The organism is Nonomuraea fuscirosea, from assembly GCF_003001935.1.
GTDB lineage: Bacteria > Actinomycetota > Actinomycetes > Streptosporangiales > Streptosporangiaceae > Nonomuraea > Nonomuraea fuscirosea.
Genome location: NZ_PVNG01000020.1, coordinates 1 through 57,671, shown reverse-complemented (window position 1 = coordinate 57,671; position 57,671 = coordinate 1). Strand labels below are relative to the sequence as shown.

Annotated in this window: 46 protein-coding genes and 1 pseudogene; 25 read left to right on the top strand and 22 right to left on the bottom strand. The window is 69.8% G+C overall.

What is annotated here, in order from left to right:
• Nucleotides 1-160 precede the first annotated feature (160 nt).
• A complete protein-coding gene (locus B0I32_RS38405) occupies nucleotides 161-1,756 on the top strand; it encodes an FAD-dependent monooxygenase (RefSeq protein ID WP_106248118.1) in 1,596 nt (531 codons plus the stop codon).
• A 147-nt stretch (nucleotides 1,757-1,903) separates the two neighbouring features.
• On the opposite strand, the gene B0I32_RS38400 is transcribed toward B0I32_RS38405, so the two are convergent.
• A complete protein-coding gene (locus tag B0I32_RS38400) occupies nucleotides 1,904-3,007 on the bottom strand; it encodes a serine hydrolase domain-containing protein (protein WP_245956291.1) in 1,104 nt (367 codons plus the stop codon).
• Nucleotides 3,008-3,289: 282 nt separating this feature from the next.
• On the opposite strand from B0I32_RS38400, the gene B0I32_RS56825 reads away from it, so the two are divergent.
• Both B0I32_RS56825 and B0I32_RS38395 read left to right on the top strand, forming a co-directional pair.
• Nucleotides 3,290-3,637 carry a hypothetical protein gene (locus tag B0I32_RS56825; protein WP_146178474.1) on the top strand — a complete coding sequence of 116 codons (348 nt, stop codon included), beginning with the start codon at nucleotides 3,290-3,292 and terminating at the stop codon, nucleotides 3,635-3,637.
• Between the two features lie 1,926 nt (nucleotides 3,638-5,563).
• The gene (locus tag B0I32_RS38395; protein ID WP_106248116.1) at nucleotides 5,564-6,544 is read left to right on the top strand and encodes a hypothetical protein; all 981 of its coding nucleotides are present in this window, start codon (nucleotides 5,564-5,566) and stop codon (nucleotides 6,542-6,544) included.
• Nucleotides 6,545-7,214: 670 nt separating this feature from the next.
• Here B0I32_RS38395 and treZ read toward each other — a convergent pair.
• The 3 genes from treZ to glgX are packed head-to-tail and all read right to left on the bottom strand — an operon-like array spanning nucleotide 7,215 to nucleotide 13,636.
• Nucleotides 7,215-8,930, bottom strand: coding sequence for a malto-oligosyltrehalose trehalohydrolase (gene treZ / locus B0I32_RS38390; RefSeq protein WP_106248114.1), 1,716 nt, complete (start codon nucleotides 8,928-8,930; stop codon nucleotides 7,215-7,217).
• Nucleotides 8,920-11,550: a malto-oligosyltrehalose synthase gene (gene treY / locus B0I32_RS38380; RefSeq protein ID WP_245956290.1), complete on the bottom strand. Its 2,631-nt coding sequence runs from the start codon at nucleotides 11,548-11,550 to the stop codon at nucleotides 8,920-8,922. Before treY ends, treZ begins: the two co-directional genes overlap by 11 nt.
• A complete protein-coding gene (gene glgX, locus B0I32_RS38375; RefSeq protein WP_106248381.1) occupies nucleotides 11,543-13,636 on the bottom strand; it encodes a glycogen debranching protein GlgX in 2,094 nt (697 codons plus the stop codon). The genes treY and glgX overlap by 8 nt, the downstream gene beginning before the upstream one ends.
• Nucleotides 13,637-13,860: 224 nt before the next feature.
• Between glgX and mscL the strand changes: the two genes are divergently transcribed.
• The 3 genes from mscL (at nucleotide 13,861) to pip (ending at nucleotide 16,015) form a co-directional block, all read left to right on the top strand.
• The gene (gene mscL, locus B0I32_RS38370) at nucleotides 13,861-14,283 is read left to right on the top strand and encodes a large conductance mechanosensitive channel protein MscL (protein WP_106248112.1); all 423 of its coding nucleotides are present in this window, start codon (nucleotides 13,861-13,863) and stop codon (nucleotides 14,281-14,283) included.
• A gap of 142 nt (nucleotides 14,284-14,425) precedes the next feature.
• On the top strand, nucleotides 14,426-15,004 hold the full coding sequence (locus B0I32_RS38365) for a hypothetical protein (RefSeq protein WP_245956289.1): 579 nt from the start codon (nucleotides 14,426-14,428) through the stop codon (nucleotides 15,002-15,004).
• Between the two features lie 45 nt (nucleotides 15,005-15,049).
• Nucleotides 15,050-16,015: a prolyl aminopeptidase gene (gene pip, locus B0I32_RS38360; RefSeq protein WP_106248109.1), complete on the top strand. Its 966-nt coding sequence runs from the start codon at nucleotides 15,050-15,052 to the stop codon at nucleotides 16,013-16,015.
• Nucleotides 16,016-16,254: 239 nt separating this feature from the next.
• On the opposite strand, the gene B0I32_RS60370 is transcribed toward pip, so the two are convergent.
• The gene (locus B0I32_RS60370; RefSeq protein ID WP_245956288.1) at nucleotides 16,255-17,313 is read right to left on the bottom strand and encodes a phosphatase PAP2 family protein; all 1,059 of its coding nucleotides are present in this window, start codon (nucleotides 17,311-17,313) and stop codon (nucleotides 16,255-16,257) included.
• Nucleotides 17,314-17,371: 58 nt separating this feature from the next.
• Complete coding sequence (locus B0I32_RS38350) at nucleotides 17,372-17,674, bottom strand: hypothetical protein (protein WP_106248108.1); 303 nt, start codon at nucleotides 17,672-17,674, stop codon at nucleotides 17,372-17,374.
• Between the two features lie 79 nt (nucleotides 17,675-17,753).
• Here B0I32_RS38350 and B0I32_RS38345 point away from each other — a divergent pair, with 79 nt between their 5' ends.
• A complete protein-coding gene (locus B0I32_RS38345) occupies nucleotides 17,754-18,548 on the top strand; it encodes a universal stress protein (protein ID WP_245956287.1) in 795 nt (264 codons plus the stop codon).
• Between the two features lie 79 nt (nucleotides 18,549-18,627).
• Here B0I32_RS38345 and B0I32_RS38340 read toward each other — a convergent pair whose 3' ends face one another.
• Both B0I32_RS38340 and B0I32_RS38335 read right to left on the bottom strand, forming a co-directional pair.
• Nucleotides 18,628-19,743 carry a glycosyltransferase gene (locus B0I32_RS38340; protein WP_219912221.1) on the bottom strand — a complete coding sequence of 372 codons (1,116 nt, stop codon included), beginning with the start codon at nucleotides 19,741-19,743 and terminating at the stop codon, nucleotides 18,628-18,630.
• Nucleotides 19,740-20,702, bottom strand: coding sequence for a glucosyl-3-phosphoglycerate synthase (locus B0I32_RS38335; protein WP_106248106.1), 963 nt, complete (start codon nucleotides 20,700-20,702; stop codon nucleotides 19,740-19,742). Before B0I32_RS38335 ends, B0I32_RS38340 begins: the two co-directional genes overlap by 4 nt.
• A gap of 119 nt (nucleotides 20,703-20,821) precedes the next feature.
• On the opposite strand from B0I32_RS38335, the gene B0I32_RS38330 reads away from it, so the two are divergent.
• On the top strand, nucleotides 20,822-21,763 hold the full coding sequence (locus B0I32_RS38330) for a Gfo/Idh/MocA family protein (protein WP_106248105.1): 942 nt from the start codon (nucleotides 20,822-20,824) through the stop codon (nucleotides 21,761-21,763).
• Entirely contained in the window at nucleotides 21,756-22,859 is a 1,104-nt protein-coding gene (locus B0I32_RS38325; RefSeq protein ID WP_106248103.1) for a zinc-binding dehydrogenase, read from the top strand. The genes B0I32_RS38330 and B0I32_RS38325 overlap by 8 nt, the downstream gene beginning before the upstream one ends.
• Before the next feature lie 9 nt (nucleotides 22,860-22,868).
• On the opposite strand, the pseudogene B0I32_RS61830 reads toward B0I32_RS38325, so the two are convergent.
• The 3 genes and pseudogenes from B0I32_RS61830 to B0I32_RS38310 form a co-directional block, all read right to left on the bottom strand.
• A pseudogene (locus tag B0I32_RS61830) lies at nucleotides 22,869-24,050 on the bottom strand (MGH1-like glycoside hydrolase domain-containing protein); the annotation flags it as partial.
• Entirely contained in the window at nucleotides 24,047-24,832 is a 786-nt protein-coding gene (locus B0I32_RS38315) for a sugar phosphate isomerase/epimerase family protein (protein ID WP_106248101.1), read from the bottom strand. The pseudogene B0I32_RS61830 and the gene B0I32_RS38315, both read right to left, overlap by 4 nt.
• Nucleotides 24,829-25,863 carry a zinc-binding dehydrogenase gene (locus tag B0I32_RS38310; protein WP_106248100.1) on the bottom strand — a complete coding sequence of 345 codons (1,035 nt, stop codon included), beginning with the start codon at nucleotides 25,861-25,863 and terminating at the stop codon, nucleotides 24,829-24,831. The genes B0I32_RS38315 and B0I32_RS38310 overlap by 4 nt, the downstream gene beginning before the upstream one ends.
• A 113-nt stretch (nucleotides 25,864-25,976) precedes the next feature.
• On the opposite strand from B0I32_RS38310, the gene B0I32_RS38305 reads away from it, so the two are divergent.
• Genes B0I32_RS38305 through B0I32_RS38285 form a run of 5 tightly spaced genes read left to right on the top strand, consistent with a single transcriptional unit; the run spans nucleotide 25,977 to nucleotide 31,186 of the window.
• Nucleotides 25,977-26,864, top strand: coding sequence for a sugar phosphate isomerase/epimerase family protein (locus B0I32_RS38305; protein ID WP_106248098.1), 888 nt, complete (start codon nucleotides 25,977-25,979; stop codon nucleotides 26,862-26,864).
• Between the two features lie 32 nt (nucleotides 26,865-26,896).
• The gene (locus B0I32_RS38300) at nucleotides 26,897-28,270 is read left to right on the top strand and encodes an ABC transporter substrate-binding protein (RefSeq protein WP_106248096.1); all 1,374 of its coding nucleotides are present in this window, start codon (nucleotides 26,897-26,899) and stop codon (nucleotides 28,268-28,270) included.
• The gene (locus B0I32_RS38295; protein ID WP_106248095.1) at nucleotides 28,267-29,193 is read left to right on the top strand and encodes a carbohydrate ABC transporter permease; all 927 of its coding nucleotides are present in this window, start codon (nucleotides 28,267-28,269) and stop codon (nucleotides 29,191-29,193) included. Before B0I32_RS38300 ends, B0I32_RS38295 begins: the two co-directional genes overlap by 4 nt.
• A complete protein-coding gene (locus B0I32_RS38290; protein WP_245956286.1) occupies nucleotides 29,180-30,025 on the top strand; it encodes a carbohydrate ABC transporter permease in 846 nt (281 codons plus the stop codon). Before B0I32_RS38295 ends, B0I32_RS38290 begins: the two co-directional genes overlap by 14 nt.
• 3 nt (nucleotides 30,026-30,028) lie before the next feature.
• Nucleotides 30,029-31,186, top strand: a complete 1,158-nt coding sequence (locus tag B0I32_RS38285) for an ROK family transcriptional regulator (protein ID WP_106248093.1) — start codon at nucleotides 30,029-30,031, stop codon at nucleotides 31,184-31,186.
• Nucleotides 31,187-31,241: 55 nt separating this feature from the next.
• Here B0I32_RS38285 and B0I32_RS38280 read toward each other — a convergent pair whose 3' ends face one another.
• Nucleotides 31,242-31,988: a helical backbone metal receptor gene (locus B0I32_RS38280; protein ID WP_106248091.1), complete on the bottom strand. Its 747-nt coding sequence runs from the start codon at nucleotides 31,986-31,988 to the stop codon at nucleotides 31,242-31,244.
• Nucleotides 31,989-32,056: 68 nt separating this feature from the next.
• Here B0I32_RS38280 and B0I32_RS38275 point away from each other — a divergent pair, with 68 nt between their 5' ends.
• Nucleotides 32,057-32,878 (top strand): SAM-dependent methyltransferase, encoded by an 822-nt coding sequence (locus tag B0I32_RS38275; RefSeq protein WP_245956285.1) that lies wholly within the window; start codon nucleotides 32,057-32,059, stop codon nucleotides 32,876-32,878.
• Nucleotides 32,879-32,936: 58 nt separating this feature from the next.
• On the opposite strand, the gene tpx is transcribed toward B0I32_RS38275, so the two are convergent.
• On the bottom strand, nucleotides 32,937-33,437 hold the full coding sequence (tpx, locus tag B0I32_RS38270) for a thiol peroxidase (protein ID WP_106248088.1): 501 nt from the start codon (nucleotides 33,435-33,437) through the stop codon (nucleotides 32,937-32,939).
• 84 nt (nucleotides 33,438-33,521) lie between these two features.
• Complete coding sequence (gene icmF / locus B0I32_RS38265) at nucleotides 33,522-36,707, bottom strand: fused isobutyryl-CoA mutase/GTPase IcmF (protein WP_106248086.1); 3,186 nt, start codon at nucleotides 36,705-36,707, stop codon at nucleotides 33,522-33,524.
• A gap of 118 nt (nucleotides 36,708-36,825) precedes the next feature.
• Here icmF and B0I32_RS38260 point away from each other — a divergent pair, with 118 nt between their 5' ends.
• Entirely contained in the window at nucleotides 36,826-37,878 is a 1,053-nt protein-coding gene (locus tag B0I32_RS38260) for a glucose 1-dehydrogenase (protein ID WP_106248085.1), read from the top strand.
• 3 nt (nucleotides 37,879-37,881) lie between these two features.
• Here the strand turns inward: B0I32_RS38260 and B0I32_RS38255 are convergent, their stop codons facing one another.
• Together B0I32_RS38255 and B0I32_RS38250 are read right to left on the bottom strand one after the other, a co-directional pair.
• On the bottom strand, nucleotides 37,882-38,832 hold the full coding sequence (locus tag B0I32_RS38255) for a CHAP domain-containing protein (protein WP_106248083.1): 951 nt from the start codon (nucleotides 38,830-38,832) through the stop codon (nucleotides 37,882-37,884).
• Between the two features lie 181 nt (nucleotides 38,833-39,013).
• On the bottom strand, nucleotides 39,014-39,784 hold the full coding sequence (locus B0I32_RS38250) for a PP2C family protein-serine/threonine phosphatase (RefSeq protein ID WP_106248081.1): 771 nt from the start codon (nucleotides 39,782-39,784) through the stop codon (nucleotides 39,014-39,016).
• A gap of 76 nt (nucleotides 39,785-39,860) precedes the next feature.
• On the opposite strand from B0I32_RS38250, the gene B0I32_RS38245 reads away from it, so the two are divergent.
• The 8 genes from B0I32_RS38245 (at nucleotide 39,861) to B0I32_RS38210 (ending at nucleotide 49,325) form a co-directional block, all read left to right on the top strand.
• Nucleotides 39,861-41,729 carry an N-6 DNA methylase gene (locus B0I32_RS38245; protein WP_106248079.1) on the top strand — a complete coding sequence of 623 codons (1,869 nt, stop codon included), beginning with the start codon at nucleotides 39,861-39,863 and terminating at the stop codon, nucleotides 41,727-41,729.
• Between the two features lie 115 nt (nucleotides 41,730-41,844).
• Nucleotides 41,845-42,735 carry a serine/threonine-protein kinase gene (locus tag B0I32_RS38240; RefSeq protein ID WP_106248078.1) on the top strand — a complete coding sequence of 297 codons (891 nt, stop codon included), beginning with the start codon at nucleotides 41,845-41,847 and terminating at the stop codon, nucleotides 42,733-42,735.
• 136 nt (nucleotides 42,736-42,871) lie between these two features.
• Nucleotides 42,872-44,170: an ABC transporter substrate-binding protein gene (locus tag B0I32_RS38235; RefSeq protein WP_106248076.1), complete on the top strand. Its 1,299-nt coding sequence runs from the start codon at nucleotides 42,872-42,874 to the stop codon at nucleotides 44,168-44,170.
• The gene (locus B0I32_RS38230; protein WP_106248075.1) at nucleotides 44,167-45,129 is read left to right on the top strand and encodes a carbohydrate ABC transporter permease; all 963 of its coding nucleotides are present in this window, start codon (nucleotides 44,167-44,169) and stop codon (nucleotides 45,127-45,129) included. Before B0I32_RS38235 ends, B0I32_RS38230 begins: the two co-directional genes overlap by 4 nt.
• Entirely contained in the window at nucleotides 45,126-45,929 is an 804-nt protein-coding gene (locus B0I32_RS38225; protein ID WP_106248073.1) for a carbohydrate ABC transporter permease, read from the top strand. Before B0I32_RS38230 ends, B0I32_RS38225 begins: the two co-directional genes overlap by 4 nt.
• Nucleotides 45,926-47,296 carry a GH1 family beta-glucosidase gene (locus B0I32_RS38220; RefSeq protein WP_106248072.1) on the top strand — a complete coding sequence of 457 codons (1,371 nt, stop codon included), beginning with the start codon at nucleotides 45,926-45,928 and terminating at the stop codon, nucleotides 47,294-47,296. Before B0I32_RS38225 ends, B0I32_RS38220 begins: the two co-directional genes overlap by 4 nt.
• A gap of 32 nt (nucleotides 47,297-47,328) precedes the next feature.
• Nucleotides 47,329-48,324: a LacI family DNA-binding transcriptional regulator gene (locus B0I32_RS38215; RefSeq protein ID WP_106248070.1), complete on the top strand. Its 996-nt coding sequence runs from the start codon at nucleotides 47,329-47,331 to the stop codon at nucleotides 48,322-48,324.
• A 2-nt stretch (nucleotides 48,325-48,326) separates the two neighbouring features.
• A complete protein-coding gene (locus tag B0I32_RS38210) occupies nucleotides 48,327-49,325 on the top strand; it encodes a phosphotransferase enzyme family protein (protein ID WP_106248069.1) in 999 nt (332 codons plus the stop codon).
• A 44-nt stretch (nucleotides 49,326-49,369) separates the two neighbouring features.
• Here B0I32_RS38210 and B0I32_RS38205 read toward each other — a convergent pair whose 3' ends face one another.
• Nucleotides 49,370-49,900, bottom strand: coding sequence for a carboxymuconolactone decarboxylase family protein (locus B0I32_RS38205; RefSeq protein WP_245956284.1), 531 nt, complete (start codon nucleotides 49,898-49,900; stop codon nucleotides 49,370-49,372).
• A gap of 101 nt (nucleotides 49,901-50,001) precedes the next feature.
• Between B0I32_RS38205 and B0I32_RS38200 the strand changes: the two genes are divergently transcribed.
• On the top strand, nucleotides 50,002-51,501 hold the full coding sequence (locus tag B0I32_RS38200; RefSeq protein ID WP_146178473.1) for a nitrilase-related carbon-nitrogen hydrolase: 1,500 nt from the start codon (nucleotides 50,002-50,004) through the stop codon (nucleotides 51,499-51,501).
• Between the two features lie 96 nt (nucleotides 51,502-51,597).
• Here the strand turns inward: B0I32_RS38200 and B0I32_RS38195 are convergent, their stop codons facing one another.
• The 5 genes from B0I32_RS38195 to B0I32_RS38175 form a co-directional block, all read right to left on the bottom strand.
• A complete protein-coding gene (locus B0I32_RS38195; RefSeq protein WP_106248064.1) occupies nucleotides 51,598-53,106 on the bottom strand; it encodes a glycoside hydrolase family 13 protein in 1,509 nt (502 codons plus the stop codon).
• A 4-nt stretch (nucleotides 53,107-53,110) separates the two neighbouring features.
• Nucleotides 53,111-54,043 carry a carbohydrate ABC transporter permease gene (locus tag B0I32_RS38190; protein ID WP_245956283.1) on the bottom strand — a complete coding sequence of 311 codons (933 nt, stop codon included), beginning with the start codon at nucleotides 54,041-54,043 and terminating at the stop codon, nucleotides 53,111-53,113.
• Nucleotides 54,040-54,906, bottom strand: coding sequence for a carbohydrate ABC transporter permease (locus tag B0I32_RS38185; RefSeq protein WP_106248062.1), 867 nt, complete (start codon nucleotides 54,904-54,906; stop codon nucleotides 54,040-54,042). The genes B0I32_RS38190 and B0I32_RS38185 overlap by 4 nt, the downstream gene beginning before the upstream one ends.
• Nucleotides 54,907-54,911: 5 nt before the next feature.
• Nucleotides 54,912-56,267: an ABC transporter substrate-binding protein gene (locus B0I32_RS38180; RefSeq protein ID WP_181308260.1), complete on the bottom strand. Its 1,356-nt coding sequence runs from the start codon at nucleotides 56,265-56,267 to the stop codon at nucleotides 54,912-54,914.
• A 151-nt stretch (nucleotides 56,268-56,418) separates the two neighbouring features.
• On the bottom strand, nucleotides 56,419-57,408 hold the full coding sequence (locus tag B0I32_RS38175) for a LacI family DNA-binding transcriptional regulator (protein ID WP_106248059.1): 990 nt from the start codon (nucleotides 57,406-57,408) through the stop codon (nucleotides 56,419-56,421).
• Between the last annotated feature and the right edge of the window lie 263 nt (nucleotides 57,409-57,671).

Genomic DNA, 57,671 nt, shown 5'->3' with positions numbered 1-57,671 from the left:
CGGCGGGCGGCCTGTGCCGACGGCCCGGGCCGTCCGGGCGGTTTTTCGCGCCGTACGGAACTCTCCTCTTTCGCGATATATCTTGACTGTCTCCGCAGACGCGACATATCGTGTCGAACGGTCGATAACGCGATAGTACGCGTTCCCGGAGGTGTTTTCCATGGAGCAAGAGCGAGTGCCGGTCCTGGTGGTCGGCGCCGGATACGCCGGCCTGAGCGCCGCGACCCTGCTGGCCTGGCGCGACGTACCCGTCATGCTGGTCGAACGGCATCCGGGCACATCCGTCCAGCCCAAGGCGTTCGGCGTGGGGCCGCGCGCGCTTGAGCTGCTGCGTCCCGTACCGGGGATCGAGGAGGAGCTGACCGGCGTCTGGGCCGGCATCGGCGACAACATGCGCATCGCGATCGCCCGCGACCTGGCCGACCCGGAACCGCACATGATCATGGGCGACGAGAAGGAGGAGCTGGCCTTCATGCGCGAGCTCACCCCCGTCGCCATGGTGGGCGCGCCCCAGTCCGAGATCGAGCGCCTGCTCCGCGTCAAGGCCGAGGAACTGGGCGCCGATTTGCGCTTCTCCACCGAGCTCATCTCGCTGGAGCAGGACGACGACGGGGTGACGGCCCTCATCCGCTCGCGCGACGGCGACCGGCTCGTCCGCGCCGACTACGTGATCGCCGCCGACGGCTGGCGCAGCCCGCTGCGCGAGTCCCTCGGCGTGCCCACCACCGGCAAGGGCACGCTGGGGCAGATGTGCTCGATCATGTTCGACGCCGACCTGTCCGGGCTGGTCAACGAGCGGGAGGTGACGCTCTGGTACCTGCAGAACGACGTCTTCACCGGCGTGATCGTGACCGGCACGGGAGTCGGGGCCCACGTGCTCGGCGTCAATCTCGCCGAGGGCGAGAGCGCGGCCGACTTCACCACCGAACGCTGCGTCGACCTCGTCCGCTTGGCCGTCGCCCGGCCGGAGCTGGGCGTACGGGTGCTGGACAAGGCCACGTTCGACATCGGGCACGTGCTCGCGCGGACGTACCGGGCGGGGCGGGTGTTCCTGGCCGGAGACGCCGCCCACACGATGCCGCCCACCGGCGGGCAGGGCGGCAGCACGGCGCTCCAGGACGGGTGTGACCTAGCCTGGCGGCTGTGGCTGGTGCTGACGGAACAGGCCGGGGAGCAGTTCCTGGACACCTATGACGCCGAACGCCGTCCCGCCGGCACGCTGACCGCCGACGCGCAGCTCGCCAACCTCGGCGTACGCATGCCGCCCGCGGCCCGCGTGGGCTATCCGGAGCCGCTGGAGGACCCGGTCGGACTGCTGCTCGGCCTGCGCTACCACTCCACCGCGATCCTCGACGAGCCCGGCGACGACGGCTCCATCCTCGAGGACCCGCGCGTGCCCGACGGGCGTCCCGGCAGCCGGGCGCCGCACGTGGAGCTCGACTGGGACGGGCAGCGCATCTCCACCGTCGACCTGTTCGGCTCCGGCTTCGTCCTCATGGCCGCGACGCCCGCCGGCCAAGGGTGGGTGGAGGCGGGGCGGCTGGTCAAGGAGCGGCTCGGGGTGCGGCTCACGCGGCTGCTGGTGGACGACGAGCTGATGGACGTGCACGGGCGTTTCCAGGAGCGGTACGGGGTGGGCGGGGGCGGCGCCGTACTGGTGCGGCCGGACGGGTATGTGGCGTGGCGGTCCAAGGACGCCGTCGCCGATCCGGTGAACACGCTGGAGCAGGCCCTGCGCCGCATCCTGAGCCGCTGACCTTTCCGGGGCGCGTCTCGACCCGCACCCGTCCGCGTCTCCGAACGAGAGAGTCCCGCGTCCACACACAGGAGGAACCCGCACCCCGGCACCGGAAAGACCCGCGCCCCGCCTCGTGGACAGGGAACCGGCGCCTTCCTTCGGCCCTCAACTCCTCCCGCAGAGGGCCTTGGCCGCGATGCCCATGACCTCCTCGGTGGACGGGTTCCTGGTCGAGGGGTTGATCGACAGGACCATCGACCTGCCGGCGTCGGAGCGGAAGGCGAACGTCATGTACCCGATCAGCTCCCCGCTGTGCCCCCACACGGTCCCGCACGGCAGCGGGTAGGCCTGCAACCCCAGCCCGTAGGCGAACCCGGCCTTCGTCTTGACGGTCGTCTTCATCGCGCGCAGCGACGCGGCACTGGTCAGCTTGCCGCCCAGCAGCGCCGACATGAACCGCTCCAGGTCCGCCGTCGTCGAGATCATCTCTCCGGCCGCCCAGTCGAGGGAGGGATTCATCCGGGTCGCGTCCACCAGCCGGGGCATCGGCTCGTACCCCTTGGCGTGCGGCGACGGCACCCCGGCCCGGTCGCCCGGCACCACCGTGTGCCGCAGTTTCAGCGGACGCAGAATGCGCCGTTCGACCTCTTCGCCGTAGGACCGCCCCGTCAGCTTGCCCACCAGCAGCCCGAGCACCACGTAGTTGGTGTTGGAATAGTGCCATTCCCCGTCGTCGGGCAGCTCCTTCGCGAAGGCCACCTTGAGCAGTTCGCCCGGCTTGTACGAACGGAACCGCGCGTCGCCGCGCCACCGGTTGGTCGAATAGCCCGGCTCGCTCATGTAGTCGTACAGGTGGCTGGAGTGGTTGAGCAGCGCGCGGACCGTGATGCCCGCACCGCCCGGCACGAGGCCCGGCAGGTGCCGTTCGATGGGGTCGTCGAGCCGTACCTTGCCCTCGTCCACGAGCTGCAGCACCACGGTCGCCACGAACGTCTTCGTCACGCTACCGATCCTGAAATATCCGGCAGCCGACGGCCGGCCACCGCTCTTGACGTCCCGCACGCCCACGGCCCCGGACCAGCTCCGCCGTCCGCCCCCGCTCCTGTCTCCTTCGGAGATCCGCGCCAGTACGGCCGTCGCGCCCTTCCCCGCCACGATCTTCTCCATCTCGGGCCGCACCCCGACCACGGCCTTCTCCGCCCCGGCCGCAGCCTGACCGCCCGTGGCGACGGTCACGGCCATCAGCACGCTCATCATCGTCTGCATCATGGGGCCCCACGCTAGGGAGCACGGGGCGGTCCCCAGAATGAGGCACCCCACCCACTCCTCCTGCGGAAAACCACAGCCCCGCCCGGCCCTCACTCTCCGCCGGGGTCTAACAGTCCGCTCTGATTCCGTCAATCCCTTGAGCGGCCGAACGCCGGCGGATAGCGGATAGCCGCCGATCCACCAGCTCACCAGAATCATGCGAGGGGGGCGTCAACACCAACGCAGCGAAGTTCTCGACGGGAGAAAAGAATGCGGTTACGGCGAACTCTCACGGTTCTCGCCATGGCACTGGGATTCCTCATGCCCTGGGCCTCGACGGCATCGGCCGCACCGACGGAATCGACCGTCTCGGTCGCGGCTGACTGCAACGGGTACCAGCCGTACGCCTATCCTCCGGGCCAGAACGGAGACATCATCACCGGAATCGGCGGCTGCGGCTTCCAAGCCGTCACGGTGGAGATCTGGAAAGACGTGCCATTTCTACCCGACACCCTTGCAGGCTGCTGCCCCCATGGCAGCAGCCCCGTCACCGCATACGCCTACTGCAGCAGCAGCGGCGCCGGTAACTACTACACACTGGCCAGGACGCCGGTCGGCCCCATAGAGTCCGCGCGAAGGTGGCTCTGTTAGCCGACACCGCTAATTGAACGGCTGCATTCTGTGCCCCACCTTCGGGCGCAGAATGCAGCCGTTCTTTCATGAACATGGCTAAATACCAACTGACGTCAAAAGACCGCAGCGCACGACGTCATCGCCACTCCGCAGTTCCCATCCGCTTAACGCCGCCGTCCAACACCGACTCCACTGCGCCGCCCAGCACGGCTTAGCTGTGCCGCTCACAAATCGCCGTCCCGCCCTCAACTCTGATTCCGTCGGTCTAGCGACCATGACCGGATGCGATCCCGCTGAGAGGCGAGGTGCCCAAATCGCGCCCTGACGGCCAATCTGATCACCACCAACCCGCTGCCCGTGCTCAACACCCGGCGGCGCTCCACCGATGACGCGATCTAGCCGCTAGCCGTACCGCCCTGGAACAAGCGCGGCGGCTGCTGCGGCCGATGCCACTGCCGGAACCGGTCGGTACCCCTGTGACCCGCGGCACGCAGGCACCGGCAGGTGCGCACACAGCCGAGATCACGCGGCACCGAGCCGATCCGCCCGCTTTCTCCCGAGCACCTACGCCCATCGGCTCAGCGGCGACACACAAGCGGCGCACGCGAATCCCGAGGCGCCTCAATACCCGCGGCCAGGTCGCCACAGCAGCGGGCGCTGGAGGCGGGCCGCGGTGAACGTCCGGCGGTGCGGTGACCCCGGCCGGATCCAGGGACAACCCTGGTCGAGGTCCCAGAGGCGGACATGGCAGTCGAGGCCCCCTCGATCCCGCACACCGATCGCCTGCAGTGACTCGACCTGCAGAACATGCACGACGGGCCCCTCAAAGACCAGCCAAGCCAACACGCGACAACCCATCCCAAAAACCCCGAGTCGGCCAGCTACCTGTGGATAACCCAACACCATCCACAGAACCGCGTTCGGCTCCCCGCACTCCTGCCCTCACCCTCGATCCTGGGTGCCTCCCAACAACCCGCCCTCAACCAACACGAACCCCACCCGTACCCGAACGCGAACTCCACCCAGCCCCGGCCTCCCCCACAGTCCGACACACGAACCCGACCACTCCGCCCAGCCCGAACTCCGCCCCAGCCCGACACACGAATACCGGTCCGAACTCCCCCGGCACGAACCCCACCTCAACCCAGCACGAACCACGGCCCCTCCACCCAGCCACACCCCGTCCCAGCACGACACACGAACCCGGCCGAACTCCCCCGGCACGAACCGCACCTCAGCCCAGCACGAACCACGGCTACTCCACCCAGCCACACCCCGCCTCAGCCCGAAGCACGAACCCCGGTCCGAACTCTTCCCGTCACGAATCCCACCCAGCCCGGCACGGACCCCATCCGAGCCCGAGATCGAACCGCACCTCACTCCGACCCGAACCCAGCCCGCCCCCACCAAACCCGCACGCAAATCCACCTGAACCCGGCCCGAAACCCGGGCTCGAACCCACCCGCATCAACCCGACCCCAGGTCCACCCCACCCAAATCCGCCACGAGCCCCTGCCGAATCCCTCGCAAATCTGGCACGAACGTCGGTCCGAACCCCACCTCAATCTGTCACAAGCCCCGCTCCGAGCCGCACCCACAACCACCCGAACCCCGCTCAAAACCCAAGCGCCGAACGACCCGAACCCGGCCCAGAACCCGGGCGCGAAACCACCCGAATCCATCTAGAACCCGGACGCGAAAGCATCCGAACACACCCGCAACCGTCCGAACCCGACACTCGCCCTCGGCCCTAACTCCACCCGATCGCCGCGCCTCTCCCGACACGCCCCCGAGCTCGGCCTCGAACCCCACCCCAACTCGGCACAAACCCCGGCCAACTCCCACCTCCCCCCCAGCTCTGGTAGGAACGCCGACCCACGCCCCAACACACCAACCACACCCAACAATCACACCCACCATGCACACGCCGGAGGTACCGCTCACATGAAGATCGCCATCCCCCTCCCCAACATCATCACCTCCCTCTTCATCGTCGCCATGGAGCACGTCCCCTTCGACGTGAAGTCATTCGTGCCCTGGCGCATCGGCAGCACCTTCAGACGGTCTGCCATCAGCTCGACGAACAACGGCACACTGACCGTGACCCACCACCCGACCCCGTGGAGACCGATCGGCACCGCCCTCACCGACGACGAGAGACACCGGCTGCGCCGCACCCGACATCACGTCGTGATCTCCTCGACCGCACCCCCGCACAAACTCCCCACCACCGTCCAGGTCGCCCGGGCCGCGGCGCGGGCGCTGGCCCGCGAGTGCGACGGGTTGCTGATCGACCCGCTGACCAGCTCCACCCTTCTCACGTGCGGCAGATGTCCGGGCGAGCCCGCCGGCTTCAGTCTCGACGACGACTGGCTGTCCTGGGACGCCCAGGTCCACGACGCCGCCACATGCCCGCCGTGGGACCCGGACGACCTGGGTGTCTGCGGCTGCCTGCGCGTCACGTCCCTGGGCCTGCGCCGCTTCGCCCTCCCTGAGATCACCATCGACGGCGCCGCCTGCGCCCACAGCCTGTGCGCCACCAACCTCCTGCGCACGGTGGCCGGTCGCCTACTGACCGATCACCTGTCCCATCTGGCCGCGCACCCGGACGCCAGAGACCGCAAGATCGACGACTACCTCCGCATCCAACCCTCCGACCAGCCGGACGGTGGCCTCCCCTTCGGAGTGCGACTGACACCGTACGACGCGGACGCAGGCGAACTCGGCCGCACCGGCAGCATCCGCCGCCTGAAGATCGGCCCCACCCCAGGCTCAGACCGGGTCAGTTGCCTCAAGGTCGGCCCACCTTCGGGCTTCACCGGCTCCCTGAACGATTGGCTCTGCGCCCGGCAGGCCACCCACCACACAACCCTGACCTCCATCGACTGCCACCCACCCGAGCCTTCCAAGCTCCTGGCCGCATGAAGCCCACCTCCCCATGCGTCGGCCGCGCGCACCTGCCACGGGTGAAGTCGATGGTGCCGGGGTCGGCGCAACGCACGAGACCACCCACGCCGAACACGAACCACCCGCACCAGGCATGGGACCCCACGTACCGCAGGCAAAACCACGCATGTCAAGGGCATGACCACGCACGCCCCACGCGAATCCACGCCTGCCATACGCCGGGCCACCCACGCCCAACACCCGAACCACGCACACCGAACTGCCCCATACCGGACACGTGACCGCACGAACCGAGCGCGGAACTACGCAGGTCGTGGGCGAGACCACGCACGCCCATCGCGAAATCATGCATGCCGTACTCCGGGAGCTCCACGCCTAGCACCGACCACCCACGTCCAACGCCGGACCACGCAGGCCGATCACCGAACCACCCGTACCGGACACGGCACCACACGTAACGCGGACGAAACCACGCTCGCCCAAGGCGGGACCACGCACACCGAGCCGAACCACCCATGCCGGACACAGCACCACATCTACCGAGGGTGGAACCACCCATGCCGCCGACAGGACCACGCACGCCGTACACCCGACCACGCACGCCCAACGCGGGACCACCCGCGCCGAACGCCCGATCACCCGTGCCACGCGCGGGACCGCCCATGCCCGGCACCGCACCCCGAATGGGTCAGGAAGCACCCGGCCGGCTGATCACCAAGGACTGGGCGGGAAGCCGCAGCCCGTCCCCATCCGCCGACACCGGTTCGTCCGAGGTCAGGAGGACCGTCCCGGGCGGGAGCGGCAACGTCGCCGACTCCTGGGAGAAGTTCACCGCGACCGCCAGTTCACCCCTCCACATCAGCAGCCACCTACCCCCCGGATCGACCTCGACCCGGACCCGGTCCAGCCTGGGGTCCGACAGTTCGGGCAGGGCCTTGCGGAGTGCGATCAGGTCGCGATACCAGCACAGCAGCGACCAGTGTTCCTCCTCCTTCACCTCGGTCCAGTCCAGCTTGGAGCGCAGGAAGCTCTCCTCGTCCGAGGGGTTCGGCGCCTCCCAGACGTACCCGAAGCCGTCGAATTCGCGTTCCCGCCGTGTCCCCTCGCTCTCCCGCAGTTCCGGTTCGACGTGGTCGGAGAAGAACAGGAAGGGCGTTCGCGCCCCCCATTCCTCCCCCATGAACAGCATCGGCGTGAAGGGCGAGGTCAGCAGCAGCCCGGCGCCGATCTTGAGCGCGGGGATGGGCAGCCGGTCACCGACGGGCCTGTTGCCGATCTGGTCGTGATTCTGCAGGCAGGCCACCAGCCGGTGACCGGCCACTCCGTCGAAGGAGCCGCCATGCGCACGAGCCCGGAAGCTGGAATAGGTCCCGTCGTGCAGCACTCCGCTCGTCAGCACCTTGGCCAGTGCCGTGAGCTGGGTGAAGTCCTGGTAGTAGCCATGGCTCTCGCCGCTGACCGCGCAGTGCAGGGCGTGGTGCACATCGTCGTTCCACTGCGCCGTCATGCCCAGCCCGCCGGCGTCGAGCGAGCGCACCATGCGCGGGTCGTTGAGGTCGGACTCGGCGATCAGCGACAACGGCCGGCCCACCGAGCAGGCCAGCGCGTCCACCTCCTGGGCCAGCTCGGCCAGCAGGTGCGTGGCGCGTCTGTCGTGCAGCGCGTGGACGGCGTCGAGCCGCAGCCCGTCGATGTGGAAGTCGCGCAGCCACTGCTGCGCGTTGCCGATGAAGTAGCGCCGCACCTCGTCGGAGTCCGGCCCGTCCAGGTTGACCGCTTCGCCCCAGTAGCTGCCGTCATATCCGGCGAAGTAGGGGCCGAACGGCCGGAGGAAGTTCCCCGACGGTCCCAGGTGGTTGTAGACGACGTCCAGGATGACCCCGATCCCGGCTCGATGACAGGCGTCCACGAACGACTTGAGCCCGTCGGGGCCGCCGTACGTCTCGTTCACGGCGTAGAGGTCCACGCCGTCGTATCCCCAGTTACGCCCGCCCGGCACCGGCGCGACCGGCATGACCTCCACGAAGTCCACGCAGAGCTCGACCAGATGCGGCAGCTTCTCGATGGCCGCGACGAACGTCCCCTCCGAGGTGAAGGTGCCGACATGCAGCTCGTAGATCACCGCCCCGCGCAGGTCGCGGCCCTTCCAGTCGTGGTCGGACCAGGTGAAGCGGGCGTGGTCGTACACCGCGCTCGATCCGAAGATGCCGTCCGGCTGGCGCCGCGACCGCGGATCCGGGTACGGCCCGTCGCCGTCCACCACGAACCCGTACCGGGTGCCGTGTCCCGCACCGTCCACCTCCGCCGTCCACCAACCCCCTTCCCCGGCCGACATCGCCCTTCGCCCGCCCAGGACGTCCACTTCGACCACGGTCGCCTTCGGTGCCCAGACCTCAAAGATCATGTCTCTCCAGCAGTGAGACCGGATACTGACCGAGCAGGTGCCCGAGCGGAATCCGCCCGGTGTAGAGGCCGCCGGTGAGCAGATCCCGCCACGTGCCCGGCGGCAGCGTCAACGTCGTGGCTCCCCATCCCGTCGCGGCCAGCCGTACGGGAAGCCGGGTAGCCACAACAACCGCCCGCGCCCGCACCCCGGCCCCGCCCCCAACACCCCATTCCACCGAACCGCTCGTACCCGGACCGGCTGATGTCCCCATGCCCGGCTCGGCAGAACCCCCTTCACCCAGACTGGCCGGCCTCCCTACTCCCGCACCGGCCGAAGCCTCCACCCCCGAACCGCCAGGTGTCTCCCCATCCGGACCAGCCGACGTCGCCGCACTCGATCCGATCAAGCTCCCCTCAGCCGAACCGAGCGGGGTTTCTTCACCCGAACCCGTAGGAGCCCCCACGCCCCAACCCGCCGAAGTCCCTGTGGCTGCCGACGGTCCCGCGCCCGAGCTGGGCGCGGTCACCACAGCGTTGGCGCGGACGGTGCCGCTGGAGCTGGTTTGCGGCCAGGTGTGGGTGGTCCCATCACCCCTGGACCACGGCGCACCCGAACCGGGGGTCCCGCCGAGACCGGCCTCGGCATCCTCATCAGCACCAGTGCCGGCGGGGACGGCCGCGGCCGGGTGGGTGGAGGGGACGGGGTCGGTGCGGGCGAAGGCGATGACGTGGGCGGCGCGTTCGCCTTCCGCCTGTAGCGGGAGGTACGGTGCCGCGGCCCCGAGTCTGCGGCGCAGGCGCAGGGCTTGCGTGGTGACCAGGAGTTTGGCCGAGTCCCATGACGTCTCCGGTTTGCGGGGATACGTCACCGGCCGGCGGTTGTCCGGGTCGACCAGGGAGAAGTCCGTCGTCTCGTTGCCCTGGTACACGTCCGGCACCCCCGGCATCATCAACTGCACCAGCTTGGCCCCGAGTGAGTTGGACATCGCGTACGGGTCGATGCGTTCGGTGAAACCGCCGATCGGCAGGCGTACGGCAGCCTCGGCGAAGGATCTCAGGCGGCGTTCGTAGGAGGGATCAGGATGCACCCAGGAAATGGCGGTCTTGGCCTCGCGGGCCGCTTTGAGCAGATAGTCGGTGAATCGGTCGGCCGAGATCGGCCAGGCGGCCATGAGGTTCTGCCAGGCCAGATGGTCGAGGTGCGGGTCGAAGCTCACCTGCGCCGACCACTCCTCCACCTGCGCCGCCCATTCGCCGGGGATCTCCGACAGCACCGACAGCCGGGCCCGCACGTCCTCCGAGCGCTTGGTGTCGTGGGTGGACAGGGTGGTCATCGAGTACGGAGGCATCTCCTCGCAGAAGGCGTGGAAGTCGGCCACGCTGGTGCCGAAGACGTCGGGCTCACCGCCGACCTCGTTCAGGCAGGCCAGCGGGAACCACCGGTAGAGCGCCGTGTCCTCCACACCCTTGGCCATGACGGGACCGCACGACTGCTGGAAGCGGACGACGGCCTCCGGCGAGCCGTGCAGCACTTCGCGGACCAGCGGGCGGACGGCGGGCGAGCAGGATTCGGCGGCCAGTTCGACGATCTCGGCCGACTCGGGGGGAGGCGGCTCGCCGGGCACCACGTACGCCCGGTAGACCGGCATGGCGGCGAGCAGTTCGCGCACGGCGGCGGGGTCGCAGGAGGTCGCCCGGGCGAGGCGGTCGATCTCGGCGCCGAAGAACAGGTCGAGCACGTCCGTCTTCGACTGTTCCATCACCGGCCGGTATTCGGCGGGTTGTCCGGTCATGTCGGCAAAAAGGCGGACCAGCGGCTCTTTTCCGGCGGGGTCGACGAAGAGGCCGTTGACGCGGTTGAGCACCTCGTAGCCGGAGGTGCCGTCGCAGGCCCAGTCGCCGGGCAGCCGTTCGGGGCCGATGAGGATCTTCTCGACGACCGTCCAGGCGCCGCCCGTGCGCTCGCGCAGCCGCTGGAGGTAGCCGCGCGGATCGGCCAGGCCGTCGGGGTGATCGACGCGCAGACCGTCCACCAGCCCCTCGTCGAGCAGCCAGAAGATCACCTCGTGGGTGGCGAAGAACACCGACGGGTCCTCGACCCGCAGCCCGATCAGCGACGACACGTCGAAGAAGCGCCGGTAGCCGGGCCCTTCGCGCCAGTCGACCAGGCGATAGTGGCCGGGGTGGGGGTAGGCGTGCTCGTGGTAACGCAGCACGTCGCCGTCGACGACGGGCTCGGTGTCGTCGCCGAGCACGGGCAGCGCGACCTTCCCGTCCTGCCAGTCGATGTCGAACCACTTGGCGTACGGCGAGCCGGGGCCGTCCTTGAGCACCGACCAGAACTGGGCGTTCACCGTGTTCATGTGGTTGGGCACGATGTCCACCACGATGCCCAGATCGTGGGCGGCGAGTTGCTGGGCCATCTCCCTGAACCCGGTGGCCCCGCCGAACTCGTCTCTGATCCGGGAGTGGTCGGTGACGTCGTAGCCGTGCCGCGACTCCGGCGTCGCCTGGAGGATCGGAGACAGATAGACGTGGCTCACGCCCAGGTCGCGCAGGTAGCCGGCGATCTCGGCCACCTGGGCGAAACCGAAGTCGGGGGTGAGCTGGACCCGGTAGGTGGAGACGGGTCTAGACACGGCGCAGCACCCGTACGCTGCGGCCGGGCACCGCGATGCCCTCGCCCGCCTTGATCATCCGCACGTCGAGCTTGATCGGCATGGCCGTGTCGATCTCGGTGTGCCACATCTCGCCGTAGTCCTTGGGGATCGTGAACTTGATCGTGTCGTAGTGGGCGTTGAACAGCAGCAGGAAGGAGTCGTCCCGGATCGGCCGGCCACGCCGGTCGGGTTCGGTGATGGCGTCGCCGTTGAGGAAGACGGCCAGCGACTTGGCGTAGCCCACGTTCCAGTCGCTGTCGGTCATCTCTTCGCCGGACGGGGTGAGCCACGCGATGTCGTTCAGCCCACGCACCGGTTTGCCATAGAAGAACCTTCTACGCCGGAAGACGGGATGTTTCTTTCTCAGCTCGGCCAGGCTCTGGGTGAACTCCAGCAGCAGCCAGTTCTCCCTGATGTCCGACCAGTCCACCCAGGTCAGATCGTTGTCCTGGCAGTAGCCGTTGTTGTTGCCGCGCTGCGTGCGCCCGAGCTCGTCGCCGTGGGAGAGCATCGGCACGCCCTGCGACAGGAACAGCGTGGTGAGGAAGTTACGTTTCTGCTGCTCGCGCAGCGACTCGATGGCGATGCCGGCGGGGCCCTCCTCCCCGCAGTTCCAGGACCTGTTGTCGTCGGTGCCGTCGCGGTTGCCCTCCTTGTTGGCCTCGTTGTGCTTGTTGTTGTACGAGACCAGATCCTGCAGCGTGAAGCCGTCGTGGCAGGTCACGAAGTTGATCGAGGCGGCGGGGCGGCGGCTGTCGTCCTTGTAGAGGTCGCTCGACCCGGTGAACCGGGAGCCGAACTCGGGCAGCGTGGCCGCCTGCCCCCGCCACAGGTCGCGGATCGTGTCGCGGTAGCGGCCGTTCCACTCCGTCCACCGCGAGGGGAAGTTGCCGACCTGGTAGCCGCCCGGCCCGACGTCCCACGGCTCGGCGATCAGCTTGACCTGCGACAGCACCGGGTCCTGCTGCACCAGGTCGAAGAAGGCGCTCAGCCGGTCGACCTCGTGCAGCTCCCTGGCCAGCGTCGAGGCCAGGTCGAACCTGAACCCGTCGACGTGCATCTCGATGACCCAGTAGCGCAGCGAGTCCATGATCATCTGCAGGACGTGCGGCGAGCGCATGAGCAGGCTGTTGCCGGTGCCCGTGGTGTCCACGTAGTACCGCTTGTCGTTCTCGACCAGCCGGTAGTAGTTGAGGTTGTCGATCCCCCTGAACCCCAGCGTCGGCCCGAGGTGGTTGCCCTCGGCGGTGTGGTTGTAGACGACGTCGAGAATGACCTCGATGCCCGCTTCGTGCAGCGAGCGCACCATCGCCTTGAACTCCAGCACCTGACCGCCCCGCTGCCCCTGGCTGGAATAGCGGTTGTGCGGGGCGAAGAAGCCGATCGAGTTGTAACCCCAGTAGTTGGACAGCCCGCGCTGCTCAAGGATGTGATCGGTGACGAACTGGTGCACCGGCATCAGTTCCAGCGCCGTCACGCCCAGCTTGGTCAGATGATCGAGGATCTCCGGATGGCCGAGCGCCGCGTACGTGCCGCGCAGGTGCCGCGGGATCTTCGGGTGGCTGATCGTCAGCCCGCGCACGTGCGCCTCGTAGATCACGGTGTCGTGGTACGGCGTCGCGGGAGGGCGGTCGTGGCCCCAGCCGAAGAACGGGTTGATCACGATCGACCGCGGCACGTAAGGGGCGGAGTCGAGGTCGTTCCTGGTGTCGGGCTGGCCGAAACGGTAGCCGTACACCGCCTCGTTCCAGTCGACGCCGCCCTCGATGGCCATGGCGTACGGGTCGAGCAGCACCTTCGACGGATTGCAGCGCAGGCCGCGCGCCGGATCGTAGGGACCGTGGATGCGGTAGCCGTACCGCTGCCCCGGCCCGATCCCCGGCAGATAGCCGTGCCAGATGAACCCGTCCACCTCGGCCAGCGGCACCCTCGACTCGACGTTGGACTCGTCGAACAGGCACAGCTCCACCTTGTCCGCGACCTCGGTGTAGAGCGAGAAGTTCGTGCCCGCGCCGTCGTAGGTGGCCCCGAGCGGATAGGGGTCTCCCGGCCAGATCTCGATCATCGAGGCTCCCTTGCGGTCTTTCCCCATGGTCTGTTCCCCCGCTCCCCCCGACAACCCCGGGCCCGACTGATCACCCTGTTCCTTCCCACGCTTGCGTCGTCCTTACTCCGCCCGAGGTCAACGGGGGTGAGCCGCCCCCGACGGCGCGGTGTCGAAGACGGCTCACGCACCCAGCATGCGCCTGCGTCCGTTTGCCGTCGCCCTTCGCGGCAACATCCGGTGTCATGGGCGGATTCAAACAGTTCTTACTCCGAGGCAACATCGTCGAACTCGCGGTCGCGGTGATCATCGGCGCCACGTTCAGCGGTCTGGTGCAGGCGCTGGTCACCGATCTGGTCACCCCGCTGATCGGAGCGATCACCGGCGGCCGGCAGCCCGACTTCGCCGACTACTCGTTCACGGTCAACGGCAGTCGTTTCCTGTACGGCGACTTCCTCAATCACCTGCTCAGCTTTCTGATCATCGCGGCCGTCGTGTACTGGTTGATCGTGGCTCCGATGACCCGGCTGATCTCTCTGTTCGACCGGAACAAGGCGGCCACCACCAAGCAGTGCCCCGAATGCCTGTCCGACATTCCCGCCGAGGCCCGCCGTTGCGCGAACTGCACGGTCGTGCTGGTGCCGGATTCGGAAAAGCCCAGGCAGTGAGGCGCGACCCGGGTGCGGGCGTCGGCGAAGATGGACGGACACGATCGGCCGATCGCCGCGCCCGGGTTCGATCCCACGGCCGCGGCCCGGCTACCCTCCCCGCTATGAGGCACGGGGATTCCAGCCTCCTCAAGGAGAGTCGATGAGTGTTGAGTTGATGGTCTGGGACGAGCCCGTACCGATCAGCAGGGACCAGGCGCGGGCGACGTACCTGGCGGTCAAGCGGACGGAACCCGCCACCGGCGCCGCGCCCGACGTCGCCAAGGAACTGCCCGGCCAGGTCACGAGCTACCCGGACGGGCACGTCCTGGTGACGATGGACCTGGACACGATGGACGAGATGTCCGCGCAGGTGTTCACGGCCGCGCGGGCGCACGGCCTGGTCTGCTACGACCCGCAGCGCGACCTCGTGCACAACGTGGCGCCGCTGGGGGTCTACGAGGGCATGCAGCTCCACACCGGCGACGGGATGATGGTCAACGACCCCGACCTCGGGCTGATCCACGACGTGCTCGGCACGATGTCACCGCAGAACCCGTTCGTGGCGGTGGTCAACTTCGGGCAGCACTTCCTCCAGGTCTCGCCCGGGTACGAGCTGGAGTACAAAGAGGGCAAGCTCATCCGGGCCGAGGTGGCGGAGCTTGCGGAGGTACGGCAGGCGTTCCACGACTACGCGACCGGAAGCCGTACGTTCCTGACCCGATACGACTGGTCCGGCTGAGCCCCTGCCGCAGTCAACCCGGACGATGCGGCAGGATCAGGACGTATGAAAACCCTGTACCCCGCCATCGAACCGTACGACTCCGGACTGCTCGACGTCGGCGACGGCAACCAGATCTACTACGAGGTCTGCGGCAACCCTGATGGCAAGCCCGCCGTCATGCTCCACGGCGGCCCGGGGGGCGGGTGCAACGCCAAGCACCGCCGCCAGTGGAACCCCGCGCTCTACCGCATCGTCCTGTTCGACCAGCGCAACTGCGGCCGGAGCCTGCCGCACGCCTCCGACCCGGCCACCGACCTGGGCGCCAACACCACGTGGCACCTGGTGGCCGACATGGAGAAGCTGCGCGAGCACCTCGGGATCGACCGGTGGCAGGTGTTCGGGGGTTCGTGGGGCAGCTCGCTGGCGCTGGCGTACGCGCAGACGCATCCCGACCGGACGACCGAGCTGGTGCTGCGCGGGATCTTCACGCTGCGGCCTCAGGAGCTGCGCTGGTTCTATCAGGACGGGACCAGCCAGATGTTCCCCGACCTGTGGGAACGCTTCATCGCCCCGATCCCGGAGGAGGAGCGGGACGACCTGATCGCGGCCTTCAGGAAGAGGCTGGAGGGGCCGGACGACGACGCCCGGCTGGCGGCGGCCAAGGCGTGGGCCCAGTGGGAGGGCGGCACGATCACGATGCGGCCCGATCCGACGCTGGTCGAGGAGTTCGGCGAGGAGAAGATGGCCGTCGCCTTCGCCAGGATCGAGAACCACTACTTCACCCACGGCGGCTGGTTCGAGCCCGACCAGCTCATCAGGGACGTGGACCGGATCCGGCACATCCCCGCGGCGATCGTGCAGGGCCGCTACGACGTCTGCACCCCGGTGGCCACGGCCTGGGACCTGCACAAGGCCTGGCCGGAAGCCGAGCTCCACCTGATCGACGACGCCGGCCACGCCTACTCCGAACCCGGCACCCTGGACCGCCTGATCTCCATCACCGACCGCTGGTCCACCCCGCCGACCTGACCGTGCCCTCGGACGGACTCCCGGCGCCGCCTTCGGCGCGGCTCTGGGGCCGCCGAGCGCACACATCCGGCACGATCCCGCCGGTAGGGCCTTGCCTGGTGGGCGACGCGGTTCTGTCGGGTCAGCGAGGCGGGTCCCGCGGCGCAGGTTCGGGACAGCCCCGCCGGTGAGGCTGATGGGCACCCGGCCGCCCAACGCCTCGGGGCCGGCTTCTCAGCATGGCTCCGGGGCGTCAACGGCTAACGCTGCGGTGGGCCCTCGGTGCGACGCCGGGACCGGCCTTCGGCGTGACCCCGGGGCGGGGCTTCGCCGTACTGTCGCGGCGGCTGCGCGGCCCAGAGTTGCGGTGTCGCCTCCCCGTAGCTTGGCTGTGCGCCTCGGTCGGCGGGGTATCCGTGCCGGGGGGCCGCATGCGAGGGCTGCTGTGGAGCTGCTCCGAAGGGCCGGCTCGGGTCCGCGCCGAAGGTCTGTCGTGGGTCCCCTTCGAAGGCCCGGCCCGGATCTCCTCTGAACGGCTGATGCGGGTCTGCGCCGAAGGACGGGTGGGGGTCTCCGTACGACGGCTGCGGGTCTCCGAAGGAGGGCTGTGGATTCTCGAACGATGACTGGGGGCCGCCGAAGTTTCCGGGGGCGGGGTGAGGGTGCTCGAAGGGCTGGGGGTGCGGGGGGTTGTGGGGGTCGGGGGTGGAGGGGCGTTGGCGCCAGTTCGGGGCCGGGTCGGGGGCGGTGGGGCCGAGGCGTTCGGGGAGGCGGGCGCGGAGCAGGCGTACGGCCGGGGTGATGGCCCCGACCAGCAGCAGCGCGAACAGCGGCGCCAGCGTGGCCCCCAGCAGGAAGCCGGCCGCCACGTCGTGCGGATAGTGCACCCCGACGAACACCCGCGAGAACGCCATCACCACGGCCAGCGGGAACACCGCCCAGGCCAGGGAGCGCCAGGCCAGGACCAGGGTGGCGGCGGCACCGGCCGCGATGACGGAGTGGTTGCTGGGGAAGGACCAGTCGTCGAGCGGCGGGCAGGCGGCGATCGTCGCGATGCCGCCCCGGCACGGCCGGTCCTCCTGAACGAAGGTCTTGATCACTTCGCTCAGGATGTACGCCAGCACGATCCCGGCCGGCCCCGCGACCGCGAGCGCCAGATCCCTGGCCGGCGCCCGCCACGCTCGTACCGCGACCAGCACGAAGAGCGCCGCGAACACGAACAACCCGGCGTCGGTGCCGACCTCGGCGAGGATGTGCAGCCACTCGGGCGTGGAGCGGGCGAAGTCGACGATGTCCTCGTACACACGTGTCCAATCCATGAATATGCGATGGACACGACCTTACGAACTCCGGCCGTCAACCGTGGTTAAAACGGCGTCAGGACAGGAGCTGACGGACCAGTGCGGCCTGTTTCGTCTCCAGCTCGCCGCGGGTGATCAGCCCCCGGTCGAACGCCTCGGCGGTGGCGTCGCGCTCGGCGACGTAGTACGCGGCCATGATCTCACTGCGGAGCGGCGTGAACCCGCGCTCCACGCAGTCGGAGAAGATGGTGATCTTCTGCTCCAGCACGTCGGCGGCCACGGTGCAGGCCAGATCGCGAGACTTGAGCTGCTGAACCGCTTCACCGAGGGTGATGGGGCCGAGGGACCCGTTGAAACGGGTGTCAAGGGTGATCTTCACGTTCTTTGCGCCTCCGTACGTTTACAACGTTGTCGCTGAGGTCGCGTATTCCCAGCTCAAGTCGGGTAAGAGGGGGATCGTGATCGGTGCGCACGTGATCGTCGGCTATGCGAACGACCCTGGTGGGCGGGACGCCCTCGCGCTGGGCTCCGCGATCACCCGGGTCACCGGCGGCGAGCTGACGATCGCCACGATCTACCCGCCGGGCAGCCCGGGGCTGGCGGTGGAGGCGCAGGCCAATCTGGCGCACGCGGCCGAGGAACTGGGGCAGGTCCCGGCCGAATATCTGACGTTCGAGAGCCGGGGCACGGGCCGGGGGCTGTCGGTGCTGGCCAGCCGGATCAGGGCCGACCTGATCGTGGTCGGCTCGGCGGGCGGCGGGCAGCACGGCCGTATCACGATCGGCTCGGCCGCGGACCACCTGCTCCACCGGTCGTCCGAGGCGGTGATGCTGACGCCCGCCGGCTATCGGCCGCCGGTCGAGCCCGCCCGGCTCACGCTGGCATACGTGCATCGGCCGCAGTGTGACGCGGCGGTCGAGCAGGTGGCGCACGCGGCGCTGCGGCTGGGCGTCCCGCTCCGGCTGATCACGCTCGACCTGCGTACGGAGGACCAGGGCAGGCTGAGGGACGATCTCGCCCTGGCCGTCCGGCTGGCCTGGGAGAGCACCGGGATCGAGGCGGAGGCGGACGTGGCCGAGGGGCACGACGTGGTGGCCGCGCTGGCGGACCTGGAGTGGCTGCCGGGCGAGCTGCTGGTGTGCGCGGCCAGCGAGGACGCGCAGCCGCACCGGGTGTTTCTCGGTGAGCTGGCCATGAAGGTGCTGCGCGCGTCGGCCTGCCCGGTGACCGTGCTGCCCAGGGGTTTCTCCTAGTCCACCGGGCAGGCCGGCGAGCCGTCAGCGCGCGCCGGCCTGTTCTCCCGAGCGTCCTCCCGACCGGGTTCGCGAGCCGTCAGTTCCGGGTGAGTCGCTCGTACAGTTCCAGGTAGCGATCGGCCATCACCGACGGGGTGAAGCGGCGGCGGGCCTCGCGGCGGCACTCCTCGGGGTCCAGTTCGTCCAGCCGCAGCAGGCACTCCGCCAGCTCCTCCTCGCTGTCCGCCAGGAAGCCGGTACGGCCGTGGTCGATGAGTTCGGGCAGACAGCCGCGGCGCAGGCCCACCGGGGGCACCCCGAGCGCCATGGCCTCCACGACGGCGGTCCCGCCTGGTTCGTCCCATTGGATGGGGAACAGGGCGGCTCGGGCCGAGGCGTACAGGTCGTCCCTTTCCTGGCCGCCGACCGCGCCGACCCAGCGGACCAGGTCGCCGTCCAGGTAGGGAGTCACCTGGTCCAGGTGGTAGCGCACGTCGGGGTGGCTGTGCAGCGGGTGGTACGGGTTCTGGGCGACGACGTCCAGCTCGGCGGCGGTGTCGCGGCCGCTGACCGGACCGGCCAGGACGAGGGGCAGGCCGAGCTTCTGGCAGATCCTGGCCGCCACGTGCTGGCCCTTGAGCGCGCAGACGCGGCCCATGACCATCAGGTGCTCGCCGCGCTCCACCCGCGTCTCACGATCGGCCAGCGGGGTGGCCAGGTGGATGGAGCCGAGCGCGGCGGCGCGCAGCGCGTCAGGGGCGCGGGCGATCTGCGATTCTGAGACGCCGTTGACCGCGATCCCGGGCGGGAACGCGCCGTAGAAGGCCGCATGTTTGCGCAGGTCCCAGTGCAGGGTGTGCAGGACGGGCGGCCCGCCGAGCGCCGACAGCACGGCCGGGCCGACCACCTCGACGTGATCGTGCACGAGGTCGATGTCGTCGCGCCGCCGCAGCTCGGCCGCCACCCGGGCCAGGTGCGCGTGCGCGATGCCCATGACCTGGTTGTACGGCTTCTGCAGCTCGGTGAACTGGCCTTCGTCGTACGCGCTGATCAGCTCGTCCACGTCGAGCCCGCTGGAGCCCACCGATGCCAGCACGACGTGCACGCCTCGCTCGCGCAGCGCGGGCACGAGCGTGGCCACCACGTTCTCGATGCCGCCATAACCCGCGGGCGGCACGTCGAGCCACGGCCCCGCGTTCATCAGGATCCTCACGCCAGGTCCTCCTCAAGTACGAGGGAGGCGAGCGGAGGTCGCTCCGCCACGGCCACGTCCACGAGACCGGCCTCGCCTTCGAGTCCGAACTGCAGCAGGGTGTGCGCCGGGGGTTCCGACGCGAGTACGCGGCCCTGGCGTTCCAGGCGGGACCACGCGGTCTGCATGATCTGCCCGGCCATCCGGCCCAGGGCGGCCATCGGCTGGTGGGTGTGGGTGCGGTGGCCCAGGTCGACCTGGGCCATGGCGTCCAGCCCGACGAGGTGGAGCAGGTCGACGAGGAGGCCGAACTCCACGCCGTACTCGGTGACGAAGGGCAGTCGTTCGAGCACCTCGCGGCGGGCGGCGTACTCGCCGCCGAGCGGCTGGGCGAATCCGGCCAGTTCCGGCCAGAACATGTTGAGCAGCGGCCTGGCCACCAGCTCGGTCACCCGGCCGCCGCCGCCGCGCTGGACGGAGCCGTCGGCGCCGACGTAGGGCCGTTCGTAGGTGGCTTTGACGAAGTGGATGCCCCGGTCCACCAGCAGCGGCCCGACCAGACCCGACACGTAGTGCGCGCCGAAGCTGCGCAGGTCGGAGTCGATGTAGACGACGATGTCGCCCTTGGAGGCCGCCAGCCCCTTCCACAGGGCCTCTCCCTTGCCGGTGAGAGGTGGGAGGTGGGGCAGCACGTCGTTCTGCGCCACGACCCGGGCGCCGGCCTCGCGGGCCCGTTCGGCGGTGGCGTCGGTGGAGTTGGAGTCGACGACCAGGATCTCGTCGACGAGTGCAGTGCGTTCGATGAGGTCTCTGCGGATTGTGGTGATGATGTCGCCCACGGTGCTCTCTTCGTCACGCGCGGGCAGGACCACGCTGACCGTGGTCTCTCCTTTGGCCATCATTAAGGCGTCCACCGGCCACTCGGCTGACGTGCTCGAGTGGGGGCCGTACCATTCCTGAACCCTGGCCAAGGCTCGCATATCTGTCTCCATGCATCAGCCCCGATCTCATGAGGTCACGGCTTCTGCCCGCCGGTTAGGCTCTCGAACATGTTTGTTTGATTACGCCTGGACGTGGCATATGCCGGGTTGTGTCCCCAATGACCCGTGTCGGCATCGTAGGTGCCGGAAATGTCGCCGCTCGCCATGCAGACGTCCTGTCCGGCTTCCCCGATGTCACGATCGCTGGAATCGCCGACACCGATCCCCACAGGGCCGAGGCTCTGGCCTCGAAGCACGGCTCCCCCGCCTATGGCGGCCATGCCGACCTGCTCAGTGCCGGTGGTCTCGACGCCGTTTACGTCTGTGTGCCTCCTTTCGCGCACGGTAACCCGGAACATGATGTTCTGTCGTGCAATCTCCCCCTTTTCGTGGAAAAACCCCTTTCACTCGACCTCCAAACAGCAGAAAAAATCGCGACCGAAATCGAGCGAAGATCTCTGCCCTCCGCCGTCGGCCACCACTGGCGTTATCTCGACATCGTCGAACAGGCCCGTGACCTGCTCTCCGGCCGTCCCGTACGCCTCGCGCTGGGCCACTGGCTGGACAAGGTGCCCCCGGTCGGCTGGTGGCTGAAACGGGAGATGTCCGGCGGCCAGATCGTCGAGCAGGCGGTCCACGTGCTGGACCTCGCGCGGCTCCTGGTGGGCGAGGTCGAGATGGTGCACGCGGTGCCGGCGGGCGACAGCGTGGACGGTGAGGTCGACCGGGCCACCTCCGCCGTGATGCGCTTCGCCGGCGGCGCGTCCGGGCTGCTGGCCACGTCCTGCCTGCTGACGCGTAAGCACCGGGTGGGGCTGGAGGTGTGCGCGGAGGGGATCGCGCTCGAACTCAGCGAGACGCGGCTGCTCGTGGACGGCGAGCGCGCGATCGAGGACGACGGCCGGGCGAAGACCAGGGTGGACCGGGAGTTCATCAACGCTGTGCAGGGCAGGGCGGCCGATGTCCGCGTACCGTACGGTGAGGCGCTGCGCACCCATCGTGTGGCGCTCGCGCTCGCGCGGTCCGCCACCGAACGGAGGCCGGTGACCCTGCATGACTGAAGTGCTGAGCATCGAGGCGCCCGGCGAGGTGCGCCTGATCGAGGAGAAGCTGCCCGACCTGCCCGAGGGCGGGTTCATGGTCGCCACCACGCACAGCGGCGTCTCCGCCGGCACCGAGCTGACCTACGTCAAGGGCACCAACCCCTACCTGGGCGCGAGCTGGGATCCGGCGCTCGGGCTGTTCCGCGACGGGGAGCCGTCGGTGTCCTATCCCGTGCGCGGCATCGGCTACATGCAGGTCGGCCTGGTGGTCGAGACGCGGACGCGGGCCGTGCGGGAGGGCTCGCTGGTGGCCATGTGTTACGGGCACCGCACCGCGTACGTGGCCGATCCGATGACCGACCGGTTCGTCGAGTTGCCCGACGACCTCGACCCCATCCTCGGCATCTATGTCGCTCACATGGGCCCCATCTGCGCCAACGGCCTCCTGCACGCCGCCCACGACCTGCACGGCCCGGCCGTGCGGCACCTGGGCGACGGCGTGCGCGGGCGGCGGGTGGCGGTCGTGGGCGCGGGCGTCGTCGGGCTGCTGACGGCCTGCTTCGCGCTCTCCGGCGGCGCGGCCGAGGTCGTGGTGGTGGACGAGACACCGGAGCGGCTGGAGATCGCCGCGGCGCTGGGCGCGGACACGATGGCCGCGGACGAGGACCCGGCGGTGGACCTCAAGCGCCGCTGGCGCCACGGCCCGGGCGACCGCGGCGCCGACGTGGTCTTCCAGTGCCGTGGCCAGACCAGGGCGCTGGCGCTCGGGCTGCGCCTGCTGCGCCCTCAGGGCACCCTGGTCGACCTGGCCTTCTACACCGAGGGCGCGCAGGAGGTGCGGCTCGGCGAGGAGTTCCACCACAACGGGCTGACCGTGCGCTGCGCCCAGATCGGCCGGGTGCCGCGCGGCCTGGCGCACGCCTGGGACAGGGAGCGGCTCTCGCACGAGACCATCGGCCTGCTCAGGGAGCGCGGCAGGCTGCTACGTGAGCGCGTGATCACCGATCTGGTGGGGTTCGCCGATGCTCCAGACTTCCTGACCGGCCTCGCGGCCAGACGGCTTCAGACCGTGCAGGCCGTGCTCTGCGACCATGTCGAGGACGAGGGCGGCTGACCAGCTGAAGTCACGGCAGCCGTGCCCGCGCAGCGTGTACGGGTCGAAGTATTCGCGAAACCCCGACTTGACCACCGCGCTCAGCACCGAGTCGGCCAGGGTCGCCGCCAGGTCGGGACGACGGTCCTTCAGCCCCTGCCAGACGATCCAGCTCACATTGATCCAGCTCGGCCCGCGCCAGTAACGGGCGGGGTCGAACTCGGGAGTGTCCGGGGCATAGCTCGGCAGCGGCAGATCCTTGATCTGGAACCGGTCGAGCGCGGTGGCGATCAGCACCTCGGCCACGTCGGCGGGCAGCCCCGGCAGGATGAGCGGCGTCAGCCCGGCCGCGCTGGCCGTGTCGGTCAGCTCGCCGGTACGCACGTCGCGAGCCTGGAACAGGCCGCCGTCGAAGAGGTGCTCGACCATGGCCAGGGTGATCGCCTCGGCCTCGCGCTCGTGCGGCTCCGCGTCCAGGCCCAGAGTGTTCGCGATCTTGGCCAGGGTGGACTCGGCCAGCCCGTACGCGGCGTTGAACAGGGGATCCTCGACCTCAAAAGCTCCGGGGTCGGTGTAGCCGGAGTCGCGGTAGGCCGTGGCGAGCTCGATGTACTGCGCGTAGTCGCGGTCGGTGGGCCGCTCGTCGGCGCTGACGCTGTCGAGGTCTCTGCGGGTGAACCCCGACGCGCCGCCAGCCTGCACCGCGCGCAGCGGCCGGTCCCAGGCCGGGCTGTTGTCCATGCCCGACTCCCAGGGGTGCACGACCGAGATCAGCCCTTCCGGCGAGCGCCGGTCACGGCGCAGGAACTCCTGCTGGGCCACCAGCCGGGGGTAGATCCGGCGCAGGAACGCGGTGTCGGGCTCGGCCAGATGCGTCTTCCACGCCGCCAGCGCGTGCACGGGCGGCTGGACGATGCCGGAGGTCTCGGCCCCCGAGGGCGCCTTGGCCTGCCAGAAGCCCTGGTCGGGAAAGTAGGAGCCGGCCGGCACTCGCGGGTTGAACACGATGTGCGGCACCCGGCCGTCCGCCCACTGAGCGCCGAACAGGGACAGCAGCTCCGACCTGGCCCTGCGCGGCGACCAGCGGGCGTTGCCGATCGCGATGAAGGCGGAGTCCCAGCTCCACTGGTGGGGGTAGAGGCGACGGGAGGGGACCGTGTGCGCGCCGTCCCAGTTGCTCACGAGGACGCGCACGGCGTCGCGGAGGATCATAGATATTTCCTGACGAAGGCGGCAGTTTGCGGCAGGACGATCTCGGGTTCGCCCCGCAGGCGGCATTCGAGGGCGAGGTAGCCGTCGAAGCCGATGGCGTCGAGCGTGGCCAGCTGGGCGCCCCAGTCGAGGTGGCCGGTGCCCGGCTGGTTGCGGTTGGACTCGCTGATCTGCATGTGGGCGAGGTAGGGGGCCGCGTCGACCAGCGCCCGGCAGGGGTCGTCCTCCTCGATGTTCATGTGGTACGTGTCGCCGACGACCCTGATCGAGTCCATCGCGCAGTAGGAGACCGCGTCGGCCAGGGTGTTGACCATGTGGTTCTCGTAGCGGTTGAGCGGCTCCAGCATGATCAGCACGCCGTTGCGCTGCGCGTGCTCCCCGAGGATGCCCAGCGCCTCGGCCAGCACCTCGCGGTCCTCCTCCGGGCCGCGCGGCGGCTCGAACGGCGGCAGTCTGCGCGAGAACTGGCCCCAGGAGGCGGGGGTCATCACGCCGATGCCGCCCAGCTCGGCGATCACCGTAAGCTGCGAGCGGAGCTGCTGGATGGCGTCCTTGCGCTTGGCCGGGTCGAAGTCGCCGATGAAGTGCGGCATGTCCACGCACACCGTCGGCATCACCACGCCGTCGGCCAGCGCCCGCTTCAGCTCGGTGAGCCGCCCCGCGAAGTGGAAGTCTCCCTTGCCGCGCAGTTCGATGGCGTCGAATCCGGCATCGAGCGCGAACGCGTACTTCTCCTGCAGGGTACGGCCGGGGAGAAGCTGCTCCTGTACGGCGAGCTTCACTGTGACTCCTCAAAATCGAAGACGAGCTGGAGCACCTCGGACTGGTGCCTGTCGATCAGGTCGAACGCCTCGGCGGCCCGGTCGAGGGGCATGACGTGGCTGACGAGCTCGCGGGCGTCGACCTCTCCCCGGTGCACGAGCTCCATGAACGTGCGCTGCATGCGCTCGACGTCCCACCGGTGCGCCAGCCACGAGGCGACGCCGCCGATCTGGGAGGAGACGAGCTGGACCTGGTTGTGGTGGAACTCCTCGCCGAGCCGCAGCCCGATGCCGTCGCCCTGGTAGAAGCCGGCGGCGACGACCCGGCCGCCCTTGCGCACGGTCCTGATCGCCTCGTGCAGCCCGGCGTGGCTGCCGCTCAGCTCGATGGCGGTGTCGGCGCCCTCGACGCGCTTGCGCATGAACTCGGCCACCGAGCCGGAGGCGATGTCGAACGTCTCCGCGGCGCCGAACTTCCTGGCCAGCTCCAGCCGGTCGGCGATGCCGTCGGCGGCGACCACGCGGGCGCCGCTGAGCACGGCCAGCCGGGTGGCCAGCAGCCCGATGACGCCCTGGCCGAAGATCGCGACCTGGTCGCCCAGGTGGATGTCGGCGGCGTGGACCGCGTTGAGCGCGATGGCGCCGACCCGGGCGAAGACGCCGGTCACGGGGTCGGCGCCGGGCGGCAGGACGTGACCGACGAGTTTGTCCGCCGGCACGACGGCCTCGGCGCGGTGGCCCCAGATGCCCCACACCAGGCTGCCGACCGGTGGGTCGGCCACATCGGGCGCGGCTTCCACCACCTCGCCGACTTCCTGGTAGCCCCAGCCGGCCAGCGGGTAGGCATGAGTCTGGCCCTCGACGAAGAGCCGTCGCTCGGTGTCCCACTTGCGACTGAGATAGGGATTTGTACCGCGATAGGCGGTGAGTTCGGTGCCCGCTGAGACTCCTGAATAGAGAGTGCGCACGCGCACTGTGCCCGCCACCAGTTCGGCGGGCGACTCCAGGCTGACGCGGACTTGGCCTGGCTCTTGGAAGGTGATGACGCGCATTCCCCACACTTATGCGTTTTGATCAAACAAAAGTAGAAGATTTAGTACTTGTTTGCACACCATAGTTGCGCTGATAACACTCTGAAGTCTACGACTTCCGTCGGAGGTGACTGATGAAATTGGGGTTTCTGACAGCGTGTCTTCCGGAAAGCGACCTTACCGACATTGCACACTGGGCTGCCAGCCGGGGTTTCGAGGCGCTCGAGGTCGCCGGCTGGCCCTCTCCGGATGACCGAAATCACATCAGAGTAGATCGTTTCGACGACGCCGAATGCTCGCGAGTCGGGCGAATCTTCGCAGAGAGCGGACTCACGCTTTCCTCGATCGCGTACTACGAGAACAATCTGCACCCTGAGGCAGGGCCGCAGGTGAACGCGCACGTACGGCGCTGCGTCGACGCCGCCGCCGCGCTCGGCTGCCCCACGGTCGGCACGTTCGTCGGCCGCGACCCGGGGCTGAGCGTGCACGACAACCTCAAGCGGGCCGCCGACGTCTTCGGCCCGCTGGTCGAGTACGCCACCCGGCACGGCGTCGAGATCGTGATCGAGAACTGCGTGATGAAGAGCTGGCATCCCGACGGATATCCCGGCAACCTGGCCTACTCCCCCGAGCTGTGGGAGTGGATGTTCACCCTGGGGCTCAAGCTCAACTGGGACCCCTCGCACCTGGTGGCGCTGGGCATCGACCCGGTGGCGGCGCTGACCCCGTACATAGGGAACATCGCGCACGTGCAGGCCAAGGACACGCAGATCCTGCCGGGCAGGATCGACCGGTACGGCTTCCACGGCCCGATCAGCGGCGAGAAGGGCTGGTACCGCTTCCGCGTGCCCGGTCTCGGCCAGGTCGACTGGACCCGGGTGATCGACGCGCTGCACGAGGGAGGCTACGACGGGGTCGTCTCCGTGGAGCACGAGGACGCCGTGTGGAGCGGCAGCACGGAGAGGGTACAGACCGGTCTCGGTATCGCCTATCGCACGTTGCGTCATCTCGTCCGGGGGTAAGGGCGGCATATCCCCAACCAGAGGAGCGCGCCATGCCGACGAAGGTAACCGCCGTCCTCTCCGCCACGCTGCTGGCCGCCGCTCTGGCGGCCTGCGGCGGCGGCGGCGGTGGCGAGCAGTCGTCCGCGAGCAACGAGATCACGGTCTGGACCGAGGAGAACCTCGAGGACCGGATGGCCGTGCAGAACGCGATCATCTCCGAGTTCACCCAGAAGACCGGGATCAAGGTGAAGCTGGTCGGCGTGGCCGAGGACCAGTTCAGCCAGACCATCACGGCCGCCGCCGCCGCGGACGACCTGCCCGACGTGATCGGGGCGCTGCCGCTGGCCTCGATCCGCGAGCTGGAGGCCAACGACCTGCTCGACACCGAGACGCCGGGCCGGATCGTGGATCAGCTCGGCCGCGACACGTTCTCGCCCCGGGCGCTGGAGCTGGACACCTCGGGGGGCAAGCTGCTGGCGGTGCCCAGCGACGGGTGGGCGCAGCTCATCCTCTACCGCAAGGACCTGTTCGAGAAGGCCGGGCTGCAGCCGCCGGACACGTACGAGGCGCTGGAGGCGGCCGCCGCCAAGCTCAACACCGGCGGGGTCGCGGGCATCACGCTGGCGATCGCGCCGAAGGACTCGTTCACGGCGCAGAGCTTCGAGCATGTGGCGCTGGCGAACGGCTGCCAGCTCGTCGACAATTCCGGAAATGTCGCCCTTGGGACGCCACAGTGTGCGAAGGCGTTCGAGTTCTACGCGAAGCTGGCGCGAGACTACTCCGTCAAGGGCAAGCAGGACGTCGACACCACCAGGGCCACCTACTTCTCCGGCAAGGCGGCCATGATGATCTGGTCGTCGTTCATCCTCGACGAGATGGCCGGGCTGCGTAAGGACGCGCTGCCGAGCTGCCAGGAGTGCCGCGCGAACCCCGAGTGGCTGGCCGAGAACACCGGCGTCGTCACCGCGCTCAAGGGGCCCGACGGCGGCGCGCCCGCACAATACGGCGAGATCGTCTCATGGGCGATCACGAACGGCGCCGCCACCGAACCGGCGAGCAAGTTCGTCTCCTACCTGATGAACGAGGGCTACGAGCGCTGGATCGGCATGGCCCCCGAGGGCAAGTTCCCCACCCGTAAGGGCTTCGACGACAAGTGGAACAAGCTGCCCGCCGGGGTCGACACCAAGAAGCCGCTGGCCGACGTCTACCCGGCTGACGTGCTCGAAGCCCTGCGCAAGAGCCCCGACACCTTCGCCAGGTGGGGCATCCCGCAGGGGCAGGGCAAGCTGGTCGGCGCCACGATGGGTGAGCTGCCCGTGCCCAAGGCGCTCAGCATGGTCGTCGACGGCTCCCTGACCCCCCAGGCCGCCGCCACCCAGGCCAAGACCGACGTCGAGTCCATCAAGCGCGGGATCCGCCAGTGACATCCCGCGTCAAATCCCCTCGCACGCTCAAGGAGCAGGAGGCGCGGGCGGGCCTCGTGCTCATCTCGCCGACGCTGATCATCACGCTGGTCGTGGTCGTGCTGCCGTTGTTGTGGGCGATCATGCTGGCGTTCCAGGACGCGCGGCTGATCAACATCCGGCGGGTCGGCATCTTCGGCCACTACACGCTGGAGAACTTCACGTACGTGATGTCCGAGCCGGGCTTCTGGACGTCGCTGGTCAACACGCTCGTCTACACCGTCGCGGGGACCGCGTTGTCGATCGTGATCGGGCTGGTGACCGCGCTCGCGCTGCGGGACAGGTTCCGGGGCAGGACCCTGGTCAGGGCCTCGATCCTGATCCCGTACGTGGCCCCGGTGGTGGCGGTGACGTTCCTGTGGGAGACGATGCTCAACCCGCAGTACGGCATCGTCAACACCTGGCTGGCGGAGCCGATCGCCTTCCTCACCCAGGCCAGGGGCGAGTTCCTGGGCATCGAGGTGCCGGTGGCGCTGCTCACGGTGATCGCGTTCGAGGCGTGGCGGTATTTCCCGTTCGCGTTCCTGTTCATCCTGGCCAGGCTGCAGGCGCTGCCGGCCGAGCTGGACGAGGCCGCGGTGGTCGACGGCGCCACGCCCACCCAGCGCTTCCGGTACGTGATCATGCCGCAGCTCTGGCGGATCATCGCGCTGCTGTCGGTGCTGCGCTTCGTGTTCACCTTCACCAAGTTCGACGACGTCTACCTGCTGACCGGCGGCGGCGCCGGCACCGAGGTGGTCAGCGTGCGGGTCTACAACTTCCTCACCTCGCGCGACGACATCGGCGCCTCGGCGGCGCAGGCGATCGTGCTGGCGATCTTCCTGGTGGTCTTCCTGGCCGTCTACCTCAGATTCTTCGCGGGAGGCGAACGTGAGCAGGGATAGGTTCGAGCGGGCCCTGCTCAAGGTGCTCAAGCCGCTGGTGATCGCGTTCCTCGTCCTGATCACCGCGTTCCCGTTCCTCTACATGGTGATGCTGTCGGTACGCGACATCCAGGAGCTCATCCTGGACCCCGGCTCGATCTGGCCGAGCGCCTTCACCCTGGACACGTACGTGAACGTGCTGACCAAGCAGGGCTTCCTGACCTTCCTGCGCAACAGCGCGATCGTCGCGGTCGCCTCGGTGGCGGTCACGCTGCTGATCTCGATCCCGGGCGCGTACGCGGTCGCGCGGCTGCGGTTCTTCGGCCGGCGTCAGGTTCACTTCCTGTTCCTGGCGGTGTACCTCTTCCCGGCGATCGTGCTGGCCATCCCGCTGTTCGTGCTCTTCACCATGATCGGGCTGCGCGGTTCGCTGATCGGATTGATCCTCGTGTATATCGCGCAAACGGTGCCCGTCACGGTATACATGCTCCGCAACTACTTCGAGACCGTGCCGCGAAGCGTGGAGGAAGCGGCCGCGATCGATGGGTGCACGAGGTTGTCGACCATCTGGCGCGTGGTGCTGCCGCTGTCCAAGCCCGCGCTGATGGCCACCGGCCTCTACGCGTTCATGATCGCGTGGAACGAGTTCCTGTTCGCCCTGCTCTTCCTGGTGGAGAGCCGGGAGAGCTGGACCGTGTCCCTGGGGCTCTCTCAGCTGGCGGGGAGCATCGAGATCCCGACGACGGTCCTGATGGCTGGATCGGTGGTGCTCACGCTGCCCATCGTGATCGTGTTCTTCGCCGGCGAGCGCCTGCTGACGGAGGGCCTCACCGCAGGAGCGGAGAAGGGATAGACCATGCTGACGGCAGGGCAGATCCTCCAGCTGATCCGCAAAGGCACCTGCCGTACCCGCAAGGAACTGATCGAGTACACCGGTCTGTCCCGGTCGACCATCACCGACCGGGTCGACCGGCTCATCGACGCCGGCTACATCCACGAGTCCGGCGTGGGCGTCTCCGGGGGCGGGCGGCCGCCGTCCGTGCTCGACGTGGACGCCACCAGGCGCCTGCTGCTGGTCGCCGACCTGGGCGCCAGTCACGCCAGGGTGGCGCTCACCGACCTGGCCGCCCGGCCGATGGCCGAGGAACGCGCCGAGATGCGCATCGAACTCGGCCCTGACGCCGTGCTGTCGTGGGTGCGGGAGGCGTTCCAGCGGATGCTCGACCGGGCCGGGCGGCCGACAGGCGACGTGTGCGGGGTCGGCCTCGACCTGCCCGGCTCCGTCGACCACGCCACCGGGCGGGCGATCAGGTCGTTCCTGATGCCCGGCTGGGACGACCATCCGGTGGGCGAGGCCATCGGCTCCATGTTCGACGTGCCGATCCTGGTGGAGAACGACGCCAACGCGATGGCGCTTGGCGAGTGGTGGTCGTCCTGGCGCGGCACCGACTCGCTGATCCTGATCAAGGTCTCCACCGGCATCGGCACCGGCATCGTCCTCGACGGCCAGATCTATCGCGGCGTCGAGGAGGCGGCCGGCAACATCGGGCACGTCCGGCTGCGCGAGACCGACGACCGGGTCTGCACCTGCGGCTCGCGCGGCTGCGTGGCCTCGCTGGCCAGCGGTCACGCCCTGGCCACCGATCTCGGCATGACCTCCAGCCGCGACGTGGTCCGGCTCGTGCACGCGGGCGACCCCGGGGCCATCGCGCGGGTCCAGGAGGCCGGGCGGACGCTCGGGGTCGTGCTGGCCACGGCGGTCAGCCTGCTCAACCCGGGCGTGCTGGTGCTGGCCGGGGACATGGCGCAGACCAGGGAGCACTACCTGACGGGCATCAGGGAGGTCGTCTACCGGCGCAGCCTGCCGTACACGACCAGGAACCTGAAGATCGTCACCAGCTCGCTCGGGGATCGGGCGGGGATCGTGGGGATGGCGGTGATCGTCATGGAGCACGTCCTGTCCCCCGCCTCCGTGGACGCCGCCCTGGCCGCCAGGTCCGACGCGGCGAGCTGACCGCGGCCTCGACGCGCCCGGCCGCGACCCGAGTCGGCCCGGCCCTGCGTCCCGGTCAGGTGAGGGCGTGGCACAGGGTCTCGGGGGCGTGCACGAGGGAGGGGCCGTACCAGGTGAGGAGCCGGCCGCTGACGGGAGCGCAGGTCAGGCCGGGGAACGACTCGGGGCCGTCGGTCGCGCTGAAGGCGTAGGGCTCGTCGGGCAGGACCACCAGGTCGGGGCGGCGTGAGGTCAGCTCGGCGAGCGGGATCTTCGGGTAGCGCTCGGGATGGCCGGCGTACAGGTTGTCCACGCCGAGCCGGCGCAGCACGTCGCCGGTGAACGTGTCGCGGCCCACGACCATCCACGGCCGCCGCCAGATCGGCACGATCGCCGTCCGCCGCGCCCCCTCGTACGGCGCCCGCCACGCCTCCCGCGCCGCCGCCAGCCACCCGGGCGGCTCTGTCCGGCAGGCGAGGGCGAACATGCGCTCCAGCGACGCGAACGCCTCCGCCACCGTCTCGATCTTCGTCACCCACACCGCGATCCCCGACTCCCGCAGGGCCTCGATGTCGGGCGCGCGGTTCTCCTCGGCGTTGGCCAGCACCACGTCGGGCCGTAGCCGCCTGATCGCGTCGAGGTCGGGGTTCTTGGTGCCCCTGACCCTGGCCACGTCGAGATCGGCCGGGTGCGAGCACCAGTCGGTCGCGCCCACCAGCGCCCCCGGCAGGGTCGCCGCGACCGACTCGGTCAGCGACGGCACCAGGGACACGATCCGGCTCACGGACTCGGGGATCTGCACAGGCACGCCGAGGTCGTCCACGTAAGCAGCCTAGATCCTGCGAATGTCGGTCGGCCTCCGTAGACTCCTGGCCAAAGATCGTTAACTCGTTGATCGGGGGACCACGGTTGGAGCGGGAGTCACTCGGCTTCGATCCCAGCACGCCCAGCGTGGCCAGGCTCTACGACTACTTCCTCGGCGGAAAGGACAACTTCGCGGCCGACCGCGCGGCGGCGGAGAAGATCCTGGAGGTGGCTCCCGAGTTACCCGCGGCGGCGCGGGCCAACCGGGCGTTTCTCGGCCGGGCGGTGCGCCATCTGGCCGGGAGCGGCATCACCCAGTTCCTCGATCTCGGCACCGGCCTGCCGGGGCCGGGCAACGTGCACGAGGTCGCGCAGGAGGTCGATCCCGGGGCCAGGGTGGTCTACGTCGACCACGATCCGGTGGTGCTGGTGCACGCCCGCGCGCTGCTGGAGGGCCAGGGCGGCACGACCGTCGTCGAGGGCGACCTGCGCGGGCCCGAGGCGATCCTGCGCGATCCCGCCGTGCTGGGGGCGATCGACTTCAGCCGTCCGGTGGGGGTGCTGCTGGTGGCGGTCATGCACCACATCACCGACTCCGAACGGCCCGGCGAGATCATCGCGGCGCTGCGTGCGGCCATGGCACCCGGGAGCTTCCTGGTCATGTCCCACGGCACCAGCGAGGCCCGCCCGGCGGCGGTCGAGCGGTGCACCGAGGTCTACCGGAGCGCCGGCCTGCCGCTCACCGTGCGCGACCGTGCCCGGATCGGCGAGCTGTTCGAGGGGTTCGAGCTGGTGGACCCGGGTCTGGTGTGGTTACCGCAGTGGCGGCCCGATCTGCCGGACGTGGTGGACTTCGCCGCGGGCCCGCAGTCGTCGCTCGCCCTGTGCGGCGTGGGCATCAAGGGCTGAGCCGCCGCCCGCGACGTACGCGGGCGGCTCACTCAGCAGTGGCTCCCTTGAGGGCGGCTCACTTGAGGGCGGACAGCGCGCTGTCGTAGTCGGGCTCCTGGGAGATCTCGGGCACCAACTCGGAGTAGATCACCTTGTTGTCGCCGTCGAGCACGACCACCGCGCGGGCGGCCAGCCCGACCATCGGGCCCGACTCCTGCGCCACGCCGTAGTCGGCGAGGAACTCGCGGCCGCGCATGAGCGAGAGCATGGTCACGTTCTCCAGGCCCTCGGCGCCGCAGAACCGGCCCTGGGCGAAGGGCAGATCCGCCGAGACGCAGAGCACGGCCACGTCGGGGTGTTCACCGGCCACCTGGTTGAAGCGGCGCACCGAGGCGGCGCAGACGCCGGTGTCGACGCTCGGGAAGATGTTGAGGACCTTGGTCTTCTGACCGAAGTCGTCGAGCGAGCGATCGGACAGGTCGGAGCCCACGAGGCGGAAGGCCGGCGCGCTGTCGCCGGGCTTCGGGAAGGTGCCGCCGACCGTGATCGGGTTACCCCTGAGGGTGACGTCGGACATGAAATCCTCCAGAATACGGAATTTCCCCAGAACCGTGATCCTATCGGCGTCCCATGTCCGGACCCCTCACGGCACCCGGCTCGGTCAGACGTTGCGGCGGTACTGGCCGCCCGCCTCGAAGAGGGCGTCGGTGATCTGGCCGAGCGAGCAGACCCTGGCCGCCTCCATCAGCACCTCGAACGCGTTCCCGTCCGACATCGCCACGTCCCGCAGCCGGGCCAGCTCGGCCGGCGCCTCCGAGCGGTTGCGCTCGTGGAAGGCGTGCAGCCGGTCGAGCTGCGAGCGCTTCTCCTCCTCGGTGCCCCTGGCCAGCTCCACCTGGTGCGGCTCGGCCTCGTCCTCACCGCGCGGGTTGCGGAAGGTGTTGACGCCGACGATCGGCAGCGAGCCGTCGTGCTTGCGCATCTCGTACAGCATGGACTCGTCCTGGATCTTGCCGCGCTGGTAGCCCGTCTCCATCGCGCCGAGCACGCCACCCCGGTCCGACAGCCGTTCGAACTCGCTCAGCACCGCCTCCTCCACCAGGTCGGTGAGCTCTTCGATGATGAACGCGCCCTGCAACGGGTTCTCGTTCCTGGCCAGCCCCCACTCGCGGTTGATGATGAGCTGGATGGCCATGGCGCGGCGCACCGAGTCGGCCGAGGGAGTGGTCACGGCCTCGTCGAAGGCGTTGGTGTGCAGGCTGTTGCAGTTGTCGTAGACGGCGATCAGGGCCTGGAGGGTGGTGCGGATGTCGTTGAAGTTCATCTCCTGGGCGTGCAGGGACCGGCCCGAGGTCTGCACGTGGTACTTCAGCTTCTGCGAGCGCTCGCCCGCGCCGTAGCGCTCGCGCATCGCCACCGCCCAGATCCGGCGGGCCACCCGTCCGAGCACGCTGTACTCCGGGTCCATGCCGTTGGAGAAGAAGAACGACAGGTTCGGCGCGAAGTCGTCGATCTTCATGCCTCTGGCCAGGTACGCCTCCACGTAGGTGAAGCCGTTGGCCAGCGTGAACGCGAGCTGGCTGATCGGATTGGCCCCGGCCTCGGCGATGTGGTAGCCGGAGATCGAGACCGAGTAGAAGTTCCTGACCCCGTTGGCGATGAACCATTCCTGGATGTCGGCCATCATCCGCAGGCTGAACTCCGTGGAGAAGATGCAGGTGTTCTGCCCCTGGTCCTCCTTGAGGATGTCGGCCTGCACCGTGCCCCTGACCGTGGACAGCGTGCGGGCGCGCAGCTCGCGTGCCTCGGCCTCGTCGGGGTCGCGGCCCTGCTCGCCGCGGAAGCGGTCGAGGGCCTGGTCGACGGCCGCGTTGAGGTAGAAGGCCAGGATCGTGGGGGCCGGGCCGTTGATCGTCATCGACACCGACGTGTTCGGCGCGGCCAGGTCGAACCCGTCGTAGAGCACCTTCATGTCGTCGAGCGTGGCGATCGAGACGCCCGAGGTGCCGACCTTGCCGTAGATGTCGGGGCGCAGGTCGGGGTCGTTGCCGTACAGCGTGACCGAGTCGAACGCGGTGGACAGCCTGGTCGCGGGCTGTCCCTCGGACAGCAGCTTGAAGCGCCTGTTGGTGCGGAACGGGTCGCCCTCGCCGGCGAACATCCTGGTCGGATCCTCATCGTCGCGCTTGAACGGGAACACCCCGGCGGTGAACGGGAACATCCCCGGCAGGTTCTCCGAGCGCAGGAAGCGCAGCAGGTCGCCGTGGTCGGTGTAGCGGGGCAGGGCCACCCTGGGGATGCGGTTGCCGGACAGCGTCTCGCGCCAGAGCGGGGTGTGGATCTCGCGGTCGCGTACCTTCACGACCAGCTCGTCCGCGCGGTAGCGCTCCTTGACGGCGGGCCAGCCGTCGAGCAGCGCGCGGCTCTCCTCCGACAGCTCACCCTCGACGCGGACGGCCTCCCGCGCGCCCTCCTCGCTGAGCAGGTCGCGTACGGCGGCCAGCTGCTGGCGGCGGCGGGCCACCTCGGCCTGGGCCAGCGTCTCGGTGTGGTAGCCGCGCACGGTCTCGGCGATGTCGGCCAGGTAGCGCACCCTGGCGGGCGGGACGATGGCGGCCGACGCCTGCGAGGTGCGGCCCTGGACCGGCGCCAGCAGGCCGGGGCTCGCACCGGTCGGGAGGAGGGGCTTGAGGTGGTGGTAGAGGGCGGTGACCCCGGCGTCGTTGAAGCGGGCGGCGATGGTGCCGAAGACCGGCATGTCGTCGGGTGAGACGCCGAACGCCTCGCGGTTGCGGACGAGCTGGCGGCGCACGTCGCGCAGGGCGTCCTCGGCGCCGCGCCGCTCGTACTTGTTGATCACCACGGCCTCGGCGAAGTCGAGCATGTCGATCTTCTCCAGCTGGGAGGCCGCCCCGAACTCGGGCGTCATCACGTAGATCGGCACATCCACGTGCGGCACGATGCCCGCGTCGCCCTGGCCGATGCCGGGCGTCTCCACGATGACCAGGTCGTAGCCGGCCGCGCGGCAGGCGTTGATCACGTCGTCGAGGCAGGCGGGCACCTCGTTGGCCGCGCCCCTGGTGGCCAGGGAGCGGAAGTAGGTCTGGGGGCCCAGGCTGTTCATCCTGATGCGGTCGCCGAGCAGCGCGCCGCCGCCGCGCCTGCGGGTCGGGTCGATGGCGATGATCGCGATGCGCAGCTTGTCGTCGTTGTCCACCCGGAACCTGCGGACCAACTCGTCGGTGAGCGAGGACTTGCCCGAGCCGCCGGTGCCGGTGATGCCGAGGACGGGCGCGCGCCGCTCCGTGGCCAGGCCGGCCAGCAGCTCGGCGGGGGCGCGGCCGCTCTCGATCAGGGTGATCGCGCGGGCCAGCGCCGCCTGGTCGCCCGAGACCACGGCCTCCACGGGGGGCGGGTCGTCCAGCTCGGCGTCGCACTCCTCGATCAGCTTGTTGATCATGCCGGGCAGGCCGTAGCGCTGGCCGTCCTCGGGCGAGAAGATCCGGGTGACGCCGCGCGAGTGCAGCAGCTCGATCTCCTCGGGGACGATCACGCCCCCGCCGCCGCCGTACACCTTCACGTGGCCGGCGCCACGCTCGCGCAACAGGTCCACCAGGTAGGTGAAGAACTCCACGTGCCCACCCTGGTAGGAGCTGATCGCCACCCCCTGGACGTCCTCCTGGATCGCGGCGGTGACGATCTCGTCGACCGACCGGTTGTGCCCGAGGTGGATGACCTCGGCACCCTGGGACTGGAGGATGCGCCGCATGATGTTGATCGCCGCGTCATGCCCGTCGAACAGGGCCGCGGCGGTCACGAAACGGACGGGGTGTCGCGGGACGTGCACGCCTGATCACTCCTTCGTGGAGGCTTCACCTACGAAGATACTAGGACGTCCTACTATTTCCCAAGCGCGAGGTTGAGGGGGGCAGCGTGGGTAGGGCCCTGGCGAGGAGGTGGCGGCGATGCGCGCGCTGACGTTCGTACCGGGGAGTAAAGGCACGCTCGACGTGCTGGAGGTGCCCGACCCGCGGCCGGGTCAGGGCGAGCTGCTCGTCGAGGGGCTGGCCCTCGGCATCTGCGGGACCGACAGGGAGCTGCTCGCCGCCGACTACGGCTGGCCGCCGCCGGGCGAGGAGCGCATGGTCATCGGCCACGAGTCGCTCGGCCGGGTGCTCGAAGCCCCCGACGGGTCCGCGTTCTCGCCCGGGGATCTCGTGGTCGGCGTCGTCCGCCGTCCCGACCCGGTGCCGTGCGGAGCCTGCGGGCGGGGCGAGTTCGACATGTGCCGCAACGGCGGCTACACCGAGCGCGGCATCAAGGAGCTCGACGGGTTCGGCAGCGAGCGCTGGACGGTCGAGGCCGCCTACGCCGTGAAGGTGGACCGCTCGCTGGAGAGCGTCGGCGTGCTGGTCGAGCCCGCGTCGGTGGTCGCCAAGGCGTGGGAGCAGATCGAGCGGATCGGCGCGCGGTCCTGGTTCGAGCCGCGCACGCTGCTGGTCACCGGCGCCGGGCCGATCGGGCTGCTGGCGGCGCTGCTCGGGCGCCAGCGCGGGCTGGAGGTGCACGTCCTCGACCGGGCCGGCCCCGGGCTCAAGTCGAGCCTGGTGGAGGCCATGGGCGGGACGTACCACTCCGGCTCGTCGCTGCGGGAGTTCGCCGACGCCAAGCCGGACATCATTATCGAGTGCACGGGTGCGGGGCCGCTCGTCATCGACTCCATGACCACCACCGCCGCCGTGGGCATCGTCTGCCTGTGCGGGCTCTCGCCCGGCGGGCGGTCGCACCGGGTGGACGCCGGCGTGATCAACCGGGACATCGTGCTGGAGAACGACGTCATCTTCGGCACGGTGAACGGGAACCTGCGGCACTTCCGCGACGCGGCGGCGGCGCTGGCCAAGGCGGAGCCGGCCTGGCTGGAACGGCTGATCACGCGGCGGGTGCCGCTGACGCGCGCCCTGGAGGGGTTCGAACCCGCCGAGCACGATGTCAAGACGGTCATCGACCTGACGGCCTGACGGTCAGTCCCGTTCGTACGGTCTGCGTCGCGACGTGGTGGGGTGCTTGGTGGCGGAACCGCCCGAACCGGCCGGCACCCGGCTCCTGACCGGACGACCGGGCTTCTCGGAGGCCGCCGCCTTCTCCTGCACCGGAGTCTTCTCGCGGGCGGCCGACTTCTGGCGGGCCGGCGTCTGTTCGCGAGGCGGAGTCTTCTGGCGGGCCGGCGCCTTCTCGCCGGGTGGTTTCGCGGTGTCGGCGGCGGGTGGGGTGAGCGGGTTTCTGGGGGACGGGACCTTCGCGCCGGACGGCGGCTGCGTGGGCGGAGTGAGACGGCGCAGCGGCCAGGCCCAGCTGAGGCGGCGGTGGTTGCCGCGGCGGCGGCCCGAGACGCGCAGGGAGAGCACGATGGTCATGATCACCATGGCGGCGAGCAGCGCGGGCGGCGTGCCTAAGACGTCCAGCGGCGAGCCCTGCCCGACCTGCGCGGGCGGCGGCGACGCGAACGGGCGCTCGGTCGAGCGGATGTCGCCCAGCTTCTCGGCGTTGGCCTTGACCACGCGTGGTAACCCGTACCCGACGACCTTGTCCGTCTCCCTGGTCTTGCGCTTGAGCCAGACACGGTCGACGTTCGCCTCGATGGTGTGGATCTTCTTGCCGCTGACGCGCTCGACCACCCCGACGTGGTCGATGCCCTTGTAGCTCTTGCCGCCGCGCCAGTCGTAGAAGACCAGCGCCCCCGGCTCGGGCTTCTGCGACCAGGCGCCCTGCTGGATGAACCAGGCCGCGTGGGAGGGCGTCCAGGCGAACTCGCCGACGTAGTCGGACAGGCCGGACTTGTTCGCGGCCCAGGCGAGGAACATGTCGCACCAGGGCGCGTCACGATACTGGGGGTCTTGGACGCGATCCGCGTACCACTGGCCGAACTTGGTGAACTGGCTGCTCTTCTCCTTGTAACCGAGTTCCTGCCGCACCGTCTTCAGCAGCTCGTCCGCGATCGGGTCCAGGGTGACTCCTCCCAGAAAACCGACAAATCACGATGGACTGTAATAGCGCCGTCGGGAAAGTGCGCGCGTCATTCTGAAGTTGTCTTGCTATGAGACGAAATTTCGCCTAAGTGACGGCTGGGGCTGGTGTGACGGGCTACGACGATGGTCAGGCGCCCGCGCCCACGCGGAAGATGCCCGCCTCCCCCGTGCCCGGCGCGACCACGTCGGCCACGACCACGGTCACGTTGTCCGGCGAGCCGCCCTCGTTGGCCAGATCGATCAGGCGCTGGACGGCCGCGGCCGGGTCTGCCACCGTGGTCAGCACCTCGTGCAGGACCTCGGGCCCGAGTACGGTCGTGAGCCCGTCGGAGCAGAGGAGGTAGCGATCATCAGGCTCGGCTTCGCGCAGCGCCATGTCCGGCTCCGCCCTGCCCTCGCTGCCCAGCACGCGCAGCACCATGGAACGACGGGGGTGCACGGCGGCCTGATCCTCCGTTATCCGTCCTTCGTCCACCATCGACTGCACAAGTGTGTGATCCTTGGTCATCTGGTAGAGCGCACCATCGCGAAGCAAGTATCCGCGGGAGTCACCGAGATGAGCCAGGGCGAACCGGTAGCCGTCCCACAGCATGGCGGTCACCGTGGTCCCCATCCCCCTGCGCGCGGGGTCGATGTCGGCCAGCTCGACCAGCCTTCGGGCCGCCTCGTGCACGGCGCCCTCCAGCGCCGCCTCCAGGTCGGAGCCCGTCTCGGGAAGCGTGGCATCCAGCTCGCGCATGACGGCGATCGCCGCCGAGCTCGCCAGCTCGCCGGCCGCGTGTCCACCCATCCCGTCAGCCACCACGAGCAACCGGCCGCTCGCATAGCCAGAATCCTCGTTCTGCTCCCTGCGACGGCCCACGTCTGATCCGGCGGCATAGCGGATGTTGTGCTTCATACCCAGCAGTAAATCATTGGTTGAAAGACTTCACAAGCAGATGCGCTGAAGACTCTTGTGAACTACTGTGGGCTCCATGAGCCACGACCCGACCGTCAATGCCGGGGACATCGCCCGGCTCGCCGGTGTCGGGCGTGCCGCGGTGAGCAACTGGCGCCGTCGCCACGACGACTTCCCCCAGCCCATCGGCGGCACCGCCAACCAGCCGCTGTTCTCCCTGCGGCAGGTCGAGTCGTGGCTGCGGCGCTATGGGAAGTCCTACCAGGTCTCCCTGGGAGATCGGGTGTGGCAACGCCTGAAAGCCGCGGGCGATTTGCGGCTGGGCGAGCTGGTGGCCCAGGCCGGAGCCCTGCTCACCAGGGCCGGTGCCGCCGCGAGCGCTGCCGCGAGCGACGGCGCGGCACCGCACGAGGACGCGCCTGACGGCCGCGATCCCGGCGTGACCGGCGGGACGCGGACGGGCGGTCTCGGCGAGCTGGATCCCGAGCTGGCCGGCCTCGTGGTCGAACTCGGCGAGCAGCACGGCGCGCTTGCCGCGTACGAGTTCCTGTGTGAGCGCTATCTCGAAGCCCACTCCCGGCAGCTGTCCATCACCCGCGAGGACGTCGCCGCGCTGATGGTCCGGCTGGTGAGCGCCGACGGCGCGACCCTGTTCGACCCGGCCTGCGGCGTCGGCACGCTGCTGCTCTCCCCCGCCGGCGCGGCGCGGGTGCTCGGCCAGGAGCTCAGCGAGACCTCGGCCGCCATCGCCGCCGCCAGGCTGCGGCTGCGCGGCCTCACGGCCGAAGTCGTGGCCGGCGACGCCATGCGGCACGACGGCTTCGCCGGCGAGCGGGCCGACGCGGTCGTGTGCGATCCGCCGTTCAACGAGCGGGCCTGGGGCTACGAGGAGCTGACCGGCGACCCGCGCTGGGAGTACGGCCTGCCGCCCCGCGGCGAGCCCGAGCTGGCCTGGGTGCAGCACTGCCTGACCCACGTCAAGCCGCGCGGCCTGGTCGCCATCCTCATGCCCCCGGCCGCGGCCAGCCGCAAGGCGGGCCGCCGCATCCGGGCCAACCTGCTGCGCGCGGGCACGCTGCGCGCGGTCGTGGCGCTGCCCGGCTCCGACCTGTGGCTGCTGCGCCGCCCGGCGGCGGGCGACCGGCCGCCGTCCGAGGTGCTGATCCTCAACGCCACGGCCGACCTTTCTGTGGTGCAGCCAGCCTGGCAGGCGTACCTGGAGGAACGGTCCGATCAGACCGTGCGCATCATCGACCTGCTGGCCGACGAGGTCGACATGACCCCGGCCCGGCACCAGCGGCGCGACGATCTCGGGCGGGCGTTCGCCGAGGCGCGCGACCGTTTCCTCGCCGCCACCGCCGTGCCGCCCGACCTCAAGGTGCTGGAGCAGCCGCTCGACCAGCCCGCCACCACGCTGGGCGACCTGATCAAGGAAGGGCTGGTCAGCACGTCGCAGGCCCCGCCCAAGATGGCCGCCGACGGGGGCGACGTGCCGGTGCTGACCGCCGACGACGTCTTCACCGGCGGCGCGCCGTCCGGCTCGACCACCGTGCAGCAGGGGCTGGTCGCGATCCGGCCCGGCGACGTGGTGGCCTCCTACTCCGCCGTACGCGTGATGGAGGACGGCGGCGGGGCGGTGCTCGGCCCGCACCTGACCCTCTACCGGGTCGACGGCCGCCGGCTCGACCCCGACTTCCTGGCCGGCTTCCTGCGGGCGGCCGGCGGGCGGGTGACGACCGGCTCCAGCCGGTTCGACGTGCGCCGCACCCGGCTGCCCCGGCTGTCGCTGAAGGAGCAGAAGGCGTACGGCGAGGCGTTCCGGCAACTGGCGGTGCTCGACGACGCCATCCGCGAGACCTCGACGCTGGGCCAGACGCTCATCAGACTCGGTCTCGACGGCCTGGCCGACGGCCACCTCCACCCGCCCGCCCACGGGGCCCCGTGAGAGAGGCTCAGGACGCCGCACGCCGCCGCTCAGCACAGGATTCACCCTCCTTTATGAGGCGGGCTCAGCCGTCCGACGGTGTAGTTTTTCCCGGAAGGCTGCGGGAGGGACGGTAATGGTCATCGGCGACCGCTATGTGCTCGACGACCTTCCTCTCGGGCAGGGCGGCATGGGCGCGGTCTACGCGGGTCACGACCGCCACCTCGACCGGCGGGTCGCGGTGAAGCTGCTGCGGCTGCCCAGCGGGCCCGATCAGGAACTGGAGCGCAGGTTCATCCGCGAGGCGCGCATCCTGGCCAGGCTGGAGCACCCGGGCGCGCCCGTGCTCTACGACTTCGGCACCCACGAGCAGCGGCTCTTCCAGGTGATGCAGTTCATCCAGGGCGTCACGGTGGCCGACGTGGTGCACGAGCACGGGCCGCTGCCCGTGCCGTGGGCGGCGGCCATCGCGGCCCAGGCGTGCGCGGTGCTGTCGGCGGCGCACGCCCTGGCGATCTGCCACCGGGACCTCAAGCCGACCAACCTCATGCTCTGCCCGGACGGCAGCGTGAAGGTGCTGGACTTCGGCCTGGCCATGCTGCGGGACGCGGACGTCACCACGTTCACCCGGATCGGGCAGATCCTGGGCACGCCGGCGTACATGGCGCCCGAGCAGATCCAGCACGGCGTGGCCGAGCCGCGCAGCGACCTGTACTCGCTCGGCTGCGTGCTGCACGAGATGCTGACCGGCCACCAGCTCTTCACCGGCCCCACCGACTACGTGGTCTTCGAGCAGCAGGTCAAGGAGCGCCCGCCGACCATACCAGGGCTGCCGGAGCCGCTGGGCGCGCTGCTGGCGCAGTTGCTGGAGAAGAAGCCGGACGACCGCCCCGCCGACGCCAACGAGCTGTACGAGCGCCTCGACCCCTTCGCGGTCGATCTGCCCATGCTGCCCGGCTTCCTGGACCAGGCCCCGAGCCCCGGCCGCATGTACGCCCGGATGGCCGGGCGCGCGCTCACCAGCTGACCGCGGCAAAGAACACGCTCTCTCACGAATTCGGATCGTTATTTAACACCCGTTGACAGAAGCATGTGAGCTCCAACAATCTCGTGAGAGAGCGCTCTCTCAACCATCCCCCAAGCAGCAACCATGGAGGGTTTCCATGACCCCTCGCATCCGGCGGCTCGGCCTGCCCGTGCTCACCGCGTCCGTCCTCGCCCTGGCGACCGCGTGCGGTGGCGGCGGCGGTGGCAGCACCGCCGCCGAGTCGAGCGCCAAGCCCGGAGAGAAGATCAAACTCACCGTCGACCTGTTCGGCGACTTCGGCTTCAAGCCGCTCTACGAGGAGTACAAGAAGACGCACCCGAACGTCGCGATCGTCGAGAACGTCACGCAGTTCAACGACCACCACAGCAACCTGGTCAAGCGGCTGGCCACGAACGCCGGCGCGGGGGACGTCGCGGCGGTCGAGGTCGGCTACATCAGCACGTTCACCGCCCAGCCGGGCAAGTTCACCGACCTCAAGCAGTACGGGCTGGACAAGCGGCAGGCCGACTACCTCGACTGGAAGTGGCAGCAGGGCCTGAGCAAGGACGGCACGCAGGTCCTCGGCCTCGGCACGGACGTGGGCGGCCTGGCCATGTGCTACCGCAAGGACCTGTTCAAGAAGGCCGGGCTGCCCGAGGACCGCACGGAGGTCGCGGCGCTCTGGCCGACGTGGGAGCAGTACATCGAGACCGGCAAGAAGTTCGCCGGGGCGAACGTGGCCGGCGCCAAGTTCGTCGACTCCCCCGGTGAGATCCTGCGCGCCATGGTCAACCAGGCGCCCGTCGGCCTGTACGACGCCCAGGACAACATCATCGTGGACAGCAACCCCGAGGTGAAGAAGGCCTGGGACCTGTCGAACCGGCTCACCCAGGAGGGCCTGACGGCCAAGCTGGCGGCCTTCTCGCCCCCGTGGAACACCGGCTTCGCCAAGGGCTCGTTCGCCACGATCATCTGCCCGGCCTGGATGACCGGCTTCATCCAGGAGCAGGCCAAGGACGCCTCCGGCAAGTGGGACATCGCGGCCGTGCCCGGCGGCTCGGGCAACAGCGGCGGCTCGCACCTGATGGTGCCCAAGCAGAGCAAGCACCCGAAGGAGGCGGCCGAGCTGATCGACTTCCTCACCTCCAAGGACAACCAGGCCAAGGTGTTCAAGGAGGAGGGGACCTTCCCGTCGATCCCGTCGCTGTACGACGACCCGTCCATCCAGAACTTCACCAAGCCGTTCTTCGGCGACGCCCCCATCGGCAAGATCTACTCCGACGCCGCCAAGGCGCTCAAGCCGCAGCACCTCGGCCCGAAGGAGGCCGACGTCCGCACGGCCATCGGTAACGGCCTCGGCCGGGTCGAGCAGGGCAAGCAGTCGCCGGACGAGGCGTGGGCGCAGGTGCTCGAGGACGTCAAGAAGATCAAATGAGCACCCTTCCCCTCGCGGTGTCGCGACGGCGTAGGCGCGGCGTGCGGCACACCCTCGACATGAGGGTGTCGCCGTACGCCTACGTGGCCCCGTTCTTCCTGCTGTTCTGCGCCTTCGGCCTGTTCCCGCTGCTCTTCACGGCCTGGGTGAGCCTGCACGAGTGGACCCTGCTGTCGGAGACGCAGGAGTTCATCGGGGCGGCCAACTACACGACGCTGCTCGCCGACGGCTACTTCTGGAACGCCACCTTCAACACCCTGTCCATCGGCGTGTTGTCGACCGTGCCGCAGCTCGCGCTGGCCATCTGGCTGGCGCACCTGCTGAACCGGCGGCTGCGCTTCCAGACGCTGTTCCGGGTCGCGCTGCTGCTGCCCAACGTCACGAGCGTGGTGGCGGTGGTGGTGATCTTCAGCCAGCTCTTCGGCCGCGACTTCGGCATGATCAACTGGATTCTGTCCTGGTTCGGGGCCGGGAACATCGACTGGGCGGCGGGCACGGCCACCTCGCACATCGCGCTGTCGGTAATGATCATGTGGCGCTGGACCGGGTACAACGCGCTGATCTTCCTGGCGGCCATGCAGGCCGTACCGCGTGAGCTGTACGAGGCGGCCACCCTCGACGGCGCGAGCAACTTCACCCAGCTGCGCCGGATCACGATCCCGATGATCCGGCCGACGATGATCTTCGTGGTCATCGTCTCCACGATCGGCGCGATGCAGATCATCGCCGAGCCCCTGCTGTTCGGGCAGAGCAGCGGCGGCGGTGGCGGCGTCGCCACGGGCGGCCCCGACCGGCAGTTCCAGACCCTGGCGCTGTTCGTCTACGAGCAGGGCTTCGCGAACTCGACGTTCGACTTCGGCTACGCCTCCGCGGCGTCGTGGCTGATGTTCGTGGCCGTGGTGATCGTCGCCGGGATCAACTTCCTGATCACCCGCAAGGTGAAGGGCGGTCTGGTGTGAAGCTGCGTTACCTGACCCTGACCGCGGTGGCCTTCTTCTCGGCCTTCCCGCTCTACTACAGCGTCGTGGTGGCCTCCAGGCACAACTCCGCTCTGGCCGAGGTGCCGCCGCCGCTGCTCCCGGGCGGGAACTTCTTCGCCAACGTGGCCCGGGTCTTCGACACCGTCCCCTTCGGGCTCGCGCTGGTCAACTCGGTCGTCGTGGCCGGGTCGATCTCGATCGCGGTGATGTTCTTCTCGACGCTGGCCGGGTTCGCCTTCGCCAAGCTGAGGTTCAGGGGCAAGAACGTCATGCTCGTGATCACCGTCGCGACCATGATGGTCCCGGCGCAGCTCGGCATCATCCCGCTCTACATGCTCATGGTGAAGCTGGAGTGGACCGGGACGAACTACGCGCTGATCGTGCCGGCGCTGGTCAACGCGTTCGGCGTGTTCTTCATGACCCAGTACCTCACCCGCGCGCTGCCCAACGAGCTCCTGGAGGCGGGCCGGGTGGACGGGTGCAGCACGTGGGGGCTGTTCTGGCACGTTGTGCTGCCGACGGCGCGGCCGGCGGCGGCGGTGCTGGGCATGCTGACGTTCATGTCGGCCTGGAACGACTACTTCTGGCCGCTGGTCGTGCTGACCCCGGACAATCCGACCGTCCAGGTGGCGCTGTCGACCTTGGCCAGCGGGTACGTCAACGACTACGTGCTCGGCCTCGCGGGCACCGCGATCGGGACCCTGCCGCTCGTGGCCGTGTTCGCCCTGTTCGGCAAGCAAATCATCGGTGGAATCATGCAAGGAGCTGTTAAGGGATGATTTTTCCCGAGGACTTCGTCTGGGGAGCCGCGACGGCCTCCTATCAGATCGAGGGGGCGGTCAAGGAGGACGGGCGGGGCCAGTCGATCTGGGACACCTTCTGCCACACTCCCGGGAACGTGGCCGACGGCGACAACGGCGACGTGGCCTGCGACCACTACCACCGCTACCGGGACGACATCGGGCTGATGCGGGAGCTGCGGCTGGGGGCCTACCGGTTCTCCGTGGCGTGGCCGCGCATCCAGCCCGACGGCGAGGGCCCGATCAACCTCCGGGGCCTGGCGTTCTACGACCGGCTCGTGGATGAGCTCCTGGCCGCCAAAATTTCGCCATATGTCACCCTTTATCACTGGGATCTGCCCCAGGCGCTGGAGGACCGCGGCGGCTGGACCAACCGTGACACCGCCTACCGCTTCGCCGACTACGCCCAAGCCGTCCACGACAAGCTCGGCGACCGGGTCTCCGACTGGACGACGCTGAACGAGCCGTGGGTGGCCGCCTTCCTCGGCTACGGCAACGGCGTGCACGCGCCGGGCCGGCGCGACCCGGCCGCCGCCATGCGCTCGGCGCATCACCTGATGCTCGGCCACGGGCTGGCGGCGCGGCGGCTGCGCGAGGCGGGCGCGCGCAGCATCATGCTGGTGGTCAACTCCGCGCCCGTGCTCACCCCGGCCCAGGTCAACGACCCTGCCGCGGTACCCAGTGAGGCCGACGCGGCGGCCACCCGGCGCATCCACGCGCTGCTCACCCGGCAGTTCCTCGACCCGGCCGTGTACGGCACGTACCCGGAGGAGGTGCTGGCGGCCGCCGGACGCAACGGCGGGACCGATCACATCCAGGACGGCGACCTGGAGCTGATCAACGTCCCCATCGACCTGATCGGCATCAACTACTACAACCCGTGCGTGGTCGAGTCGGGCCCGGGGCTGCCCGCCGACGCCGCGTGGCCGGGCTCGGAGGACGTCAAGTTCGCCGCCGTGGACGCGCCGACGACCGCGATGGGCTGGCCGATCGTCCCCGACGGCCTGTCCCGGCTGCTCGTCCGGCTCTCCGAGGACTATCCGCGGGTCGGCCTCATGGTGACCGAGAACGGCGCCGCCTTCGACGACGTCGTGGAGGGCGGGCGCGTCCACGACGACGACCGGGTGGCCTACCTGGACGGGCACCTGCGCGAGGTGCACAGGGCCATCGAGGCGGGCGCCGACCTGCGCGGATACCTGGTGTGGTCGCTGCTCGACAACTTCGAGTGGGCCGAGGGCTACCGGCGCAGGTTCGGCATCGTGCACGTCGACTACGCCACGCAGACCCGGGTGCCCAAGGACAGCGCGCTCTGGTACCGGGACGTCATCGGCCGGAACGGGCTGTAGATTTTTTCCGTGCTCTCCCTTCTGAAGCAGTCATGAGACGCCCGACCCTGGAGGCGGTCGCCGCCCGGGCGGGTGTCTCGCGCGCCACCGCCTCCCGGGTGGTCAACGGGCAGACGACGGTGGCCCCCCACATCCGCGACGCGGTGCAGCGCGCGATCGACGAACTGGGTTACGTGCCCAACTCGGCGGCGCGCAGCCTGGTCACCCAGCGCACCGACTCGGTCGCCCTGGTCGTCAGCGAGCCGGGCACCCGCGTCTTCTCCGAGGACCCGCTGTTCTCCACCGCCATCAGGTCCGCCTCGATGGAGCTGGAGGCGATCAACAAGCAGGTCGTGCTGATGCTGGCGTCCTCACCCAAGAGTCACGCCAGGGTGGAGCGTTACATCTCCGGCGGTCACGTCGACGGCGTGATGCTGCTGTCCATGCACGGCGCCGACCCGCTGCCGTCCGCGCTGTCCCGGCTGCGCGTCCCCGTCGTCTCGTACGGGCGGCCGGCCGTCCCCGTCGACATCCCCTTCGTCGACAACGACAACGTGGGCGGGGCCGAGGCCGGGGTGCGGCACCTGGTGGAGGCCGGGCGGCGCAGGATCGCCACGATCGCCGGGCCGCAGGACATGATCGCCGGCCAGGACCGGCTGACCGGCTACCGCAACATCCTGCGCGACTCCGACCGCCGCTCGATCGTGGCCGTCGGTGACTTCACCCGCGAGTCGGGGGCGGTGGCGATGCGCCAGCTCCTCGGCGACGACCCCGGGCTCGACGCCGTCTTCGTGGCCAACGACCTGATGGCCGTCGGGGCGCTGCAGTCGCTGCGGCAGGCGGGGCGGCGGGTGCCCGACGACGTGGCCGTGGTGGGCTTCGACGACATCGAGGCGGCCAAGTACACCGAGCCGCCGCTGACGACGCTGCGGCATCCGGTCACGGAGCAGGCGGCGGCCATGGTGCGGCTGCTGCTCAACCTGTTCGAGGGCGGGCCGACCGATCCGATCATCCTGCCCACGGAGCTCGTGGTCAGAGAGTCCGCCTGAGCATGCCCTCCCGCTCCCGTCACGGGTCCGCCCCAGGGCCCGCCGCCGAGCCCGCCGCCGAGCCCGCCACGGGGTCTGCCGACGGGCCCGCCACGGGGTCTGTCGCCGGGCCCGCCGGTTTGTCCGTCACCGGGCCCGCCGCCGTCTCGGCCGCCGTCGCTCTGGCCGCGGAGCACGGCGTGCGGGTGCGGGAGCCGGTCGTGCTCAACGACTCCTTCAACCTGCGCGTCCACCTGCGGCCCGCGCCGATCGTGGCGCGGATCCCCACCGTCACCGCGCTCGGCCGACCCCGGCCGGCCGAGGCGCTGGAACGCGAGCTGGCCGTCGCGTCGTACCTGCACGCGGCCGGAGCGCCGGTGGTGCCGCCGAGTGACCTGCTGCCTCCTGGGCCGCACGTACGGGACGGGGTGACGCTGTCCTTCTGGGCCTACGCCGAGCACGATCCCGGCCACGTGACCACGCCCGAGACGGCCGGGCGGATGCTGGCCGAGCTGCACGGGGTCCTGCGCGGGTTCTCCGGGGAGCTGCCGCTGCTCGGGCCGGTGCTGCGGGAGCCGGTACGGCTGCCGGAGCTGCTGTCGGGCCGGATCGAGCCCCAGGCCCTGGACCGGCTCCGCACCGCCCACGCCACCCTGGTGGAACGCCTCGGCACCGAGCAGACGGAGCGGGCGGCGCAGGTCGTGCACGGGGACGCGCATCCGGGCAATCTGCTGGCCACGCCGGCCGGACCGCTCTGGAACGACTTCGAGGAGTGCATGTCCGCGCCCGTGGGATGGGACCTGGCCTGCCTGTCGCGGACGACGCGGCTCGACGGGCGGGCGGCCGTGCGGGCGTACGGGGCCGATCCCGACGATCCGGAGCTGCGGACGTACGTCGCGGCGCGCGGGTTGCAGGGCACGCTGTGGGTGCTGGTCAGGGCGCTGCGCTTGCCCGAGCACGCCGCCGGGGCCCGCGCCGCGCTGGACGCCTGGCTCCGCGACCCCAGCGGCATGACCCGCTGACCAGCCACCTGGCCGTCGGCCGCCTTTCCGCTCGGGACCGAGGGTCAGACGCGGAAGACCCGGAGCTGGAGCGCCAGCGTCGTGTAGTAGCCGACCAGCGTGGTCAGCTCGAACAGCTCCCGCTCGCCCAGCGCCGCGTACTCCCCGTCGTCCAGATCCCCCTTCGTCACCAGGGCGCGGGCCACCGCCAGCACCGCCGCCTCCCCCGGGTCGGGCAGGGTCAGCGGCGAGCCGTCGCGCAATGCCCGCACCTGCTCCTCGGTGAAGCCCAGGCGGCGGGCGATGGGCTCGTGGGCCGCCTGCTCGAACGCGCTGTCCTGGTGCCCGGCCACCACCAGGATCGCCAGTTCCCGCGCCCGGCCGGTGAGCGTGGAGCGGTAGCGGAGCGCCGCCCCGAGCTCCTGCAGCGGGTCGCCCACGGGCGGGCTGAGCAGCATCGCGTTGAACGGCCCGGTGAGGCCGCCCTCCCCGTCGACCATGAACCCGCCACGCGGACCAGAGGTGATCTTGTCGTAGAGCGTCCTCGTCTCGGCGTCCAGGTCGTGCGGGAGTGCTCTGCGCAGCCGTGCCGTCACCTTGGTTCCCTCTCCTCGGGGCGTTCGTCGCCTGGAGGATACGACGGACGGGGACGGCATCGACGTTGACACCGTAAACATTCGACGTTTACGGTGTATACATGAATCGGGGGAAATACGCGGCGGCGTACCCGCTCGTGGCGCTCGCCGCCTCGGCCGGGCTGTTCTACCTCGGCACCGGCTTCGCGCCGATCCCGGCGCTGACGTGGATCGCGCCCCTGCCGATCTTCTGGCTGGCACCCCGGGTGAGCGGGCGGGCGGCCTACGGGGTCGCCTTTCTGGCCTATCTGCTGGGGCAGGCCGGGCAGGTCGAGTTCTTTCTCCGGACGCCGTCGGTGCCGCTGCCGATCGGCCTGCTCATCGTGGTGGGCAGTTCGCTGCTGTTCGGCCTGGTGGTGCTGCTCTTCCGTGCGCTCGTGCGGCGCGGGCGTCCGGCGGCGGCGGCGTTCGCCGGGCCGGCGCTCTGGGTGGCCGTCCTGCACCTGGTCACGCTGGTCAACCCGTCGGGGATCATCTGGCCGCTGGCCGTCAACCAGGCCGAGGTGCCACTCGTCACCCAGATCGCCTCCGTGACGGGGGCCTGGGGAGTGGAGTTCCTGGTGCTGTTCGTGCCGTGCGCGGTGGCGGCGCTGCTGTCGCCGGGGGCGGACGCGCGGGCCCGGCTGCACGGCGGGCTGGCGGCCGTGCTGGTCTGCGGGCTCGTGCTGGGGTTCGGGGCGTGGCGGCTGGCCGGTGCGGACGGGGACGGATCGCGGCGGGTGGCGGTGCTGGCGGCGACCAGGTACCAGTGGGCGCCGGACGCGGCGAGCGCGGGCGGGCGTGACCTGGTGCGCTCGTACGCGGACCGGATCGCGGCTCTGCCCGGCGGTGTGCGTACGGTGGTGCTGCCCGAGGGGGCGTTCGGCACCGACGAGACCAGCCTGCCCGCGGTGGTCGGGCCGCTCGCGGAGGCGGGGCGGGCACGCGGCGCCGACGTGGTGGTGGGAGTCGTGCACCAGGCGCCCGGGCTCAAGTACAACTACTCGGTGCTGCTCCCCGCGGACGGGACGAAGCCCGTGTACTACGCGAAGTGGCACTTCGCGCCCGGAGCTCCGTTCCGGCGCGGCACGGAGCTCAAGTTCTCCGGCGACGGCCTGGTCGGCCTGGCGAACTGCATGGACCTCAACTTCCCCGATCCCGGCCGCAGCTACGGGCTGGCGGGGGCGCGGCTGCTGGCGGTGCCCGCGGCCGACGAGTTCGGCAACGGCTGGCAGCACAGCCGGATGGGGCTGCTGCGCGGGGTGGAGAGCGGGTTCTCGCTGGCCTGGGCGGCGCAGCAGGGCACGCCGATGATCTCCGACCCGTGGGGGCGGGTGCTCGGCTCGGCGGACACGGAGGGGACGCGGGAGCCGTTCGTCACGGCCGTCGCCGACGTGCCCGCAGGACCGTCAGGTCCCACGGCGTACGCGCGCTTCGGCGACTGGTTCGGCTGGGTGTGCGTGGCCCTGACGCTGGCGGCGCTGCTCGCCACCCGCCGCGGCCGCCGGCCGGCCCCTACAGGCGAACCCCGTCGTGCGGAGCCCAGGGACGGCGTGGCCGTTCCTGGGCGAGGCCGAGCCTGAACGGACCCGTCGGCGCAAGGTCCTGAGCGGCCCCCGGGCGACGGCAGCCCCGCCTGTCGGCCCCGGGCGGCGGCAGGTCCGCCCGGGGCCGACAGGTCAGGTCAGCCAGGCGGTGGTGTCCGAGGGCAGCAGGCCGTCCTCGATCGGGCCGCTGGCCAGCACGACCGTGCCCGCGGGCAGCGGGATCGGGTCCTGGCCCAGGTTCGTGACGCAGGTGAGGCCCGAATCGCGGGTGAAGGCCAGCACCTCCTCCCCCAGCGGCAGCCAGGCCAGCGTCCCGTCCCCGAGCAGTCTCCTGCGCAGCTCCAGCCCCTTGCGGTAGAGGTTGAGCATCGAGCCGAGGTCCGTCCGCTGCGCCTCGGCCGTCAGCTTGCGCCAGCTCTCCGGCTGCGGCAGCCAGGGCGTGCCGTCGCCGAACCCGAACGGGGGCTCCTCGCCCGACCACGGCAGCGGGATGCGGCAGCCGTCGCGGCCGGGGTTGGCGCCGCCCGAGCGGGCGTACATCGGGTCCTGGCGCAGCTCGTCCGGCAGGTCCTCGACCTCCGGCAGGCCCAGCTCCTCGCCCTGGTAGACGTAGAGCGAGCCGGGCAGGGCCATGGCCAGCAGCGCCGCGGCGCGGGCCCGGCGGTGGCCGAGCTCGGGGTCCGACGGGGTGCCGTGCAGGGCTCCGCCGTGCGCGAACGAGGTGTCGGCGCGGCCGTACCGGGTGACCGGCCTGGTCACGTCGTGGTTGGACAGCACCCACGTCGGCGGGGCGCCGATCGGGGTGTGCGTGGCCAGCGTGAGATCGATCGACCGGCGCAGGTCGGCCGGGTCCCAGGCGCAGGACAGAAAGTCGAAGTTGAAGGCCGTGTGCAGCTCGTCGGGGCGAAGGTAGAGCGCGAAACGCTCCTGATCGGGGAGCCATACCTCCCCGATCAGGACGCGCTCGCCATACTCGTCGGCCACCTCGCGCCACCGGCGGTAGACGTCGTGGACCGCGTCGAGGTCCTCGTACGCGGTGTCGGACTTGATCAGCAGTGCCGCCGAGTCGATCCGGAAGCCGTCCGCCCCGCGGTCGAACCAGAAGCGCAGCACGTCCTCGAACTCCCGGTGCACCTCGGGGTTCGTCCAGTTCAGGTCGGGCTGTTCGGGGGCGAACAGGTGCAGGTACCACTGGCCGTCGGGGACCTGCGTCCACGCCGGGCCGCCGAAGATCGACTGCCAGTCGTTGAGCGGCTCGTCGGCGAACCAGAAGCGGTCGCGGGCGGCCGGGTTCGCCAGGGCCTCCTTGAACCAGGCGCTCTCTGTGGAGCTGTGGTTCGGGACCACGTCGATGATGACCTTGACGTCGAGGTCGTGCGCCTCCTGGATGAAGCGCTCGGCCTCGCCGAGCGTGCCGAAGACCGGCTCGATGCCCCGGTAGTCGGCCACGTCGTAGCCGCCGTCGGCCATCGGCGACGGATACCACGGGTTGAGCCAGATGGCGTCGATCCCGAGATCCTTCAGGTACGGCAGGCGGGCGCGCAGGCCGGCGAGGTCGCCCACGCCGTCGCCGTTCCCGTCGGCGAAGCTACGCAGGTAGACCTGGTAGATCGCGGCCCCCCGCCACCACGTTTGCGACATGCGCTCATCCCTTGATGCTTCCGGCGGTCAGGCCCGCCATGATGTGTCGTTGGAAGATGAAGAAAACAATGATCATGGGGATGCTGGTGATCAGCAGACCGCCCATGATCTGGTTCTGGGTGACGGCGCCGGCCGTCTGCGACAGGCCCACGCTGATCGTCATCCTGTCGCTGTCGGTCATGACCAGCAGCGGCCAGACGAAGTCCTTGAACGAGGTGACGATCGTGAAGATCGAGACCACGCCCAGGATCGGCCTGGAGATCGGCAGGACCACCGAGCGCAGGATGCGCACCGGCCCCGCCCCGTCGATCTGCGCGGCCTCGATCAGCTCCCTGGGGATCGAGTCGAAGAAGCGCTTGAGCAGGAAGATGTTGAATCCGTTGGCCGCCGCGGGCAGCCACAGCGCCCACGGGTTGTTCAGCAGGCCCAGGTCGACGACCGTGACGTACAGCGGGATCAGCACCACCATGGCCGGGATCATCAGCGTCGCCAGCATCATGCCGAGGATGACGTTGCCGAACATCGGCCGCAGCTTCGACAGCGCGTACGCCGCCGAGACGTCCACGGCCATGCAGACGACCCAGCCGCCGAGCGAGTAGTACGCCGTGTTCGCCAGCAGCGTGCCGATGTCGAACAGGTCCCACGCCTCGAAGAAGGCGTCCGTGCTCGGCTCGGCCGGCACGAGCGTCGGCGGCATCTGCGCCAGCTCCTCCGGCGTCTTCAGCGCGCCGGTCACCATCCAGTACAGCGGGAAGACGAAGGCTAGCGTGAACGTCACCAGCACCGCGGCGAGCACGAGCCAGTAGATCCGCCGGCCCCACCTGCTGTTGAGCTGGTGCGGCGAGACGATCGTGCGGAACTGCACCTCGATCGGCTTCGGCGACCTCTTCCTGCCCCGCTTGCGCCCGGTGGCCGCCCGGGCTCCGACGGAGATCACGCCTTGTCCTCCCTGGTCAGCCGGAGCTGGAAGGCCGCGAAGACGAGCAGCACGATCATCAGCATCATGCCGAGCGCCCCGGCCGAGCCGTAGTCCTGCAGCGTGAACGCGTTCTGGAACATCAGGTACGCGACCGTGACCGTCGCGTTCTCCGGCCCGCCGCCGGTGAGCATGTACGGCTCGATGAACACCTGCATGGTCGCCACGATCTGCAGCATGAGCATGAGCAGCAGGATCAGCCGGGTCTGCGGGATCGTGACGTGCCTGATCCGCTTCCAGATGCCGGCGCCGTCCAGCTCGGCCGCCTCGTACAGCTCCGGCGGGATGTTCTGCAGCGCGGCCAGGTAGATCAGCGTCGCGCTGCCCATGTTCATCCAGGTCGAGACGATGACCAGGGAGATCAGGGCGGTGGACGAGCTGTCCAGCCAGGCCAGCGGCGGCAGGCCGAGGACGTCGAGCACCTGGTTGAACAGCCCGGGCCCCGGGTCGTAGAACCACCTGAACAGCAGCACCGCCACGATCGGCGGCAGCATGACCGGCAGGTAGACCACGAACCGCAGGTAGGCCCGGGCGTGGCGCAGCTCGTTGAGCACGAGCGCGACGACGAACGGCACGGCATAGCCGCACAGCAGGGCGAGGAGCGTGAACTCCAGGGTGTTCAGCCAGGCTTCGCCGAAGGCCGGGTCCAGGAAGGCCGTCTTGAAGTTGTCCAGGCCTGCCCAGATCGGCTCGTTGATCAGGTCGGTCTTCTGGAAGCTCAGGATGAACTCCCTGACCATCGGATACCAGGCGAACACCGTGAAGCAGGCCAGCGCCGCGCACAGGAACCCGTAGGCCGTCAGGTTGCGCCTCAAGATCTGCATACGGGTCAGCCCTTGGCCGCCAGCACCGAGTTGGCCTTGGTCTCGGCGTCCGCGAGCAACTGGTCGATGTTCGCTTCCTTACGGCTCAGGACACCCGACATCGGCACGTCGAGGATGGCGTACAGCTCCTGGGCGTGCACCGGCTCGGCCTTCGGCGGGATCGTGCCGGCCGCCTGGACGTAGGAGTCGTAGTTCTCGACCGGCAGCGAGGCGTTCTTGACGCGGTCGGCCTGGATGGCCTGACCGGTCGGCGAGTCACCGAAGACGGCGTTGTCGGGGACGCCCACGGGGTTGCCGATGCTCTTGCCGCGGGCGAAGTCGAAGCGGCCCTTGCCGACGGTGTTGAACCGGAAGTCGATCCACTCCAGCGCGGCCTTGGCCTCCTCCGGCGTCGCCTTCGGGTTGATCATGAACGCTTCGCCGCCGCTGAGCGACGCCTTGGCCTCGGGGAAACCGGTGATGCCGTAGTCGGCCACGTTGCCCTTGAACTTGTTCACCACGTCGGTGACCACGTCGGGCGCGCCGAGCATCATGCCGACCTTGCCGCTGCCCATGGCGACCATGAGGGACTCCCAGCCGACCAGGAGCTTGGTGCCCATGCTGTTGTCCGTCCAGCGCATGTCGTGCAGGGTCTGCAGCACGGCCTTGCCTTCGGGCGAGTTGAACGCGGCCTTCTTGTCGTCGGGGGTCAGGATGCTGCCGCCGCGGCCGTAGATGGCCTGGGTGAAGTGCCAGCCGCCGGTGTTGCCGCCGGAGTACTCGCCGAAGCCGACGTGCCCGGCGCCGAGCCCGGCGATCTTCTTGGCCGCCTCGCGGACCTCGGCCCAGGTCTTCGGCGGGGTGTTGGGGTCGAGCCCGGCCTTAGTGAACAGGGCCCGGTTGTAGACCAGGCCGACGCTGTAGTGCACGTTGGGGACGCCGTAGACCTTGCCGTCCTTGGTGAGCAGTTCCTTGTGGTCGGCGCGCAGGTCGTTCCAGTTCTTGACGGCGCTCGTGTACGGCGTGATGTCCAGCGCCTGGCCCTTGGCGATCACGTCGTTGTAGTTGGTCACGGGCACCACGAAGGCCGTCTCCATCTGGCCGCCCGCCAGCTTGGGCCCGAACGTCTTGGGGTCGAAGCACGGCTGCTGGTCCGTGCTCTTGACCGTCACGCCGGGGTGGTCCTTCATGAACGTCGCCACGTCGTCGTCCCAGGCCTGCCGTTCCTTCGGCGCGGACTTCGCCGGCTGGCAGGCCACCGTGATCGAGACGGCCTTGGCGCCGCCACTGGCCGCGGGGGCGGCGGGCTCGCCCGAGCCGCAAGCCGCCGTGGTCGCCAGCGCCAGCACGGTTACTAGCGAGAGTCCGGTGGATCTCTGCATGGTCTGACCCTTCTGATGCGAGGTGCCCACACCATAGGTTCAGCGACCGAAGTGTGCAATATTTCGACTTCATATTGCAAGATAACGACTGCGTCACGCCGCATGCGGCTGAGGCCCGCCTCCGAGTGAGGACGGGCCCTGGACCAGAGGGTCAGACGCCGGCGCGGGCGGTGGAGGCGCGGACGACCAGCTCGGGCTCGAACAGGAGCTCGTCGGCGGGCACCACCGCCTTATCGATCTGGGCGACCAGGAGGTCGACCGCCGCGCGGCCCATGGCGTCTATGGGCTGGCGGACGGTGGTCAGCGGCGGCTCGGTGCAGTTCATCAGGGCCGAGTCGTCGAAGCCGATGACCGAGATGTCCGCGGGAACGGCGAGGCCGGCCCGGCGGGCGGCGCGCACGGTGCCCAGCGCGAGCAGGTCGCTGGCGCAGATCACGCCGGTGACCCCGCGCCTGACCAGCCGGGCGGCGGCCGCGTGCCCGCCCTCCAGCGAGAACATCGTGTGCTCGACCAGCTCCGCGTCCCCGCCCTGGGCCTGGAACGTCTCCAGCTTGCGCCGCGAGGGCATGTGGTCCTTGGGCCCGAGCACCATGCCGATCCGCTCGTGGCCGAGCGCCCGCAGGTGGGCGATGGCCATCTCGGCGGCCACCACGTCGTCGCAGGACACCTGGGGGAAGTCGAGGTGCTGGACGGCGGCGTTGACCAGGACCGTGGGCAGCTTGCGCTCGTGCAGCAGCTCGTAGTGCCCGTGCGCGGCGTCGGCCTGGGCGTACAGGCCGCCGGCGAAGACCACGCCGCTGACCTGCTGCTGGAGCAAGAGGTCCACGTAGTCGGCCTCGGAGACGCCGCCGACCGTGCGGGTGCACAGCACGGAGGTGAAGCCCTGCTGAGCCAGGGCGCCGCCGACGACTTCCGCGAAGGCGGGGAAGATCGGGTTCTGCAGCTCGGGGAGCACCAGGCCGACCAGCCGGGCACGGTCGCCGCGCAGCTGGGTGGGGCGTTCGTAGCCGAGCACGTCGAGCGCGGTCAGCACGGCCTCGCGGGTCGCGTCGGACACCCCGGGCTTGCCGTTGAGCACGCGGCTCACGGTCGCCTCGCTCACCCCGACCTTCTTGGCCACCTCTGCGAGTCGTCGTGTCATGCGCAAACTATACGGCTATCAGCGCAAGCGCTTGCAACCGCTTACGTAAATCGGACGTCGTCGTTTGCGCCGTGCCCACGGCGGGCTTCCTGCCGTTCCCGGCTTTCTGACCAGCACTTCCGGACCGCCGGGCACGACGTGAGTCAGTCGAATGTTTGCGCAATCTCATCGAAATATTGCGGCCATCTGCCCGACATCTTATGGTTCGGCCATCCGCCTGACCCGAAGGGCCACCCCCATGAGAGCACTGCTTGCCGCCCTTG

Coding starts and splice junctions, on each gene's coding strand:
- B0I32_RS38405 (WP_106248118.1), top strand. CDS start 161: ATGGAGCAAGAGCGAGTGCCGGTCCTGGTGGTCGGCGCCGGATACGCC.
- B0I32_RS38400 (WP_245956291.1), bottom strand. CDS start 3,007: ATGATGCAGACGATGATGAGCGTGCTGATGGCCGTGACCGTCGCCACG.
- B0I32_RS56825 (WP_146178474.1), top strand. CDS start 3,290: ATGGCACTGGGATTCCTCATGCCCTGGGCCTCGACGGCATCGGCCGCA.
- B0I32_RS38395 (WP_106248116.1), top strand. CDS start 5,564: ATGAAGATCGCCATCCCCCTCCCCAACATCATCACCTCCCTCTTCATC.
- treZ (WP_106248114.1), bottom strand. CDS start 8,930: ATGATCTTTGAGGTCTGGGCACCGAAGGCGACCGTGGTCGAAGTGGAC.
- glgX (WP_106248381.1), bottom strand. CDS start 13,636: ATGATCGAGATCTGGCCGGGAGACCCCTATCCGCTCGGGGCCACCTAC.
- mscL (WP_106248112.1), top strand. CDS start 13,861: ATGGGCGGATTCAAACAGTTCTTACTCCGAGGCAACATCGTCGAACTC.
- B0I32_RS38365 (WP_245956289.1), top strand. CDS start 14,426: ATGAGTGTTGAGTTGATGGTCTGGGACGAGCCCGTACCGATCAGCAGG.
- pip (WP_106248109.1), top strand. CDS start 15,050: ATGAAAACCCTGTACCCCGCCATCGAACCGTACGACTCCGGACTGCTC.
- B0I32_RS60370 (WP_245956288.1), bottom strand. CDS start 17,313: ATGGATTGGACACGTGTGTACGAGGACATCGTCGACTTCGCCCGCTCC.
- B0I32_RS38335 (WP_106248106.1), bottom strand. CDS start 20,702: ATGCGAGCCTTGGCCAGGGTTCAGGAATGGTACGGCCCCCACTCGAGC.
- B0I32_RS38330 (WP_106248105.1), top strand. CDS start 20,822: ATGACCCGTGTCGGCATCGTAGGTGCCGGAAATGTCGCCGCTCGCCAT.
- B0I32_RS38325 (WP_106248103.1), top strand. CDS start 21,756: ATGACTGAAGTGCTGAGCATCGAGGCGCCCGGCGAGGTGCGCCTGATC.
- B0I32_RS38310 (WP_106248100.1), bottom strand. CDS start 25,863: ATGCGCGTCATCACCTTCCAAGAGCCAGGCCAAGTCCGCGTCAGCCTG.
- B0I32_RS38305 (WP_106248098.1), top strand. CDS start 25,977: ATGAAATTGGGGTTTCTGACAGCGTGTCTTCCGGAAAGCGACCTTACC.
- B0I32_RS38300 (WP_106248096.1), top strand. CDS start 26,897: ATGCCGACGAAGGTAACCGCCGTCCTCTCCGCCACGCTGCTGGCCGCC.
- B0I32_RS38285 (WP_106248093.1), top strand. CDS start 30,029: ATGCTGACGGCAGGGCAGATCCTCCAGCTGATCCGCAAAGGCACCTGC.
- tpx (WP_106248088.1), bottom strand. CDS start 33,437: ATGTCCGACGTCACCCTCAGGGGTAACCCGATCACGGTCGGCGGCACC.
- B0I32_RS38260 (WP_106248085.1), top strand. CDS start 36,826: ATGCGCGCGCTGACGTTCGTACCGGGGAGTAAAGGCACGCTCGACGTG.
- B0I32_RS38250 (WP_106248081.1), bottom strand. CDS start 39,784: ATGAAGCACAACATCCGCTATGCCGCCGGATCAGACGTGGGCCGTCGC.
- B0I32_RS38245 (WP_106248079.1), top strand. CDS start 39,861: ATGAGCCACGACCCGACCGTCAATGCCGGGGACATCGCCCGGCTCGCC.
- B0I32_RS38240 (WP_106248078.1), top strand. CDS start 41,845: ATGGTCATCGGCGACCGCTATGTGCTCGACGACCTTCCTCTCGGGCAG.
- B0I32_RS38235 (WP_106248076.1), top strand. CDS start 42,872: ATGACCCCTCGCATCCGGCGGCTCGGCCTGCCCGTGCTCACCGCGTCC.
- B0I32_RS38230 (WP_106248075.1), top strand. CDS start 44,167: ATGAGCACCCTTCCCCTCGCGGTGTCGCGACGGCGTAGGCGCGGCGTG.
- B0I32_RS38220 (WP_106248072.1), top strand. CDS start 45,926: ATGATTTTTCCCGAGGACTTCGTCTGGGGAGCCGCGACGGCCTCCTAT.
- B0I32_RS38215 (WP_106248070.1), top strand. CDS start 47,329: ATGAGACGCCCGACCCTGGAGGCGGTCGCCGCCCGGGCGGGTGTCTCG.
- B0I32_RS38210 (WP_106248069.1), top strand. CDS start 48,327: ATGCCCTCCCGCTCCCGTCACGGGTCCGCCCCAGGGCCCGCCGCCGAG.
- B0I32_RS38200 (WP_146178473.1), top strand. CDS start 50,002: ATGAATCGGGGGAAATACGCGGCGGCGTACCCGCTCGTGGCGCTCGCC.
- B0I32_RS38195 (WP_106248064.1), bottom strand. CDS start 53,106: ATGTCGCAAACGTGGTGGCGGGGGGCCGCGATCTACCAGGTCTACCTG.
- B0I32_RS38185 (WP_106248062.1), bottom strand. CDS start 54,906: ATGCAGATCTTGAGGCGCAACCTGACGGCCTACGGGTTCCTGTGCGCG.
- B0I32_RS38180 (WP_181308260.1), bottom strand. CDS start 56,267: ATGCAGAGATCCACCGGACTCTCGCTAGTAACCGTGCTGGCGCTGGCG.
- B0I32_RS38175 (WP_106248059.1), bottom strand. CDS start 57,408: ATGACACGACGACTCGCAGAGGTGGCCAAGAAGGTCGGGGTGAGCGAG.